Here is a 56589-nt window from a genome sequence, read left to right on the forward strand (position 1 = left end):
CCGGGGGGGTGTTAGTGTCTCTTCCCCGTTCGGGGGGGCCGGCCCGCCCGGGGGGCTCCCCGCGCCACTGGGGGCGCGCGGCGGGGGGGGGGGGGCGCGGCTGATCGGTGATCAGCCCGCCCCCGCCGTCCGCGGAGCGCCGCAAAGGTGCCTGGAAGCGCCCTGAGGGCGCCTCAGACCTCGTACAGGGTCACGTCCTTGACCACGGCCAGTCCGAGGCCGTACGCGCTCATGCCGCGGCCGTACGCGCCGAGGTGGACACCGCGGGCCGAGCCCGCCATGACCCAGCCGTACTCGGACTCGCGGTAGTGGAACGGCGTCGGGTCGCCGTCGACCGGAAGGGTCAGCGTCGACCAGCCGCTGCCCGCCAGGTCGTCGGCGAGTTCCCACGCGGTGGCGGTCTGCTGGTCGAGCCAGTCCTGGCGCAGGGCCCGGTCCATGGTGGTGGGCCAGGTGCAGGACAGCAGCCCGGACCCGGCGAGCCAGGCCGCGGAGGAGACCGAGGTCGCCTCCAGTACGCCGGTGCCGTCGGAGCTGCGCCGTCCGGGTCGGTTGGCGAGGGTGACGACCGCGGTGAACCGCAGCCCTTCCGCGTCCGCCGGAGCCGCCTTCAGCGAAGGCTCGTCACCATGCCCTATTGAGCCGTGCTCGACCGTGCCGTCCCCGCTCACGCCGACCGTGCCCAGCCAGCGCCGTCCGGTGAACGCCTCGTCCAGCCCGTACCAAGGGAAGTCGGCCATCAAGTAGCCGTCGACCGTCCCACGAGCACTGCCGGTCTTCGTCTCCATGCGGTGTTACGCCTCCTCCGTGCCCATCTGGGCGACTCGCCATCTTGCCCGACCCTGGGTGGGTTCGGGAGCCGAACCGGCTCACGGTGACGGCGAACACACGGACAATAGCCACCTGGAGGGGTGAAAAGGCGTGATCTGGTTGACTCAGGTCGCGTCGGAATCGAACGGCGGAGCCTCGCCGGGCTCCAGGCCGTCCTTCTTGCGGAGCCTGTCGGGGGTGGCCGAGGAGCCGCCGCCGGAGGTCGGTCCCGGCACGCCGGAGGACGAACCGGCCGCGCCGGACGAGCCGTTGGCGGCGGAGGCGGGCTCCACCCCGTTGACCGCGTCGGTGACCTCGGCCATCTCCTTGCGGAAGTCGAAGCCGTTGCGGATGTCCTTGAGGCCCAGCTCGTCCATGTCGCTGTCGCTCATCAGATTCTTCTTGATGAACGTCTTCGGATTGAGGTCCTCGAACTCGAAGTCCTTGAACTCCGGACCCAGCTCCCGCCGGATGTCTTCCTTGGCGCTGTCCGAGAACTCCCTGACCTTCCGGATGAAGTTCATGGTGTCCTGGATGACCTTCGGCAGCTTGTCGGGGCCGAAGACGAGGACGGCAAGGACCACGATCGCGACCAGCTCCAGCGGGCCTATGTCGAAGAACACCTTGCAGCTCCTTGGGACGTCCACAGCCGGGAAGGCAGGGTCCGGCGGACTTTACGGTACCTGTCCACGCGGGCGGTGCGGGAGTGGCTCCGGCTAACAGTACGTCGCCAGGGGGTAAAGGGTCAGCCCCCGAGCCCGCTCCGGTGACCGGCCGGAGACCGGCCGGTGGCCGGTCAGCGCCGTATCGCGGGGGCCTGGGGACCGGGCGACACGGGGGAAGCGGCGGGCGTCACGAGCGGCAGGGCGCCGGGCGCCATCAGCGGCCGGGTCACCGAAACGGGTGTCACCGAGGTGACCGCGGCGGGCGCGCGGAGCATGCGCCGGTCCCCGGCGTCGAGCACGCCGCGCGGGGTGACCCCGCGGGTGTCCGGCACGGAGTTGGCGCTCAGCGGGCTGACCGCGGGGCCGTCGTCGGGGCGGGCGCCGCCGTCGACCGCGGCTTCCATGGGCAGGGCGCTGCCCAGGGCGATGGCCGCCATCGAGAAGGCGCCCGCGGCGGCGAAGGCGAACCGCCTGCCGCGGGAGGCCGCGGTGCCGGAGCCGCTGTGCGCGGGGGCCTCCGGCTGCTCCCGGTCCTCGGGGCGCCCGTCGGCCGCGGCGGCGCGGGTCAGCTCATGGATGCGGAAACCGCGACCGCCGGAACCGCCGGGCACGAGGTCGCGGCCCGGTGTGAGGTACGAGAACTCCTCGCGGCGCCGTGAACCGCCGCCGCCGAACACGCCGGAGCCGAGCAGGCCGCCGTCGAAGGGGCCGCGCCGCTCCTGGTCCCGCCCGCCGGCGGCGCCGGGGCCGTGGCCCTCGTCGTCCCGGTCGCGCCAGTCACGCGTACGGTCGGCGTCCTCGGTCCCGTCGCCGGTCGGTGGTAGGCCGGGAAGGCCCTGGAGCCGGGCCAGCAGCCCGGCGGAGAGCATCGGCTGCTCGGAGGCCGCCACGACGCTCTTGAGACGCCGCTGCTCGCTGGCAGCGGCTTTGCACTGCGGACAGGTCACCAGATGGGCGAGCACCCGGTCCCGGGTGTCGTCGCCGAGCTCGCCGTCGACAAATGCGGCGAGCCGGTCGCCAAGGTGCTGCTCGGCAGGCGCTGCACGTTGTTCGCCTGAACCGCTACTGCTCACGTTCTCCCGCCCTCCTGGCCAGGTTTCTGTGTGGCGGCAGCGAGCGCGGGAGCCGGCCGGGCGCCGGGCGCCCGGTGTTCCAGAGCCTTGCGCAGGTGGGAGCGGCCACGGTGAATCCTGCTCCGCACCGTGCCCAGCTTCACACCCAGCGTCGCGGCGATCTCCTCGTACGACAGTCCCTCGATGTCGCAGAGCACCACGGCGGCGCGGAACTCCGGGGCGAGGGTGTCCAGCGCCTGCTGGACGTCCGCGTCGAAGTGCGTGTCGTTGAAGTGCTGCGCGGGGGACGGCTCGCGGCTGGGCAGCCGCTCGGCCGCGTCGTCCCCGAGGGCGTCGAAGCGGATCCGCTGGCGGCGGCGCACCATGTCCAGGAAGAGATTGGTCGTGATGCGGTGCAGCCAGCCCTCGAACGTGCCGGGCGTGTAGGTGGACAGGGAACGGAAGACCCGCACGAAGACCTCTTGGGTGAGGTCCTCCGCATCGTGCTGGTTGCCGGTCAGGCGGTACGCCAGCCGGTACACCCGGGCACTGTGGGTACTGACGATCTCCTCCCAAGAGGGAGGCGTCCACGCCTGAGCGTCCCCGTCGGTGGCGAACGTCGCGGTCGCGGGAGTGTTTTCGCGTGAACGGTCATCAGCAGTGTTGGTCACGGATTTCGGCTGTCCGGCGGACCGGAGAATACGCCTGAGCGTTCCTCCCTTGTCACCGGCCGCAGCCGCACCTCCCCTGTCGGCTCTGGTGGTGTCCAGTAGAGCCCCTACCATATCCACCTCGCCCGTTAGCTCCGGATAAGTGCGCTGTTGCCATTGACTTCCCAGGACTTCCACTCGGCGGGGAGAGCCGGGGCCTTCTCCCGCCGGTAGCCGTCCTTACGGATAACGCACAGTCCCATCAGCGGGTTCCCGCCCCCAGCGGATACAGTCGCCGGGCGGGCTGCACCTACGACAGGGATCGACCCGGGGACAGGGAGAGGGACATTACCGGCAACCGGCAGGCGAGCTGGGCGTTCGCCGACGCGTTCGTCGCCGAGGACGACGCCCTCATACGCGCCCGCGCCCGGTCCCACGCGGCCGGTCTGCGGCCCGTCTCGCCCGGCACCGGTGCGGCCCTGCGGCTGCTGGCCGCCACGGGGGACGCGAAGTCCGTCGTCGAGATCGGCACCGGCACCGGGGTCTCCGGCATCCACCTGCTGCGCGGCATGCGCCCCGACGGCATCCTGACCACCGTCGACACCGAGCCGGACCGCCTTCAGCTCGCGCGCGAGGCGTACCGCGAGGCCGGTTTCGCCGCCAACCGCTCCCGCGTCATCCCCGGCCTGGCCCTGGACGTGCTCCCCCGGCTCACCGACGGCGGCTACGACCTGGTCTTCTGCGACGCCGACCGGCTGGAGTACCTGGACTACCTCGACGAGGCGCTGCGGCTGCTGCGGATCGGCGGCCTGGTCTGCTTCGAGGGCGCCTTCGCCCGCGGGCGCGCGCTGGACGCCGCCCACCAGGACGCCGAGTCGGTGCGGCTGCGCGAGCTGATGCGCGCGGTCCGGGACAGCCCCCGGCTCTCCCCCGTCCTGCTGCCGACCGACGACGGTCTGCTGTGCGCGGTGCGCCGGAAGTGACGCGGCGGCGCGCGCAGGAAAACGACGGCGGCCCCGTACACGACATTCCGTGTACGGGGCCGCGACGATTTATGGGACCGCTGGTCTCAGGCGATGGCCTTCTTCAACGCGTCGCCGAGGGCATCCGCCTCGTCCGGGGTCAGCTCGACAACAAGCCGCCCGCCGCCCTCAAGCGGAACGCGCATGATGATGCTCCGCCCCTCCTTGGTCACCTCGAGCGGGCCGTCACCCGTCCGCGGCTTCATGGCCGCCATGCTCGTTCCCCTTCCTGAAACCAGCTCGGACTCGAACACATTGGTTCTCGGCCATTATCCCGCATCTATCGACCCGATGACCAACATCGGTCGCACTACGTTCAGCATGGGCCCTCCCCAAAACCGGCCAATTCGGCGAGTGGACAGTGATCGACCGGGTTCCCGAAGGGTATCGGTTCGGTCGGACGTTTGACGTACGTCACATGTCGGGGTGCCGTGAAGTCCGGCATTCTGGCCAGGACCGATGCCGCGACGAAGGGGTTCAGCCATGGCCGACAGCGTTCTGTACGAGGTGAGCGACGGGCTCGCGACCGTCACCTTCAACCGTCCCGAGGCGATGAACGCGCTCGACACGGACACGAAGAACACCCTGCGGGACGCCTTGCGGGAAGCGGCCGACGACACCGCGGTGCGGGCGGTGCTGCTCACCGCGACCGGGCGGGCCTTCTGCGTCGGACAGGACCTCAAGGAGCATCTGGCGACGCTGGCGGCGGGCGGCGGGCTCACGACGGTGGCCGAGCACTACAACCCGATCGTCACCGCGATCGCGACGATGCCCAAGCCGGTGGTGGCGGGGGTGAACGGGGTCGCCGCGGGCGCCGGGGCCGGGTTCGCCTTCGCCGCGGACTACCGGATCGTGGCGGACACCGCCGCCTTCAACACGTCCTTCGCCGGGGTGGCGCTCAGCGCGGACTCGGGTGTGTCGTGGACGCTGCCGCGGCTGGTCGGGCACAGCCGGGCCTCGGATCTCCTGCTCTTCCCGCGCTCGGTGGGGGCCGCGGAGGCGTACGACCTCGGGATCGCCAACCGGGTCGTGCCCGCCGCGGATCTTCCCGCCGAGGCCGTCGCCGTGGCCCGGCGGCTGGCCGAGGGGCCGACCGTCGCCTACGCCGCCATCAAGGCGTCCCTCGCCCACGGGGCCGCCCACTCCCTGCTCTCCACCCTCGCCAAGGAGGACGAGCTCCAGACCCTGGCCGGAGCCGCCGAGGACCACCGCATCGCGGTCAACGCCTTCGTGGCCAAGCAGCCCCCGCGCTACGTGGGCCGCTGACGCGGGACGCCCGTCGCCGCTCCGGCCGGTCCTCGATCGCCGGACGGGCTGAAGGGGGCACGGGTCCGGCGCGACCCCGGGCCCGTCCGGACCGGCCCTAGCGGGCGGAGCAGTCGGCGAGGTGGTCGTTGACCAGGCCGCAGGCCTGCATCAGGGCGTAGGCGGTGGTGGGGCCGACGAAGCGGAAGCCGTGGGATTTGAGCGCCTTGGCGAGAGCCACCGACTCGGGGGTGGTGGCGGGCACGTCGGCGAGGCGGCGCGGCGCCGGGCGGGTCGCGGGGTCGGGCGCGAAGGACCAGATGAGGGCGTCGAGCCCGCCGTCGTAGCTGTCGCGCAGGACCTGCGCGGCCCGCGCGTTGGCGACGGAGGCGGCGATCTTCGCCCGGTTGCGGATGATCCCGGGATCGAGCAGCAGCCGCGCCTCGTCCTGCGCCGTGAAGCCCGCGACCGCGTCGATCTTGAAGCCGTCGAAGGCGGCCCTGAACCCCTCGCGGCGACGGAGGATCGTGATCCAGGACAGCCCGGACTGGAACGCCTCCAGGCAGGTCCGCTCGAACAGGGCGTCGTCCCCGTGCACGGGCCGCCCCCACTCGGTGTCGTGGTAGGCCACGTAATCCGGCGCGGACAGCCCCCAGGGGCACCGCGCGAGTCCGTCGGGCCCGACGATCGCGTCACTCACCGGTGTCGTCCCGCGGCGTCTCGTCCTTGTCCGGGGACGGCGTCACGGGGGCGCCGACCGCGTCGGCCCGCGCCCCGGCCAGCACGGCCTCCAGGTCGGCGATCCTGGCGTCCCGCTCGGCGAGTTCCGCCCCGAGCCGGTCCAGCACCTCGTCGACGTCGAGCATGCGGTAGCCGCGTACGGCGATCGGCAGCCGGACAGCGTCGATGTCGGACCTGATGAGCGGGCGGTCGGCGGGCAGCCGGTCGTCGATCCGGTCGGGTTCGGAGTCCCGCAGGGTGCCGCCGTCACCGAGTACGGCCATCGCGACGGCGGCGACCACCGCGACCAGCGCGATGAGCATGAACCAGAACAACTCGATCTCCCGGGGTCCGGCCTACGTGTCAGGCACGATCGTGCCACGATCGCATGAGTCTGAGATGAGGAGCGGCAGTGGCACTTCGGTTGGGGACCCGCGAATTCGGCGAGCGGGAGCCGGTGATCATGGCGATCGTGAACCGTACGCCGGACTCGTTCTACGACCAGGGCGCCACCTTCACCGACGAACCCGCGCTGGAGCGGGTCGCGGGCGCCGTCGCGGAGGGCGCGGCGATCATCGACATCGGCGGGGTGAAGGCGGGCCCCGGCGAGGAGGTCTCGGCGGCGGAGGAGATCCGCCGCACGGTCGCCTTCGTGGCGGAGGTGCGCCGCCGCCACCCGGATGTGGTGATCAGCGTGGACACCTGGCGGCACGAGGTCGGCGAGGCGGTGTGCGAGGCGGGCGCCGACCTGCTGAACGACGCGTGGGGCGGGGTGGACCCGCGGCTGGCGGAGGTCGCGGCGCGGTACGGCGTGGGGCTGGTGTGCACGCACGCGGGCGGCGCCCAGCCGCGGACCCGGCCGCACCGGGTGGGGTACGAGGACGTGATGGCCGACATCCTGCGGGTGACGGTGGGGCTGGCCGAGCGGGCGGCGGCGCTGGGCGTGCCGCGTGACGGGATTCTGATCGACCCGGGTCACGACTTCGGCAAGAACACCCGGCACTCGCTGGAGGCGACCCGGCGGCTGCCGGAGATGACGGCGACGGGGTGGCCGGTGCTGGTCTCCCTGTCGAACAAGGACTTCGTCGGGGAGACGCTCGACCGGCCGGTCAAGGAGCGGCTGATCGGCACGCTGGCCACCACGGCGGTGTCGGCGTGGCTCGGGGCGCGGGTGTACCGCGTCCACGAGGTCGCCGAGACCCGTCAGGTGCTGGAGATGGTGGCCTCGATCGCGGGCCACCGCCCGCCCGCCGTGGCCCGCAGGGGCCTGGCCTAGGGGCCCGCTGGGCGGGGGCCAGGGGCCCTGCGAGGCGGGGGCCAGAGGCCCCCGAGGCCCTAGGCGCTCTCCTTCGTCACCCGCGCCACGGCCTCGTCCACGTCGTCCGTGACGTGGAACAGCTCCAGGTCGGCCGCGGACGCCTTGCCGCCCGCGACGAGCGTGGAGCGGATCCAGGAGACCAGGCCGCCCCAGTACTCGGTGCCGAAGAGCACGATCGGAAAACGGGTGACCTTCTTGGTCTGGACGAGGGTGAGCGCCTCGAAGAGTTCGTCGAGGGTGCCGAAGCCGCCGGGGAGCACGACGAATCCCCGCGCGTACTTCACAAACATCGTCTTTCGGACAAAGAAGTAGCGGAAGTTCACGCCGATGTCGACATAGGAGTTGAGGCCCTGCTCGAAGGGCAGCTCGATGCCGAGGCCGACCGAGATGCCGCCCGCTTCGAGCGCGCCCTTGTTGGCGGCCTCCATCGCGCCGGGGCCGCCGCCGGTGATGACGGCGAAACCGGCCTCGGTCAGGGCGCGGCCGATCCGTACGCCCGCCGCGTACTCACGGGAGTCCACCGGGGTGCGGGCGGAGCCGAAGACGCTGACGGCGGGGCCGAGTTCGGCCAGGGCGCCGAAGCCCTCGACGAATTCCGACTGGATCCGCATCACACGCCACGGGTCGCCGTGCACCCAGTCCGACTCTCCTCGACTGTCCAGCAACCGCTGATCGGTGGTCCCCGCCTGCACCTGGCCGCGCCGCCGTACGACAGGGCCCGTGTGCCGTTCCGGCCAGCCCTTGCCGGTCAGCACGGTCTCCGCCGCCTCGTTGGCCGCGGCAGCCGCCTCCTGCGCGTCCGGACTCTGCCCGGCCGCTCCCGTGTGTGAGTCAGTCATACGGGAAGCGTACGCATCATGGTGCGGCGGACGGCGCCAATGGGACCGCCCGGGGCGCTTCGAGGCGGGCGCTGACCCAGGTGAAGGCCGCGGGGAACATTCCGCCCCAGGTCTTCCAGTTGTGCCCGCCGCGGTCGATCCGCAGCGTGCTGACCGAGGTGGGCGGCCGGACGGCGGCGGTGATCCAGTCGCCGAATTTCGGCGGGCTCTCCGGGTCCTGCTTGCTGGACTCGATGAGGATGTGCACGTCGGGGCGGGTGTTCTGGGCCAGCCACAGCGGCGAGCGGACACCGCGGGCGGACTCGGCCGGATTGTCCGGGGCCATCGCGGCGGCGGCCACGAACCGGTCGGGGTGCTCGAGCGCCATCCGCACCGCGCAGTAGCCGCCGGTCGATATGCCCATCACGGCCCAGCCGCGCGGCGCCGGGAGCGTACGGAAATTGTGCGCGATCGTCTGCGCCACGTCGTCGGTGAGCCAGGTGCCGACCTTGCTCTTGCCCGGCACGTCGGCGCAGCCGGTGTTGGCCCGGTCCGGGGTGATGGTGGGCAGCACGAGTATCGCGGGCTCGGCGCGGCCGGCGGTGATCTCGCCCTGCATGATCTGGCCGAGCCGCATGCCGCGCAGGAAGCTGTGCGGGGTGCCGGGTATGCCGTGCAGGACCTCTATGACGGGGAAGCGGGTGTGCGCGAACTCCTTCTTCTTGTACTGCGGCGGCGTCCAGACGATGACGTCGCCCTTCGTCCCGGACTTCCAGCCGCGCACGGTGGCCTTCTCGAAGCCTTGGGAGTACGAGGCGAATTTGACCCGGTAGTCGGGCTTGGTGGGGGTGGGCGTGGCGGTGGGGCCCGCGACGGACTTGCCGCCGCTGTTGGCGTTGCCGAGCAGGTCGTCCCAGGACGCGTAGAAGCCGTAGTCGTTGTTGACCGTGACCATCACCACGAAGATCGCGGTGACCTGACAGAGCACGATCATCCCGACGCGGGCGACGACCCGTACCGGCCGCGGGCCCCGTACCCGCGGCCAGAGCAGCACCGCGCCCGCCACCGCGGCCACCGCGACGACGAGGAGCAGTACGGCGAATCCTCTGCTGGTCAGTCCCACGACACGCCTCTTCCCCCAACCGATCCCTACGGCTCCGATCACACCATGCCGCGAGGGAAGACCGATGGGCACCCCTGTTCGGTTGCTCCGCCTTTCGCCGGATCAATCGGACGAGTGAGGCGGGGCGGTCGCCGGGGCCGCGGGATCGGGCCCGGTCAGTCGGTGAGCCAGCCGCGCAGCCGCTCCTCGGCCTCCAGCACGGCGGCGACCGCCACGTGCTCCTCGCGGGCGTGGGCGAGCTTGGGGTCGCCGGGGCCGTAGTTCACCGCGGGCACGCCGAGCGCGGAGAAGCGGGCCACGTCGGTCCAGGCGTCCTTGGGGGCGGGTTCGGTGCCGATGGCGCGCACGAAGGCGGCGGCGGCCGGGTGCGCGAGGCCGGGCAGCGCGCCCGGCGCGCTGTCGGTGAGCACCACGGTGAAGCCGTCGAAGACCTCCTCGGCGTGCGCGAGCGCCTCGGCCTCGCTCCGGTCGGGCGCGAAGCGGAAGTTGACGGTCACCGCGCAGGAGTCGGGGATCACATTGCCCGCGTGGCCGCCCTCGACCCGCACCGCGTTCAGCCCCTCGCGGTACTCCAGGCCGTCGATGACGACCCGGCGGGGCTCGTACGCGGCGAGCCGGTCCAGGATCGGCGCGGCCTTGTGGATGGCGTTGTCCCCGAGCCAGCTCCGCGCCGAGTGCGCCCGGCGGCCGGTGGTCTCGATCCGGATCCGCAGGGTGCCCTGGCAGCCGCCCTCGACCTTGCCGTCGGTCGGCTCCATCAGCACCGCGAAGTCCCCGGCCAGCCACTCGGGGTGCCGCTCGACCAGCCGCTTGAGTCCGTTGAACTCGGCCGCGATCTCCTCGGCGTCGTAGAAGACGTAGGTCAGGTCGCGGTTCGGCGCGGTCAGGGTCGCCGCCAGCCGCAGCTGCACCGCCACGCCCGCCTTCATGTCCGAGGTGCCGCAGCCCCACAGCAGGCCGTTCTCGTCCAGCCGCGACGGCAGGTTGTCCGCGATCGGCACGGTGTCGATGTGGCCCGCGAGCACCACCCGCTCGGCGCGCCCGAGCCGGGTCCGCGCCACCACCGCGTCGCCGTCCCGGTCCACCGTCAGGTGCGGCAGCCCCCGCAGTGCCTCCTCCACCAGATCCGCCAGCGCCTTCTCCTGCTGGCTCACGGACGGCACGTCCACGAGTTGGGCGGTGAGCCGAGCGGCATCCTGGCTGAGGTCGAGTTCGCTGCGCATACGCCGAGCGTAGGGCCTCGGGCCCGGATGCCCCGAAGGCCCCGGCCGCCTGCCCCGTTCACGCGCACGGAGGAGAAAGCCGAAGACGGCGCCGTCGTAGGTCATTCGGGGCCCGCCGCCTTCGGTACGCTCGGCGCGTGCCCAGCTCCCCCCCTCAGAAGCCCCCCAAGCGCAAGCGCCGGGGCCGCAGGATCGCCACAGCGGCCGTGGTGTTGCTGGGGCTCGCCACCTATGGCCTCTACCGCGCCGCGGAGGAGAACAAAGCGCCGGAAAGCGCGGACTGCACAGTGACGGCGGACGGCGACACGCTGGACATGAGCCCGTCGCAGGCGGCGAACGCGACGACGATCGCCGCCGTGGCCACCTCGCGCGGGCTGCCGGAAAGGGCGCTCACCATAGCCCTGGCCACGGCGTTGCAGGAGTCACGGCTGGACAATCTCGATCACGGCGACCGGGATTCGCTCGGACTGTTCCAGCAGCGCCCCTCGCAGGGCTGGGGCACCGCGCAGCAGGTCCAGGACCCGGTGTACTCGACGAACGCCTTCTTCGACGGCCTGGTGAAGATCGAGGGCTATTCGCGGCTGCCGCTGACCGTGGCGGCGCAGCGCGTGCAGAAGAGCGGCTTCCCCCAGGCGTACGCGAAGCACGAGGCGGACGCGACGCTGCTGTCGGCGGCGCTGTACGGCCGCAAGGCGGGCGCGCTGAGCTGTACGACGGGCTCGGACACGCCCTTCAGCGCGGGCGGCAAGCTGGGCAGTACGTCGCAGGTCACGGCCAGGCTGACGCGGGAGTTCGGCAGCCAGGTGAAGCCGGTGGCGGCCGACGAGCCGCGTACGGTCGCGGTGCCCGCCAGGCCCGCGGGCGGCGCGGCGGAGGGCGACGGCACCCGGCGCGGCTGGGAGCTGGCGCAGTGGGCGGTGGCGCACGCGCAGGACCTGAAGGTCGAGCAGGTGACCTTCGGCGGCCGGAAGTGGGCCGCGGCGCAGTCCGGCAAGGGCTGGCAGAAGCAGAAAGCGGGCGGCGCGCAGAGTTCCGCGGCCGTCAAGCCGGACGGATACGTACGGATCACCGTCGCGCAATAGTGCGCGCATTCACTCGGAAGTGCCCGCTCCCGCGGTCAAACGCGGGCTGCGGGAAAACCGCTCGACCGGATGGCAATTCCCTTGCCGCAGCAGGGATGTGACGTTTCATCAAAGTCATATGAGCTGTCCGCTATATCCGATCTGTCGGATTCCTATAATGCGACACATTGCCAACTCTTTACCTCGAACGACCGCAACCTTCGGGCTCCTTGAGCGGTAGTCACGACGTCCGCCCGGCGGACGCAATACGTCCCCTCACGGAGCCAACTCCGTAAAAGGAGCACCATGTCCCTCCCCCTGACCCGCCGCTTCGCCCAGGCCGCCCTGCTGATCGGCGCCGCCGCCGCGCCGCTGATCGGAGCGGGCGCCGCGCAGGCCGCCGCGCTGCCGCCGACGGACCTGGGCGGGCTGAGCAATCTGGACGGCGCCAATGTCGGCAACACGCTGGACAGCGCTTCCCAGCAGGCCACCGGGGTGGCCGGGCAGGCCGGTACCCAGGCGATGAAGACCACGCTCCCGGCCACCGGCCGCATCGTGGGCACCGCGAGCAGGACCGCCGCCCCGGCCGCGCAGAAGGCCGCGGGCGACGCCGCCGACTCCGCGGGCCGGATCGTCGGCCAGACCGCCGAGTCCGCCGGTGGCGTCGCCCCGCACACCGAGACGCTGCCGGTCTCCGCGCTTCCCAACACCGGCCAACTGCCGGCCGGCGCGCTGCCCACCACCGACATGCTGCCGCTCAAGGGCCTCCCCCTGGGCTGATCGCCGAACCGCACGCGCGCGGGGGCCGGGAGCGACCGCTCCCGGCCCCCGCGCGCGTCTGCCGGGCAGGGCTCTCAGCCCAGCGAGGCGCCCTCAGGCCGGCCTGGTCGGGTCAGCCCAGCGGCTCGGCCCAGCGGCTCGGCCCAGCGGGTCAGCCCGGCGGAAGCGGTTCGGCGGAAGCGGTTCAGCGGGAGGGATTCAGCGGGAGCGGTTCAGCGCAGCCGCTCGACGGCCGCCGCCACCCGCTCGTCGACCGCCGTGAAGGCGATCCGGACGAACCGCTCGCCCGTCGGCCCGTAGAACTCGCCGGGCGCCACCAGGATGCCGCGCTTGGCCAGGTCGCCGACGGTGTCCCAGCAGTTCTCCGCGCGGGTCGCCCACAGGTACAAGCTGGCCTCGCTGTGCTCGATCCGGAAACCCGCGCCCTCGAAGGCGGTCCGCAGCGCGGCGCGGCGGCGCGCGTACCGCTCCTTCTGCTCCACCGCGTGCTCGCGGTCGTCGAGCGCGGCGACCATCGCGGCCTGTACGGGCGCGGGCACGATCATGCCGACGTGCTTGCGGACCTCCAGCAGACCGGCGACCACGGACGCGTCACCGGCGAGGAAGGCGCCGCGGTAGCCCGCGAAGTTGGACCGCTTGGACAGCGAGTGGACGGCGATCAGCCCCTCGTGGCTGTCCCCGCACACGTCCGGGTGCAGTACGGAGACCGGCTCCGTACCCTCCCAGCCCAGCTCGATGTAGCACTCGTCGGACACCACGAGCACCCCGTGCTCGCGCGCCCACGCCACGATCCGGCGCAGCTCGGCGGCGGACAGCACCCGGCCCGTGGGGTTGGACGGGCTGTTGAGCCAGAGCAGCTTCAGGCCGTCCGGGTCGAGTTCGGTCACCGGGTCGTCGTACGTGACCGGTTCCGCGCGGGCCACCAGCGCGCCGATCTCGTACGTCGGGTAGGCGAGCCGCGGGTACGCGACCCGGTCGCCCGCCCCGATGCCCAGCAGCGTCGGCAGCCAGCCGACCAGTTCCTTGGAGCCGAGCAGCGGCAGGATGTTCGCCGGGTCGGCGCCGCTCACGCCGTGCCAGCGGCTGAGATATCCGGCGGCGGCCTCGCGCAGCGCGCGCGTGCCGTACGTCAGCGGATAGCCGGGGCTGTCGGCGGCGGCGGCGAGCGCGCGCCGGATCACCTCGGGCACCGGGTCCACCGGGGTCCCCACCGACAGGTCGACCACACCGTCCGGGTGCGCGACGGCCGTCGCCTTGTAGGGCTCCAGGCGGTCCCACGGGAAGACCGGGAGGCGGGCGGAGATGCTCACGTGCTCACTCTCGCTTGTCGATCGATGGTCCGTGATCGAAATGTCCATGACGGACGTACGCCGCGGCCCCGCACAGCGCCGAGCGTGGCTCGGTGCGCCGTACGGGGCCGGGCGGAGACTGCCCGACCGGGATCAGTGGTCCTGGCTCTGCGGGGGCAGCGCTGCGATGAAGGGGTGGTCGCGCTCGATGAGACCGAGCTTGGACGCGCCGCCGGGCGACCCCAGTTCGTCGAAGAACTCCACGTTCGCCTTGTAGTAGTCCTTCCACTCCTCCGGGGTGTCGTCCTCGTAGAAGATCGCCTCGACGGGGCAGACCGGCTCACAGGCGCCGCAGTCGACGCATTCGTCCGGGTGGATGTACAAGGACCTGGAGCCCTCGTAGATACAGTCGACCGGGCACTCTTCGATGCACGCCTTGTCCTTCAGGTCGACACAAGGCTGCGCGATGACGTAGGTCACGCTGTCGTTCCTCCTCGATAGGGCTCATCTCGCGCGGGAGCGCGGCGTCGTCGATGCCCGCACCTAGTATCTCCGTTCCTGAGCACGATCCGAACAGGAGGGGCACGCATGGCAGGGGATTTCTCTTCCGGAGCGCGGCTCGTGATCCGGATTACCCCGTCTGACGTGGGAAAACGCGTATCGGTACGGCAGGTTCTGGAGATCACCGACGGGCATCCTACGTTCACCGATACGGTCGGTGTTCTCGTATCGTGGGATGCGGGAGTGGTGTGCGTCACGCGGAGGTCCGGGGAAACGGTACGCATCGCCGAATCGCTCCTCGTCGCGGGGAAGGTGGTGCCGCCCACCCCGCCGTCACGGAGAATGTCGCGTGTGACGTCCGCGTCCCCCGAGGAGCTTGAGGCGTTCGCCTCGCGCGCCTGGCCCGCCACCGAGACCGCGCCGCTGGGCCGGTGGACACTGCGCTCGGCCGTCGCGGGCGAGCGAGAAGCGGAGCAGGACAAGGGCGGCGGGCGGCGGGAGGGCTTCACCCGCCGCGCCAACTCCGTCCTGGTGGACGGCGATCCCGACCGCCCGCTGGACGCCGCGCTCGACCACGTCGTCGGCTGGTACGGGGCGCGGGGCACGACACCGTATCTCCAGGTGCCCGACACCTCGCCCTACGCGGCCGAGTTGGAGCGCCGCGGGTGGGTACGGGAGGCGGACACGCTGGTCAGGGTCGCGCCGCTGGCGCCGCTCACCCGGCTGCCGGGCGCGGACGCCGTCACGCTGTCCCGGACGCCCGACGCGGCGTGGCTGGCCGCCTACCACCGCACCGGCTCGCTCGCCGACGCGGCGCTGAAGGTGGTCTCCGGCGGGCCCTCGGTGTGGTTCGCGACCGCCCCCGGCGCCATCGGGCGGGCCGTGGTCGACGGGCCGTGGGTGCTGTTCGGCGCGGTCGAGGTGGCGCCTTCGCACCGCCGCAGGGGCCTGGCGACCGCCGTCATGGGCGCGCTCGCCCGGCGCGCCGCCGACGAGGGCGCGAGGAGCGCGTACCTCCAGGTGGAGGCCGACAACGAGGCGGCCCGCGCGCTCTACGACGGGCTCGGCTTCACCGACCACCACGGCTACCACTACCGGCGCCCCTCGGTATGAGCGCGGACGTACGGGAACGGTTCGCGGCGGCGGCGCGCGAGGAGCGCCCCGACCTGGCCGAGCTGTGCCTGCTGATCGGCGCGGAGGCCGACCCGGCGCTGGACGGCGTCGCGATCGACGCGGCCCAGATCGAGCTGGACCGGCTCGCCGGGATGCTCCCGTACGGCCTGACGACGCCGCTGGAGTGGGCGACCGCCCTGCACCGGCTGCTCGGGGCCCGGCTGGGCTTCCACGGCGAGCCCGGCGACTACCAGAAGCTCTCGTCGTCGCTGCTCCAGCAGGTGCTGCGGCGGCGGCGCGGGCTGCCGATCCTGCTGTCGGTGGTCTGGACGGAGGTCGCCCGCCGGGCCGGCGCGCCGGTGTACGGGGTCGCGCTGCCCGGCCACTACGTCGTCGGCTTCGGCGATCCGGCGGGCGCGTACGTCCTGGTCGACCCCTTCGAGGGCGGCCGGGTGCTGTCGGGGCCCGACGCGGAACTCCTGGTCGCGGGCGCGACCGGCGCCCCGCTGGCCCCCGGCATGCTCACGCCCGCCGATCCGCTGGACACCGTGCACCGCGTCCTGAACAACATCCGCGCCTGGGCGTCCGCCCGCCTCGAACAGGCCGCCGTCGAGCTGTGGACGATCGACCTCGCCCTGCTCCTCCCCCGCCACCCGGCCCGCCTGCGCTACGAGCGCGCCCAACTCCTCGTCCGCCTCGGCGACTTCACCGGCGGCGCCGCGGCCCTCGACGAGTACGCCGAACTGATCGGCGGTTTCGACCCGGAGACCGCGGAGAAGATCCGCCGCAAGGCCCGCGCGGCGCGGGCACTGCTGAACTGAGCCCCGGCGGACAGGCCCTAGAGCCAGCCCTTTTCGCGGGCGATACGGACGGCCTCCGCGCGGTTGCGCGCGCCCGTCTTCTGGATCGCGGTCGACAGGTAGTTGCGGACCGTGCCCTCCGACAGCAGCAGGCCGCGCGCGATGTCGGCGTTGACCGAACCATCGGCGGCGGCCCGCAGCACCTCCCGCTCGCGGGCCGTCAGCGGGTCGGCTCCGTCGGCGAGCGCCGCCGCGGCCAGCGTGGGGTCGATGACGCGCTCGCCGCGCAGCACCCGCCGTACGGCGTCGGCCAGTTGGGCCGCCGGAGCATCCTTGACCAGGAACGCCTCCGCGCCCGATTCCATCGCTCTGCGCAGATAGCCGGGGCGGCCGAAGGTCGTGACGATCACGATTTTGACCTCCGGCAGCTCTTCGCGGAGGCGCGCCGCCGCCTCGATGCCGGTCAGGCCCGGCATCTCGATGTCCAGCAGCGCCACGTCCGGGCGGTGCGTCCTGGCCGCCGCCAGCACCTCGTCGCCGCGGGCCACCTGGGCGACGACCTCGAGGTCCTCTTCGAGGCCGAGGAGCGTCGCCAGTGCTTCTCGCACCATCGACTGATCCTCCGCGAGCAGCACCCGGACGCTTCTCCTCATCCCCCCACCCTAGGGCTCCGCCCTACGGTTCCCCGCCCGGTCGCCCGCCCCCCTTCCAGGGCTCGCCCCCCAGACCGCTCCCTCACCAGGCCGGTGGGCCGATTCTTTCTGGGGGCGCGCCCCCGAGACGGTCCTTCCGCCAAGGCGGCTGGCCGATCTTTTGAGGGGCGCGGCCCCGTGCGGTCCTTCTGCCAAGGCGGCTGGCCGATCTTTTCAGGGGCGCGCCCCCGGGCGGTTCTTCCGCCAGGACGGCTGGCCGAATCTTTTCAGGGGCGCGGGGAACTGCGCGGCCCGCCCCCACCGGGCTGTCAGCCCGAAAACAAGAGCATCTGCCCCGCTGGGGCCGGTTCTTCAGCCGCGCCACCGCGCGGGCTGAGCGCGCAGTTCCCCGCGCCCCTTCGGGGCCCGACCCGCCGTGCGAACACCGCGCCACCGTCGTGGCGGGCCGCGCAGTTCCCCGCGCCCCTAAAGACACGTGGCTGGCCCCTCGGCAGAAGAACCGCCCCAGGGCGCGCCCCCTGAAAAGATCGGTCTACCGCCCAGGGCCGCGCCCCGAAAGATCGGCCCGCCGCCCCGCAGAAGAACCGCCCGGGGCGTGGGGGAACCCCGCGGCGGGGTTAGCCGAGGGCTTCGGTGAAGCTGGTGGCGCCCATGGCAGAGGTGACGGTGGCACGGTATTTGGGGCAGGAGCCCAAAGCGGCAGCGTCAAGATCGGCGGCGGTCCGCGGCTTCTGATCGGGGTGCTGCTCGATCCAGTTGGCGAGGTCGATGGCGAAGAACGCCTTGGCGCCCGCAGGGGCGCCGGAGTCCTTGATGCGGGGCCCCTCCTTGGCGAGGAAGGCGCAGAAGGTCGGCCCGTCGACCGGATTGGCACCGCCGGAGCCACCAGTGGCGGAGGCGGAGGCTGAGGCGGACGGAGAGGCGGCAGAAGCAGTGCCGGTGGCCTTGCCCGACCCCGTGGCGGACGGCCTGGAACCCCCCGAGCCCCCGCCGCAGGCGGCCAGCAGGAGCGCTCCGGCCACCGCGACCCCGGCCGCCGGCACCGTACGTCTGATCACACGTCTCGTAGCGGAACGCGTCACGTCGACTCCCCCCAGGAAGGCGCCACGGCGGCGCCCGGTGGCCGGACCGTACCGAGCGCGGAGGCCCGGCGTCCCATTCCCGGCACGGATGGTTACAGCGTGAGGACCCGGCGGTGACAGCCGGACCCGGACGCGGACCGCCGTATGACATCTGTCATGGGGAAGACACGACTCGCGGCACTGCACGGGCGAGGGGCGGGCGGGCGAAGCTTGGTGGCATGAGCGCGATGGGGATGACGACCGCGAACGGGCCGGGGGCCGCCGTCAAGGGCGAGCCCGTGGTCGCCTTCAGCGATGTGAACAAGAGCTTCGGGCCGGTGCGGGCCGTCGCGGAGCTGAGCCTGACGCTGCACCCGGGCGAGACGGTGGCCCTGCTGGGCCCGAACGGCGCGGGGAAGTCGACCGCGCTCGACCTGATGCTGGGGCTGCGGAACGCGGACAGCGGGAGCGTGCGGCTGTTCGGCACGACCCCGGCGCAGGCCATCGCGGCGGGCCGGGTGGGCGCGATGCTCCAGAGCGGCGGCCTGATGGAGGACGTGACCGTACGGGAGCTGGTGAGCCTGGCGTGCGACCTGCACCCGAAGGCGTACCCGGTGGACGAGGTGCTGGCCGGCGCCGACATCGCCGACATCGCCGACCGCAAGGTCAACAAGCTCTCCGGCGGTCAGGAGCAGCGCGTACGGTTCGCGCTCGCGACGGCCGGGGCGAACGACCTGATCGTGCTGGACGAGCCGACGGTCGGCATGGACGTCAGCGCGCGGCAGGCGTTCTGGGCCACGATGCGCGGCCAGGTGGAGCAGGGCAGGACCGTGCTGTTCGCCACCCACTACCTGGAGGAGGCGGACGCCATCGCGGACCGCGTCCTGGTGCTGCACCGGGGGCGGCTGATCGCCGACGGGACGGCCGCGGAGATCAAGGCGCGGGCGGGCGCCCGCCGGATCACCTTCGACCTGGACGGCACGCCGGACGAGCGGGCGCTCGGCGCGCTGCCGCACATCGTCGGCCTCGACATCACCGGCCCGACCGTCCGCATCCGCTCCGACGACGCGGACGCCACGACGCACGCCGTGTACGCGCTCGGCCTGTACCCGCGCAATCTGGAGGTCTCGGGCCTCGGCCTGGAGCAGGCCTTCCTCGCCATCACCGACGCAGCGTCCGCCGAGGAGGCGGAGAACCGATGAAGACCCTGGTCAGACTGGAGATCGTCCGCACCCTGCGGAACCGCAAGTTCATGTTCTTCTCGGTGCTCTACCCGGGCCTGCTCTTCCTGATCATCACGGCGGGCGCCGACAGGACGAAGAAGATCGACGGCCTGAATCTCACGCTGGTCGCGTACTACATGGTCGCGATGGCGGCGTTCGGCGCGATGACGGCGGTGCTGATGGGCAACGCCGAGCGGATCGCGCGGGAGCGCGAGAAGGGCTGGGTGCGGCAGTTGCGGCTGACCGCGCTGCCCGGCCGCGGCTACGTCACCGCGAAGATCGCCTCCGCCGCGACCGTCAGCCTGCCGTCGATCCTGATCGTGCTGATCCTCGGCGCGACCGTGAAGAACGTCCGGCTCGACGCCTGGCAGTGGATCGCGATCCTGGGCGCGACCTGGGCGGGCAGCATGGTCTTCGCGGCGCTCGGCGTCGCCATCGGATACGTGGCCACGGCCGACGTCGCCCGGCCGGTCTCGATGCTCGCCTACTTCGTCCTGGCGATGCTCGGCGGTCTGTGGGTGCCGATCACCACCTTCCCGCACTGGCTCCGGACGACGGCCGACTACCTGCCGGGACGGCCGTACGCGGCGCTCGGCCAGTCCATCGAGTTCGGCAACGCGCCGCACGCCCGTGACATCGCCGTCCTCGCCTTCTACCTGCTGCTCTTCGCGGGTACGGCCGCCTGGCTGTACCGCAAGGACACGCAGAAGGCGTGACGCGGATGGCGAAGGAGGAGCAGGCGCGGCGGACACGGGCACAGGCACGGGCGGAGGAGCAGGCGCGGGCGCGGGACCGGCCCTGGCCGCCGTGGCGGCAGGCGGTGGAGGACGCGGACACCACCGCCGTGGGCCGCGCCCCCGAGACGCGCGGCCAGGCGTTGGTCAAGCTGATGTGGATCGGCATCTGGCTGCTCTACCTCGGCTCCCCCGTCAGCGACCTGGCCGACGGCCACCACGGCGCCCTGGTCACCGTCGTCGCCGGCTGCGGCCTGCTCGTCTTCGTCGTCTCCTACCTCGCCGTCGTCTTCCTGCGCACCAACACCGCGTACATGCAGGAGCGTTGGGTGTACGGGGTGCTCGCCGCCCAGCTCGCGCTCGCCTTCACGCTGTCCGCGACGCTCGGCAAGGACTGGCTGGTGATGTTCGTCTACGTGGCCGTCGCCTGCGGGGCGTCGCTGCCGGGCACGCAGTCCCGGTGGGCGATTCCCGCGGTCACGGCGGCACTCGCCGGGGTCGGCGCCTGGGTCGACAGCAGCGGCGACCTCTACCCGGCACTGGTCATCCCGGCCCTGCTCGGCGGCTTCGCGATGGTGGGCGTGCGGCAACTCGTCCGGACCATGCGGGAGTTGCGCGAGGCGCGGGAGACGGTGGCGCATCTGGCCGCCACCGAGGAGCGGTTGCGGCTCGCCCGTGACCTGCACGACCTGCTCGGGCACTCGCTGTCCCTGATCACGCTCAAGAGCGAACTGGCCGGGCGGATGCTGCCGGACCGGCCGCAGGACGCGGCGCGGCAGGTCGCCGACATCGAGAAGGTCAGCAGGCAGGCGCTGGTCGACGTACGGGAGGCGGTCAGCGGCTACCGCCGCCCGACGCTGGCCACCGAACTGGCCTCCGCGCGCTCCGCGTTGGCCTCCGCCGGGATCGCCGCGCGCGTCCACCAGCCGGACCGGCTGCCCGGTCTCGCCCCGGACGGCGAGGGCGCCCTGGCCTGGGCGCTGCGCGAGGCGGTGACCAATGTCGTCCGCCACAGCGGCGCCCTCACCTGCGTGATCGCCCTGGGCACCAGTGCGGACGGCGCCGCCGCCACCCTCACCGTCTCCGACGACGGCCGCGGCCCCGCTCCCCACCACACCCCGGGCAACGGCCTCAACGGCCTGACCGAGCGCCTCATCCTGGCCGGCGGCACCCTGCGCACAGCGCCCTCGGGCGACGGCGGCTTCCGCCTGACGGCGACGGTGCCGGTCGGCGCCGACGAGACGAGTCCGACCGGCGTCTGAGAACCCTGGGGCCGTCTCAGCCCGCCACGTTCGGCAGGGTCACATCGCGCTTGGCGCCCGTCGCGTCCAGCGCGGGCAGCAGGGCGTCCGCGACGTCCTGCGGGGTGACGGCCCTGGTGGAGCCGTCCTTCGCCTTGAGCTTGACGGGGTCGAACGTGCCGCCGTAGAGCCCCTTGAGGACCGCGAGGTCGATGTGCGGCTGAAGCTTGCCGTCCGCGTCCGGCACCATCGTCAGGAACTTCGGAATCGACTTCATCGGCCCGAACTTGATGGACTTCAGGCCCGCCCGGACGACGACGAAGTCGGACATGGCCCGCTTGCCGAACCCGTTGACGGCGGCGTCCAGTTCGGCCTGGGTGACCTTCGGCGGGGTGGTCGTGACCGGCAGCGCGATGGCCGGGTTGGAGCCGGTCTCGGCGCGCGTACGGTACGCGGCGGCGACCTTGGCCGCGGCGGCGTTCACGTCGAAGGACTGGCCGGACGTGCCCGCCACCGGGACGGCCTTGCCGTCGGCGAAGCGGACCATGCCGTCGGAGCCCGAACCGCTCTGGCCCGCCAGTGACTTGAGCGCGACCCGCAGTTTGTCCTCGTCGACGACTATGACCGGGTCGGCGACGCGGCTGCCGCCGAAGAGCGAGCCGACGACGGAGACCGGGTTGTAGTCGGAGTGCGCGACCCCTCGGACCGTCGCGTCGGTGTCGACCGACAGGCCCGCCACCGACGGCTTGAGGCTCAACTTGCGGTCACCGATGGTCAGTTCGAGCGGCGCGGTCTTGCGGTCACCGAGCGCGGTGTCCAGCATCTTGACCGCGTCGCCCTTGTTCTGGTTGCCGATGTCGACGCCCACCACGGTGGTGCCCTTCGGCACGTCGCCGTGGGTCATCAGCAGTCCGGCGCCGTACGCGAGCACCGCGATGGTGCACACCCCGACGCCCAGCAGGGCCACCTTGGAGCGGCCCTTCTTCTTCGCGGGCGGACGCGGCGCGGCGGGCGCGGGCTGCGCCGCGCGCGGCTCGGCGACGACGGGGGCGGGCACGGGACCGGCGCCGGGGCCGCCCGGCACGGGCGCGGCGGGACCCGGCGCACGCGGCGTGCGCGCTCCCGGACCTCCCGGCTGCACGGCCGGAATACCGCTGACCAACGTGTCGTCCGACAGCCGTCCGCCCGGGGCGTCCGGCACGACGGGCGGCCGGAAGCCGCCGCTGGTGTCCTCGGGACCGAGCCCGTCGCCGGGAGGCGTCGGGGCGCGGAAGCCGCCGCTGGTGTCCTCGGGGCCGGGTCCGTCGCCGGGCGTCGGCGGGCGGAAGGCGGAGGGGGCGGACCGGCCGCGCTGGTCGGCGGCGGGCGGCACCTGCATGTGGCCGGTCACCGGGCCGGAGGTCGGCCCCGCGGGCGGCTGGTACTCAGGGAAGGGGCTGTTGGGCCCATCGGCGGGCGGCGCGTAGGGGGCCGCGGCGGCCTGGGCGCCGTACGGGGTGCTCAGCGGATCGGGACCCCGACCCTGGCTCTGCCCCTGACCCTGGCCCTGGTCCTGGCCCTGGCCCTGGTCCTCGGGACGGCCGTACGGGTCGGGTCCGGGGAAGGTGCCCGCGGGCCGCGGCACTCCGGGCGGGAACGCGTCGATGCCGTACGGCGGCTCCGGCTGCGGCTCCGTACCGAATTCCGGGCCGAACTCCCCGGCGAAGAGCGACGGGACACCGGCGGCCGGGGTGTCGTGCGGGCCGCGCGCGGAAGGGTCGCCGCCCTGTGGGGTGCCGACCGGCGGCGGGAGGTACGGCGTGGACGCCGTACCGGGCGCGGCGGCCGACGACGGGTACGGGCTCGAACCGGTACGGGAGTCGGCGCCCGCGCCGGAGCCCGTACCGGCACCGGCAGCAGGACCGGCGCCCGTGCCGGAACCCGCGCCGGGGGCGGGAGCGGAGCCAGGACCCGGCTGCCCGGCCTGGGACTTGCGCGGCGCGAACCAGTCGCTGGTCTTCTCCGGCTGCGGCTCCGGCTCGCCCGACGCCTCGGCGGCGGCCGGTTCCGCGGCGGGCGCGGGCTCGGGAGCGGGCGGCTCGGGCGCCGGGTTGTTCTCGTCGACCGGCTTGCGGACCACGACCGGCGGGATCGGGCGCGAACCGGGGATGTTGATCCGGATGCGCGTCGTCAGCGTCGTCTCGGTCTTCGGCTCGTCGGCCGGCGGCGGTTCGGGCGCGGCGGCCGGCTCGGGCGTACCGCCCGGTCGCGGACGCTCCTGCGGGTGCAGCGAAGGAAACGGGCGCGAGCCGTACGGCGGAGTGCCCGAGGGGTACGCGGCACCGCCGCGGCCCTGCGGCCCGGACGACGAACTGTCAGTTTCACGACTCAAAGCAGGCTCTCCCGGTTAGCTTCGCCACCCGTCACGGTTCTCCGCGGGCGGCTCGCCGGCGCGCACCACCATACCGACCGGCGTGTAACGACGACTCTGGTCCGGCGGAACGCTCGGTCTCAGCCAACCACGAGCCCGCCCCCGCCCGCCAAGTCAGGCGGTATTCGGCCCGGATGGGGGCAGTTGGGGCAGGGTGGCGCAGATCACGCCCGCCATGGCCCCGCCGAGCAGGTACACATACGGTCCGAGTCCGGCCGCGAACAGGAAGTCACCTTCGGGGCGGGTGGTGCTCAGCAGCATCACGCACACCAGCCAGACCCCGGCGGGCACGACCGCGCCGAGCCGGGTGCGGGTGAGCGTCACGCCTCCGTAGAAGACCGCCACGCAGCCCGCGAGGCCCAGCAGCAGCCCGCCGGGGAACCAGCCCGCCTGGACGAGCGCCCCGGCCGCCGCGACCAGCGCTCCGAGCACACCGAGGACGACGTACGCGACCACGCGCAGCGGCTGGCTCACCGCGCACCGCCGTCGGAGTCGGGACCGCCCTCGGCGGGGAAGAGGTCGTCGCCGCGGCCCTCGGTCAGGGCCTCGCCGCGCACCTGCCGGTAGTGCTCGGTGGCGAAGAACGGCTGGCCGAGGTCGTTGGAGAGCGCGAAGAAGGGGCCGTCCACGGCGATCTGGCTGGCGTGCGCGCGCATCGCGGCCGTCTTGTGCCCGGTGTAGTCGGCGCCGTCGACGGTGACGGTGACGAGGTCGTCGTCGACGACACCCGGCACGTCGTCCACGGAGGCGATCCCGCCGAAGGGGAAGTCCTTACCCGCCGCCGCCAGCCGCGCGAAGCCCGCCTCGACGATCGAGCGCGGGGTGCAGATCTCGTAGACCCGCGCGATCCGGTGGCCCCGCTCGGCGGCCAGTTCGTAGCCGCGCAGCGCGACCCGGTGCGCCTGGATGTGGTCGGGGTGGCCGTAGCCGCCGTTGCTGTCGTACGTGACCAGCACCTGCGGGCGGGTGTCGAGGATCACCTCGGCCAGGTGTCCCGCCGCCTCGTCCAGGTCGGCCTGCCAGAAGCAGTCCTCGCGGTCGTTCTGGGAGACGCCCATCATCCCGGAGTCGCGGTAGCGGCCCGCGCCGCCGAGGAAGCGGTGGTCGGTGACGCCCAGCTCGGCCATCGCGGCCGCGAGTTCACCGATGCGGTACTCGCCGAGGGTGTCGTCGCGGTCGGCGGCCAGGTGCGCCAGCTCGGGCGGGATCACCTCGCCCTCTTCACCGAGGGTGCAGGTGACCAGGGTGACAAGGGCGCCTTCTGCCGCGTACTTGGCCATGGTCGCGCCGTTGTTGATCGTCTCGTCGTCCGGGTGGGCGTGGACGAGCAGCAGACGCCGCGCGGGAAGATCGGTCATGAGGGAAGCCTACGGCTCCCCGGCGTACCGCTCTTCCCCGCAGCTCACCGAGCCCGGCACGGGCCGCTCAGAACTTGATGTCCGAGATCATCCCCGCAACGTTGTTGGTGAGGTCTGTGATCTGTGGCGCCCAGGTTGAACTCGCCAGGTAGAAACCGAGCAACGTACAGGCGATCGCGTGCCCGGCTTTGAGCCCGGAACGGCGGATCAACAGGACGACGACGATCAGCAGCAGCAGCACCGCCGAAATCGAGAGTGCCACAGCGGCTCACCTCCCAGTACGCAGGGTCATGTCAGTTGCCACATGCTTATTACCCACCCACGGCTACTGATCATAACTTTCCGTGCCACCGCATATGTCGGGGCACGGAAGCACATGGGGGCGCATGACCAGATCCAGCCACCGGGCGCGGTCCTCGCGGTGGTGCTCCGGCGCAGGTGGGGAGGTACGGCGGCGGCCGGTCCCCGGGAAGAACGGCGAGTGTCGGACGTACGGCCTAGTGTCACGGATATGACGCAGCTCTCATTCCCCCGACAGCACGCCCGTACGCAGCGGTTCACCCTCGGCGCCCCGCGCTCCTTCACCGTGTCGCCCGACGGCGGCCGGGTGGTGTTCCTCAGATCCCGCGCCGGGGACGACCCGTCACATCTGCTGTGGGTCCGTGACCTGCGGGAAGAAGGGGCGGGCGAGGGCGCGGGCACGGAGTACGCGGCGGCCGACCCCGCGGCGCTGCTCGGCGGCGGCCAGGAGGAGCTGTCGGCGGCCGAGCGGGCGCGCAGGGAGCGCAGCCGGGAGGGCTCCGCGGGCGTCGTGGGCTACGCGGTGGACGACACGGTGTCGCTGGCCGCCTTCGCGCTCTCCGGGCGGCTGTTCACCGCCGGGCTGCTGCCGGGGGCCGCGGGGGCACGGGAGTTGACGGTGCCGGGTCCCGTGGTCGATCCGCGGCCCTCGCCGGACGGCCGGTGGGTGGCGTACGCCTCGGGCGGCGCGCTGCGGGTCGTGGCGGCCTCGGGCGCGGACGACAGGGCGCTGGCGGAGCCGGACGGCGAGTCGGTGTTCTGGGGGCTGGCGGAGTTCATCGCCGCCGAGGAGATGTCGCGCAGCCGCGGCTTCTGGTGGGCGCCGGACAGCTCCGCGGTGCTCGCCGCGCGGGTGGACGAGTCACCGGTCGGCCGCTGGTGGATCTCCGACCCGGCGCACCCCGAGCGCCCGCCGGCCGAGGTGGCCTACCCGGCCGCCGGTACGGACAACGCGGTGGTGACGCTCGCGCTGCTCGGCCTGGACGGCTCCCGGGTGGACGTGGAGTGGGACCGGGAGCGCTACCCGTACCTGGCGGCCGTCCACTGGTCGGCGGCCGGTCCGCCGGTCCTGCTGGTGCAGGCCCGCGACCAGCGCGAACAGCTCTACCTGAACGTGGACATCGCGACCGGTACGACGCGGACGCTGCGCACGGAGGAAGATCGAATTTGGCTGGATCTCTTCCCCGGCGTCCCCGCCACCACGTCCGACGGCACCTTGGTGCGGATCGCCGACGAGGGCGACGTACGGGTGCTGATGGTCGGCGACCGGGCGCTGACCGGTCCCGAGTCGCATGTGCGGGCGGTGCTGGACGTCGGCGACGAGGACGTGCTGATCGCCGCGTCGGCGGGCGCCGCCGCCGCCGAGCCGGAGATCGGCGAGCTGCATGTGCTGCGGGTGAGCGAGCGGGGCGTGGAGCGCGTCTCGACCGAGCCCGGCGTGCACACCGCGACACGTTCGGGGCGGGTGACGGTGCTGCACTCGGCGACGCCGGACCGTCCGGGGCGCACGGCGCGGGTGCTGCGCGACGGCGAGCAGATCGCGGAGATCGCCTCGTACGCGCAGACGCCGTCGCTGACCGCCAGGGCGCGGCTGACCGAGGCGGGCGAGGACCGCATCCCTGCCGCCGTCCTGCTGCCGAGCGGATACACCGAGGGCGACGGGCCGTTGCCGGTGCTGCTCGACCCGTACGGCGGCCCGCACGGCCAGCGGGTGCAGGCGGCGCACAACGCGCATGTGGTCTCGCAGTGGTTCGCCGACCAGGGCTTCGCGGTGATCGTCGCGGACGGCCGCGGCACCCCGGGGCGCTCCCCCGGCTGGGAGAAGGCCATGGCGGACAAGCTGATCGAGGTGTCGCTGACCGACCAGATCGCCGCGCTGCACGCGCTGGCGGGGACGTATCCGCTGGATCTGGGCCGGGTGGCCATTCGCGGCTGGTCGTTCGGCGGCACGCTGGCCGCCGCGGCGGTGCTGCGCCGTCCGGACGTCTTCCACGCGGGCGTCTCGGGCGCGCCGTTGACCGACCAGTGGCTCTACGACACGCACTACACCGAGCGTTACCTGGGGCAGCCCGGCGAGCGGCCGGGCGTGTACGAGGCGAATTCGGTGGTCACGCGGGACGGCATCACCGAACTCGCCGAGCCCGCCAGGCCGTTGATGATCATCCACGGCCTGGCCGACGACAACGTGATGGTGGCCAACAGCCTGCGGCTGTCCACCGCCCTGCTCGCCGCGGGCCGCCCGCACGAGGTGCTGCCGCTGTCCGGCATCACGCACATGACGCCGCAGGAGCAGGTCGCGGAGAATCTGCTGCTGCTCCAAGTGGACTTCCTGAAGCGGTCCCTGGGCCTGGACAAGAGCTGAGGTCCAGCCGCGCGGGTGATCAGCGTCCGTCGCCGCCCGGCTCCCGCGGGAAGCCGGGCGGGGGCGGCGGGTAGCCCGGCGGGGACTGCGGCGGAAACTGCGGCGGCGGGCCGAACCCCCCGCCCGCGGGCGGCTGTTGAGGCGGCTGGGAATAAGGGGACGCGTGGGGCGGCTGACTCCAGCCGCCGGGAGCGGGCGCCGAGCCCGGTGCCGAACCCGGCGCCGCGCCCGGCGTTGACCCCGGCGCGGATGCGGGCACGGACCCCGGCGCCGCGCCGTACCCCTGCGGCGGCGGACCCCAAGCGGGCACCGGCCGCGGGCCGTCCGTACTCCTGCCGGGCACCGCCAGCAGCAGGAGCACCACCAGCCCCACCGCCAACTCGACCACCAGGAAGACCTGCTGACTCTTCTGATACAGCGGCAGGTGGTCGAACTCGAACAGCTCGTGGTAGCTGTGCCAGTTGTCCAGCGCGACGACGCAGAAGACGACCGCCGCGAAGCCGAAGGCGACGCCGAGCGCCCTGGAAGCCGCCGACTTCGCGAAGGCGACCCAGGCGACGAGCAGCGCGAACACGACCCGCAGCCAGCCCGCGTAGGCGACCGGCATGCCGAGCAGCGTGGTCAGCGTGCCCTCGCCGGTCAGCAGGTGCCGGTAGAAGTGCGGCGGAAAGTCGTTGGCCGTCGTGTACTTGTGCGTCTCGAAGATCTGCCAGCCGGCCCCCTCGATCGCGAGCAGCACCAGCAGCACCCCCGCGGCCACCGCCGCTCCGCGCCGCGGCCCCACCGGCGCGGCGCCGGGCCCGCTCGACGGCGCGGTGTCCGACGGCGCACCGCTCAGCGGCACATCCCCGACCGGCGCGCCGCCCCGCACCGGGCGCCTGCCCGCGAGGCCGATGACCACGAGCGCGATCCCGCCGAGCGTGAAGGCGACCGCGGTGGCCAGCGCCCGGGTGTGCATCTGCGCCCCGGCGGTCCAGTCGGACTGGAAGATCCACAGACCGGGCAACCGATATCCGAACGCGAAGACCCCGGCGGTCACGAAGGCCCACCCGGCGGCGGGCCGCGCGGACCACACCAGGGCGCCGAGCAGGACCACGAGCAGTACGCCGTCCAGCGCCGCGGTGGCCAGCAAAGCGTGCTGGTAGACGGCGTGGTCGAGGCCGAGCCAGGCCCAGAGCGTGTCGTGGAATCCGACGTGCTTGATGTCGCGGACCGTCCAGGCGATCTCCACCGCGACGAGAACCGCGCAGATCAGCGCCCCCGCGATCCGCGCTCCCGGCGCGAGTGTCCGCGGTCCGACCGGACCTGGCGGCGTGAAGCCGGACCCCTGCCCGTACGGCGACTGCTGCTGCATACCCTGCTGCATGGCCTTCTCCCCCATGGCCCAGTGTTCCCTCAGATATACCCGTGCCACTTGGGGTAGGAACAGTCGGTTCGCGAACCAGGAGGAGACTGCGGGGAGTTGACGAGCGGCCGGCCGGGGTCGCTCGCGACGCCCGGCCGGCCTACGGCACCCGCACGGCCGTACGTTGTTCAGACTGCTACGTCCGTATATCGGAGTTGCGACGGCTAAGTTGCACGCATGTTAACGCGCTTCGCCTGGATATATCCGAAATGCCCGATGTTTTGGATCACTGTCAAGCACGTACGGAGGACGATCTGCAAAATCTTCGCTCAAGATGCCAAACAACAAGCTTTCTTCCCTCCTTCCCCCCTTGACTGAAGGTTGATTCCATTGCGAAAGTCCGCTCAACCCGCGACGCACAACCCCGTCGCGTCGACCAGACTCCTGCTGCGGGGGCAATCGCGATGACGAGTTCCACATCGACCACGGTCACCGAGCCGATCGGTGACCCCGGCGACCCCGGGAAGGAGGGGGCAGCGGCCACGAAGGTGGACCCCGAGTTGGTCGGGCGGTCACCGGGCCAGCTCATGTGGCGGCGGTTCAGGCGCGACCGAACCGGTGTCATATCGGCCTATGTGGTCCTGTTCTTCTTCGCGATAGCGATCTTCGCTCCCTTGATCGCCAAGCTGTACGGCAAGAACCCGTACACTCTCTACGGGCAGAACAGTCCGGACCTGCTCAACGAGTTCGGCTACCCGGTCGCGCCCAACGGCGGTATCAGCAGCCACTTCTGGTTCGGCATCGAACCCACGCTGGGCCGCGACGTCTTCACCCAGCTCCTCTACGGCATCCGCACCTCGCTGGCGATCAGCATCGCGGTGACGATCATCGTCACCATCACCGCGATCATCCTCGGTGTGGTCGCCGGATACATGGGCGGCAAGACGGACTACTTCATCGGCCGGATCAGCGACCTGCTGATGGCGTTCCCCGCCCAGCTCTTCTTCGTCGCTTTCATGCCCGTGGTCACCGCGCTTCTGGTGTCGCCGTCCGACGCGACCCCCACCTACATCCGCGTGATCGCGCTGATCGTGGTGCAGTGGTTCCTCGGCTGGATGGGTCTGGCCCGCTTGCTGCGCGGCCAGGTGCTCACGCTTCGGGAGCGTGAGTTCATCGAGGCCGCCCGGGTCACCGGCGCCTCGCCCTGGCGCATCGTCCGCCGGGAACTGCTGCCCAACCTGGTCACCCCGATCCTGGTGCAGAGCACGCTCATGCTGCCCGGGTTCGTGACCGCCGAGGCGGGCCTGTCCTTCCTCGGTGTCGGCCTCGTGGAGCCGACCCCCGACTGGGGACGGATGTTCGCCAGAGCCGGTGAGATCTACCAGAACGACCTCACCTACATGTTCTTCCCGGGTATCGCCATGGTGATCTTCATCGTCGCGTTCAACCTGCTCGGGGACTCGGTCCGGGACGCGTTCGATCCGAAGACCGCACGCTGAGGAAGCACAGCAACAGGGGGTGGCTGCCGCCCCTCTCACCAGGAGAGCCAGGCAGCTAACAGGTAACAACGAACAGGGGTGCATTCACCGCTATGAACCTTTCCATGCGTAGAACCCGGGCTGCGTTGGTGGCGGTCGCCGCCGGTGCGCTGGTTCTCACCGCTTGCAGCAGCGGCGGCGGGGGCGGCAAGGGCGAGAACAACGACGCCAAGCAGAAGCAGGACAAGAGCAAGACCCAGCTTCAGTCGCAGATCACCTTCGGTGACGCCGCGGCCTCCACCGGACCGGCGGAGCCCATCGCGGGCGCCGAGCAGGGCGGCACACTGCACGCCCTGGAGCGCGACAGCTACACGCACCTCGACCCGGGCCAGATCTACGTCAGCAACGAGGGCCAGCTCGCCACCCTGATCCACCGTGGTCTGACCACGTACAAGCTGGACAGCAAGGGCAACTACACCGTCGTCGGCGACCTCGCCACGGACAGCGGTGTGGAGTCCGACGGCGGCAAGACCTGGACCTTCAAGCTGAAGGACGGGATCAAGTTCCAGGACGGCACGCCGATCACGGCCACGGACATCCGCTGGACCGTTGAGCGGCTGTTCGCCCCGTTCGTCACCAACGGCCCGCAGTACCTGCAGCAGTGGCTGGCCAACACCAGCGGCTCGGACTTCCGCAAGCTGCTCCCGGAGGGCCCGTACAAGGGCAAGCACCTGCCGGACAGCCTGCTGTCGACGCCGGACGACAAGACCATCGTCTTCCACTTCCCGAACCCGGAGCCCGACGCTCCGTACCTGTTCGCGATGCCGGGCTACTCGGTGGTGGACCACGCGAAGGACACCAAGGAGAAGTACGACAAGGCGCCCGTCGCGTCCGGTCCGTACATGATCAAGACCTTCGACACCGGCAAGTCCATGACCCTGGTGAAGAACCCCGCCTGGGACCCGAAGACGGACGCGGCGCGTCACCAGTACGTCGACACGTACGACATCACGTTCAACCACCAGGCCGAGGACTCCACCAAGCGCCTGATGTCGGACTCCGGTGACAACCAGACCTCGCTGAGCTTCGCGAACGCGGTCGACCCGGACGACACCCCGACCGTGGTGGGCACCCCGTCGATCTACAAGCGCACGGTGGCCGGTTACCAGCCGTTCGTGGGTGAGATCAACTTCAACATGAACAAGATCAAGGACGTCAACATCCGCAAGGCGTTGGCGCTCGCGATCCCGACCAAGCCCGTGTGGCAGGCGCTCGGTGCCTCCTACGGCGCCGAGTACGCGGGCGGCTTCATCAGCCCGACCCTCGCCGGTTACCAGAAGGCCGACCCGCTGGGCAAGGTCGCCAAGCCCGACGGTGACCCGGTGGCGGCCAAGAAGCTGCTCACCGACGCCGGCAAGGTCGGCATGAAGATCACCTACGCGTACATCAACACCACCGCCGGCCAGCAGTACTCCCTGGCGATCGCCAACACGCTGACCCAGGCGGGCTTCAACGTCCAGCGCAAGGAACTGCCGTCGGACACGTACTACGACCTGATCGGCAAGGTCGACAACCCGTACGACATCTACGCCTCCGCGTGGGGTGCCGACTGGCCGTCGACCCTGACGGTGATCCCCCCGGTCTTCGACGGCCGGACGATCGCCGACCAGGCGCCGAACTACTCGCACGTGAACGACCCGCACATCAACTCCGAGATCGACCGCATCAAGAAGATCACGGACCCGAAGGAAGCGGCTGACGCCTGGTTCCAGCTCAACACCTACATCACCACCAAGGTGATCCCCGGTGTTCCGACTGTGTACTACAAGCAGCTCCAGATCTTCGGTTCGAAGGTGGGCGGCGTTGTCTACAACAACGTCACCTCGGGCATCGACCTGACGAAGCTGTACGTCAAGAAGTAAGCACCCTCGCGGCCTTCGGTGGGGCCGGGCAGCCGCCCGGCCCCACCTGGGGTGCGATCACCCGCCCACCGCCGCCGTCCTCTGAGAGCTGCGACCGCCATGCTTCGATTCCTCGTCCGCCGGACGCTCGGCGCTCTGGTCATTCTTTTGTTCATCAGCGCCTTCACGTTCTTCCTCTTCTTCGCCATTCCGCACGACCCCGCGCTCCTTTCCTGCGGCAAGAACTGCACGCCGCAGAACATCGCGCTGATCCACCACAACCTGGGTCTCGACCACCCGGTGCCGGTCCAGTACTGGAACTACATGGTGCGGATATTCACCGGCCACAGGTTCAGTGCCGGCAACTGCCCCGCGCCCTGCCTCGGTTACTCGTTCGCCACGAGTGAGCCGGTCTGGCCGACCCTGATGAACCGCCTGCCCACGACCATCTCGCTCGCCGCGGGCGGCACCGTGGTCTTCCTGCTCGTCGGTCTGGGCTCCGGCATGCTGGCCGCCTGGAAGCGCGGCACGTTCATCGACAAGATCTTCAGCTCCGCGTCGCTGGTTCTCAGCTCGATGCAGATCTACTTCCTCGGCCCGATCGTGCTGGCCCTGCTGGTCTACAACAACCAGATCCTGGATCAGCCCAAGTACGTGCCGTTCACGCAGAATCCGCTCTCCTGGTTCAACGGACTGCTCATCCCATGGTGTGTGCTGTCGGTGATCTTCACCGCCAACTACACGCGTATGTCGCGCTCGACGATGATCGAGCAGCTACAGGAAGAACATGTACGGACCGCGCGTGCCAAGGGCATGTCGTCGGCGTACGTCTTCTTCCGGTACGCCTGGCGTGGCTCGCTGATCCCCATCGTCACGATCCTCGGTATCGACCTCGGCTCGCTGTTCGGCGGCGCGATGATCACCGAGTACACCTTCCAGCTCGCCGGGCTCGGCCGACTGGCGATCGACTCCGTGATGAAGACGGACCTGCCCATGCTCATGGGCGTGATGCTCTTCAGCGCCACCTTGATCGTCCTGTTCAACATCATCGTGGACGCCGCCTACGCGTTCATCGACCCGCGCGTGCGACTGTCCTAGGAGAACGTCAGTGACCACCATGACCAAGCCCGAGGAGGGCACGCACAAGGGCGGGTCGGACTCGTTCTTGTCCGTACGCGACCTGTACGTCCACTTCTCCACCGAGGACGGCACCGTCAAGGCCGTCGACGGTCTCTCCTTCGACCTGGAGCGCGGCCAGACGCTCGGTATCGTCGGTGAGTCCGGCTCCGGCAAGTCGGTGACGAACCTGTCGATCCTCGGGCTGCACAATCCGGCGACCACCGAGATCGCCGGGGAGATCATCCTGGACGGCCAGGAGCTGACCGGTGCGAGCAACCGCACGCTGGAGCGGCTGCGCGGCAACAAGATGGCGATGATCTTCCAGGACCCGCTGACCGCCCTGTCGCCGTACTACACGGTCGGCCGGCAGATCGCGGAGCCGTACCGGAAGCACCTGGGCGCCAGCAAGCGCGAGGGCCGGGACCGGGCGATCGAGATGCTGGAGAAGGTCGGCATCCCGCAGCCCAAGCAGCGCGTGGACGACTACCCGCACCAGTTCTCCGGCGGTATGCGGCAGCGCGCGATGATCGCGATGTCGCTGGTGTGCAACCCCGATCTGCTGATCGCCGACGAGCCGACCACCGCGCTCGACGTGACCGTGCAGGCCCAGATCCTGGACCTGCTCAAGGACCTCCAGCAGGAGTTCGGGTCCGCGATCATCCTGATCACCCACGACCTCGGTGTGGTCTCCAAGGTCGCCGACGACCTGCTCGTGATGTACGCCGGGCGCGCCGTGGAGCGCGGTTCGGTGCGGGAGATCGTCAAGGAGCCGCAGCACCCGTACACATGGGGTCTGCTCAGCTCGATGCCGCGCCTCAGCGGCAATGTCGACGCCCCGCTGACGCCGATTCCGGGCGCTCCGCCGAGCCTGCTCAGGCCGCCGACCGGCTGCCCGTTCCACCCGCGCTGCGAGTTCCCCGCGCTGGTCGGCGGCGACACCTGCGTCACGTCGCGGCCCGACCTGCCGGCTGGTCGCGGTTCCGCGTGCCATCTGACCGCGGAACAGCGGCAGTCCGTATTCATCGAGAAGATTCAGCCCCGGCTGGGCTGACCGGTCACCAGGGGCAGGCATACCACCATGAGCAACGACACCAGCGCTACCGTGACCGAAACGGTCCCGGAACAGCGCGACAAAAGGCCCGTCGGCGAGAAGCTGCTGGAGGTCAAGGACCTCACCAAGCACTTCCCGATCTACGGCGGCTTTCCGTTCAGGCGCCAAGTGGGCGCCGTCAGGGCCGTGGACGGGGTGGACCTGGAGGTCCACGCCGGCGAGAGCTTCGGCCTGGTGGGCGAGTCGGGCTGCGGCAAGTCGACGACCGGCCGGCTGATCACCCGGCTGCTGGAGCCGACCGGGGGCAGCGTGCTGTACCGGGGCCAGGAGATCGCGCACTCCTCGCGCAAGGAACTGGCGCCGATCAGGTCCGAGATCCAGATGATCTTCCAGGACCCCTACTCGTCGCTGAACCCGCGCCAGACGGTCGGCACCATCATCGGCGGCCCGATGGAGATCAACGGGATCAACCCGCCCGGCGGGCGCGAGAAGCACGTGCGCGAGCTGCTGGAGACCGTCGGTCTCAACCCGGAGCACTACAACCGCTTCCCGCACGAGTTCTCCGGCGGTCAGCGGCAGCGCATCGGCGTGGCACGGGCGCTGGCCCTCAAGCCGAAGCTGATCGTGGCGGACGAGCCGGTGTCGGCGCTCGACGTGTCGATCCAGGCCCAGGTCGTCAACCTCCTGCAGAAGGTGCAGGAGGAGATGGGCATCGCGTTCCTGTTCATCGCGCACGACCTGGCGATCGTGCGGCACTTCTCGCAGCGCGTCGCGGTGATGTACCTGGGCAAGGTCGTGGAGGTCGGCGACCGCGACTCGATCTACCTGCGCCCGCGCCACCCGTACACCCACGCGCTGCTGTCCGCGGTGCCCGAGGTGGACGTGGACCACGCGGACGACCGCGAGCGGATCCGGCTGGCCGGTGACGTGCCGTCGCCGATCAACCCGCCGTCCGGCTGCCGCTTCCGCACCCGGTGCTGGAAGGCGCAGGACAAGTGCGCGACGGACGAACCGCCGCTGATCCAGATCGACGGGAACACGGACGGGCACCTGACGGCCTGTCACTTCCCCGAAGAGCCGACGATCGCGGCGCGGGACGAGGACATCGTCCTCGACCCCGCGCTGGCCGCGATCGAGGAGGCGGCTGACAAGACCCTTTGACCCGGGCTCAGTTCAGCCTCCGCTCGGAAACGGTCCGTACCCGGACACCCCAGCACCACCCGGGTACGGACCGTCTCGCGTTGCCGGCGCCCGTCACACGCTCCCGGCCGCGGCGCGCGGTCAGTCGTTCGGGACGACCTGCTTCTCCTCCGCGAAGTGGCACGCAGAGTCGTGTTCGGCCGGGCCCGCCGTGCCGCGGAAGGCCGGGGGGACCGCCAGCAGCGGCTCCTCCAGGGTGCAGCGCTCCTGGGCCTTCCAGCAGCGGGTGCGGAAGCGGCAGCCGGAGGGCGGGTTGGCCGGGGAGGGCACGTCGCCGGAGAGGATGATCCGCTCGCGGTGCTCGCGGGCGGCCGGGTCCGGGACCGGGACGGCGGAGAGCAGGGCCTGGGTGTACGGGTGCGTGGGGTGCTCGTAGATCGCCTCGTCGCCGCCGATCTCGACGATCTTGCCGAGGTACATCACGCCGACGCGGTCGGAGATGTGCCGGACGATCGACAGGTCGTGCGCGATGAACATGTAGGAGAGGTTGAACTCCTTCTGGAGATTGCCCATCAGGTTGATGACCTGGGCCTGCACCGAGACGTCGAGCGCGGAGACCGGCTCGTCGGCCACGATGATCTCGGGGCGCAGCGCCAACCCCCGTGCGATGCCGATGCGTTGCCGCTGGCCGCCGGAGAACTGGTGCGGATAGCGGTTGATGTACTCGGGGTTGAGGCCGACGACGTCGAGCAGGTCCTGCACGCGCTTGCGCCGGTCGCCCTTGGGCGCGACCTCGGGGTGGATCTCGTACGGCTCACCGATGATGTCGCCGACCGTCATACGGGGGTTCAGCGAGGTGTACGGGTCCTGGAACACCATCTGGATGTTGCGCCGGACGGCCTTCAGGGCCCGCCCCGACAGCTTGGTGATGTCGTCGCCCTTGTACAGGATGCGTCCGGCGGTGGGCACTTCGAGGTTCATCAGCAGCCGGGCGACGGTCGACTTGCCGCAGCCGGACTCGCCGACGATGCCCAGCGTCTCGCCGGGGAAGAGGTCGAAGGAGACACCGTCGACGGCCTTGACCGCGCCGATCTGCTTCTTGAACAGGATGCCCTGGGTCAGCGGGAAGTGCTTGACCAGGTCGCGTACTTCGAGGATCGGCTCGTGCGCCGCCTTGACCGGGTCCTTGTGCATGACGGGCTGTTCACTCACCGAGCGTCTCCTTCCAGAAGTGGCAGGCGCTCGCCCGGTCGGGGCTCACCTTCGCCAGCGGGGGCACATCGGTGCGGCAGATGTCCTGGGCCATCGGGCAGCGCGGGTTGAAGGCGCAACCGGGCGGAATGTGCAGCAGGTTGGGCGGCAGCCCCTTGATCGCGTACAGCTCCTGGCCCTTCTGGTCCAGCCGCGGAATCGACTGCAACAAGCCCTTGGTGTACGGGTGCGCGGGCCGCTTGTAGATCTCGTGGACCGGCGAGGTCTCCACGATCCGGCCCGCGTACATCACGGCGATCTTGTCGGCCACGTCCGCGACCACACCCAGGTCGTGGGTGATGAGGATCAGGCCCATGTTGAACTCCCGCTGGAGTTCGGCCAGCAGATCCATCACCTGCGCCTGCACCGTCACGTCGAGCGCGGTCGTCGGCTCGTCGGCGATGATCAGCGCGGGTTCCAGGGCCATCGCCATGGCGATCATCACGCGCTGCCGCATACCGCCGGAGAACTGGTGCGGGTACTGCTTGACGCGTTCGGCGGCGGCGGGGATGCGGACCCGTTCCATCAGCTCGACGGCCTTGATCCGCGAGTCCTTCTTCGACATGCCCTGGTGGGTGGTGAACATCTCGCCGAGCTGTTCCCCCACGGTGAGCACGGGGTTGAGGGACGACAGCGCGTCCTGGAAGACCATCGCCATCTTCGCGCCGCGGACCTTGCGCCGCTCCTCGCCGACCATCGTCAGCAGGTTCTTGCCCTGGAAGACGATCTCGCCCTTGGTGATGAAGCCGGGCGGCGAGTCGAGGATGCCCATGATGGCCTGCGCGGTCACGGACTTGCCGGAGCCGGACTCGCCGAGCACGGCCAGCGTCTCGCCCTCGGCCACCGAGTACGTGACGCCGTTGACCGCCTTGGCGACCCCGTCCCTGGTACGGAATTCGACGTGCAGATCGTGGACGTCCAGCAGATTGCCGCTGGGCGGGGCGCTGGTGTGTTCTGCGGCCAGGTACTCGGTGCTCATGTACGGGCTCCTCAGCGCAGCTTGGGGTCGAGGGCGTCGCGCACCGCGTCGCCGAGCATGATGAAGGCCAGCACGGTGATGCTCAGCGCGCCCGCGGGCCACAGCAGCATGTGCGGCGCGTTGCGGATCTGCGAGGACGCGTCGGAGATGTCGATGCCCCAGGAGACGGTGGGCGGTTTGAGGCCCACGCCGAGGTAGGACAAGGTCGCCTCCAGCGCGATGTACGTACCCAGCGCGATGGTGCCGACGACGATGACCGGCGCGACGGCGTTGGGCGTGATGTGCCGCAGCAGGATGCGGGAGTTGCCCGCGCCCAGCGCCCGCGCGGCCTGCACGTAGTCGTTCTCCCGCGAGGTGATCACCGAGCCGCGGGCGATACGGGCGATCTGCGGCCAGCCGAGCAGCACCATGAAGCCGATGACCGGCCAGACGGTGCTGTTGGTGACCACGGACAGGAAGACCAGGCCGCCGAGGATGACCGGGATGCCGAAGAAGATGTCGCTGATCCGGGAGAGGACCGCGTCCCACCAGCCGCCGAAGAACCCGGCGAGGCCGCCGAGGACGCTGCCGAGGAGGACCACGCCCAGGGTCGCGCAGACGCCGACGGTGACCGAGGCGCGGGCGCCGTAGACCACGCGCGTGTAGACGTCGCGGCCCTGCTGGTCGTAGCCGAAGGGGTGGCCGGGGCTCGCGCCCTGCTGGGCCTTGGACAGGTCGGCCTTCAGCGGGTCCTGGGTGGCGATCAGTCCGGGCCAGATCGAGATGATCACCAGGAAGAGGATGATCAACGCGGCGATGATGAAGATGGGATTGCGCCGCAGGTCGCGCCAGGCGTCCGACCACAGGCTGCGCGGCTTCTCCGCGGGGTCGCCGCCGTCGGGCCCCGGCCCCTTCTCCAGTGACCCGGCCTCCTCCGCCGCCAGGTCGAAGCCGCCGCCACCGCCCGCGGCCGAGACGGACTGGCCGGGGTCGAGCGGGTTGCTCTGTTCAGGCATAACGAATCCTCGGGTCCAGGACCGCGTACAGCAGGTCGACTAGCAGATTCGCCAGCAGGAAGACCAGCACCAGGATCGTGACGAAGCCGACCACCGTCGGCGAGTTGTTGCGCAGGATGCCCTGGTAGAGCTGGAAGCCGACGCCGTGGATGTTGAAGATGCGCTCGGTGACGATCGCGCCGCCCATCAGGCCGCCGATGTCGGTGCCGATGAAGGTGACCACCGGGATCAGCGAGTTGCGCAGCAGGTGCCGGAAGATCACCTTGCGGCGTGGCAGGCCCTTGGCGACGGCGGTGCGCAGATAGTCGGCGCGGGTGTTCTCGGCGATCGAGGTACGGGTCAGCCGGGTGACGTACGCGAGCGAGACCAGGGCGAGGACCAGGCCCGGCAGGATCAGTTCGTTGAACGGGGCGCTGGGGGAGACCGAGGGGCTGACCCAGCCGAGCTTCACGCCGAACAGGTACTGGAGCACGTAGCCGGTCACGAACGTGGGCACCGAGATGACGACCAGGGTCATCAGCAGCACCCCGGTGTCGATCGGCTTGCCGCGCCGCATGCCGGTGATCACGCCGAGCAGGATGCCGATGATGATCTCGAAGATGATGGCGACGATGGTGAGCCGGATGGTGACCGGGAAGGCGCTGCCCATCAGGGAGGTGACGGACTGCCCGTTGAAGGCGGTGCCGAAGTCGCCGCGGAAGATGTTCCCCATGTAGAGCAGGTACTGCTTCCACAGCGGGTCGTTCAGGTGCAGGTCCGAGCGGATCTGGGCAGCGGTGGCGGGGTCCGGTGCGCGGTCGCCGAAGAGCGCGGCGACGGGGTCGCCGAGCGCGTAGACCATGAGGAAGATCAGGAATGTGCTGCCGATGAACACCGGGATCATCTGGAGCAGCCGCCGGATCACATAGCGTCCCATGCGGTGCCTTCCGAAGGGCCTTCCGAGCAGTGACGGGGAGGGGCGGGAAGCGGAGCGGCCGGAGGCCGCACCGGGTTACCGGTGCGGCCTCCGGCGGACGTCACTTGACCTTGATCTCGTTGTAGACCGGGACGCTGAACGGGTTCAGCTCGACGTTGGTGATCTTGTCGGAGTACCCGGCGCTGCCGTTCTGGTACCACAGCGGGATCGCGGGCATGTCCTTGACGAGCTGGCGCTCGGCGTCCTGGAAGAGGCCGACGGCCTTGGCGGTGTCGGTCTCGGCGTTGGCCTGGTTGACCAGCTTGTCGAAGTTGGCGTTGCTGTAGTGCGAGTCGTTGGACGACGCGTTGGTGTAGTACAGCGGCTGGAGGAAGTTCTGGATCAGCGGGTAGTCCATCTGCCAGCCGGACCGGAACGGGTTGTCCATCTGCTTGTTGACGATCTTGTTGCGGAAGTCGGCGAAGGTGCCGGTGGGGCTGCCGACGCACGCCTTGTTGTTGCCCAGCACGTTGTTGATGCTGTTGCAGACCGCGTCGACCCACTCCTTGTGGGAGCCGGTGTCCGCGTTGTAGCCGATGGTGATGCTGCCGCCCGGCAGGCCGCCGCCCTCCTGGATGAGCTGCTTGGCCTTGGCCGCGTCGTACGTGCACTCGGCGCCGCACAGGCCCGCCTTGTAGCCGCCGGACGCGCCCAGCACCGGGGAGGTCCAGTCGGTGGCCGGGGTGCGGGTGTTCTGGAAGATCTGCTGGGTGATCTGCTGGCGGTTGATCGCCATCGACAGGCCCTGCCGGACCTTCGCGGAGTTCGCGGACGACCAGCGCGAGTTGTACAGCGGGAAGGCGAGGGTCTGGATGATGCCGGCGGGCTGGTTGATGTACCGGTCGCCGAGGTCGCTCTTGACGTTCTTGAGCTGCGAGGCGGGGATGTCGTCGACCAGGTCCAGGTTGCCCGCCTGGAGGTCGGTGTAGGCGGTGTTGTTGTCGGTGTAGACCCGCAGGTCGACGCCGCCGTTCTGGGCCGGGTCCGGGCCCTTGTAGCCGTCCCACTTGCGCAGGCTCATCTGCGAGCCCTTGCTGTACGACTGGATGGTGTACGGGCCGTCGCCGATCGGCTTCTTCAGCCAGGCGGCGTGGTCGTCGAAGAACGCCTTCGGCAGCGGGTAGTACGCCGAGTACCCGAGGGTGTCGGGGAAGGTGGAGAACTTCTGGTTGAGCTTCACCTTGAACTCGGTGTCGCTGACCTTGGTCAGACCGGAGAGCGTGGTCGCGGAGGACTTGGCGCCCGCGGTGTCCGGGTGGACCTTGTCGTACCCGTCGATGTACTGGAAGAAGTACGCGTTGATCTGGGCGTTCTTCAGCAGCGCGCCGTAGTTCCAGGCGTTGATGAAGGAGTCGGAGGTGACCTTCTCGCCGTTGCTGAAGGTCCAGTCCGACTTGATCTTGATGTCGAAGGTCTGCGAGTCGGTGGTGGTGATCGAGTCGGCGATCATGTCGGTCGCCTTGCCGGTCTTCGGGTCGTACTTCTTCAGGCCGCGGAAGACCATGTCGAGCACCTTGCCGCCCTGCACCTCATTGGTGTTGGCGGGCTCCAGCGGGTTCTGCGGGTCGCCCCAGGAAGCGCGCACGACGCCGGAGCCGCTGCCGCCGCCGCCCCCACCGCTGTTGTTGCTGCTGCTGCCGCAGGCGGCGGCTGCCAGGGCGACGGCCGTCGCACAGACGGCCCACTTCAAGCGCGTGGCTCCGCGCATCGCGTGCCTCCTCATGGATCACAAATGACACTTAGTCACCCATGACACCGCAATAGAGCCAAAGTCGCACTTCTACTACTCCGTGTCGGCATGTCCAATGCGTTGGCCAGTGCGCAACGCACTGTCAGAAAGCCGTGTCACGGCCCCCACGAAGTGACCTGTCCGCGTCAAAAATGGAGGCGGCCGCGCCCGCTCGCCCGTCCAGTCCCCGTGCGGTGGGAGAGCGGCACCGTCCGAGGACGTGTCCGGCGGATACCCGGTGGCGCCGGGCGCCTGGATCGGGAAGGCTCGGGCCATGGTCTCGGTAGTGCAGAACGTGGCGATCGACTGTGCGGACGCCTACAGCCTGGCTCTCTTCTGGAGCGGCGTCACCGGCCGTCCGCTGGATCCGGAGGACCGGCCGGGCGACCCGGAGGTCCAAGTGCTCCTCGCGGACGGCTCCCTGCTCCACTTCAACCAGGTGCCCGAGCCCAAGACGGTCAAGAACCGCGTCCACCTGTGCCTGCGCCCCGACACCACCCGCGACGAGGAGGTCGACCGCCTCCTCGCCCTCGGCGCCACCCTCCTCACCGACCGCCGCAACCCCGACGGCACCGGCTGGGCCGTCCTCACCGACCCCGAGGGCAACGAATTCTGCGTCCTGCGCAGCCAAGCCGACCGCGAGGCCGCCCACGCCTGACGGCCACGCCTGATGCGCGCGAGAGGGGCGCCCCCCGGGGTGGGGGGCGCCCCTGTGGGGTGGGGGATCGTCAGGCGGCGCCGACGACGTCCTTTTCTTCGGCGAAGTGGCAGGCCGACTCGTGGGTGGCCGGGGTGGAGCCGCCCTGGAAGCGGGCGGGGATCGCCAGCAGCGGGGTCTCCTCGGCGCAGCGGGACTCGGCCTTCCAGCAGCGGGTGCGGAAGCGGCAGCCGGAGGGCGGGTTGGCCGGGGAAGGCACGTCGCCGGAGAGGATGATCCGCTCGCGGTGCTCGCGGGCGGCCGGGTCGGGGACCGGGACGGCGGAGAGCAGGGCCTGGGTGTAGGGGTGGGTCGGGTGCTCGTAGATCTCGGTGTCGGTGCCGATCTCCGCCATCCGCCCGAGGTACATCACGCCGACGCGGTCGGAGATGTGCCGGACGATCGACAGGTCGTGCGCGATGAAGAGGTAGGAGAGGGTGAACTCGTCCTGGAGCTTCTCCATCAGGTTGATGACCTGGGCCTGCACCGAGACATCGAGCGCGGAGACCGGCTCGTCGCAGATGATGATCTCCGGGTTGAGCGCCAACCCCCGTGCGATGCCGATGCGTTGCCGCTGGCCGCCGGAGAACTGGTGCGGATAGCGGTTGATGTACTCGGGGTTGAGGCCGACCACGTCCAGCAGGTCCTCGACACGCTTGCGGCGCGACCCCTTGGGAGCCACCTCGGGGTGGATGTCGAAGGGCTCACCGATGATGTCGCCGACCGTCATACGGGGGTTGAGCGAGGTGTACGGGTCCTGGAACACCATCTGGATGTTGCGCCGGACGGCCTTCAGGGCCCGCCCGGTCAGCTTGGTGATGTCCTCGCCCTTGTAGAACACCTCGCCCGCGGTGGCCTGTTCGAGGTTCATCAGCAGCTTGGCGACCGTGGACTTGCCGCAGCCGGACTCGCCGACGATGCCGAGCGTCTCGCCCCGGTAGAGGTCGAAGGAGATCCCGTCGACCGCCTTGACCGCGCCGACCTGCTTCTTGAACAGGATGCCCTGCGTCAGCGGGAAGTGCTTCACCAGGTTCCGCACCTGGAGGATGGGTTCACCCCGGTTCGAGAGGTCACTCACCGAGCGTCTCCTTCCAGAAGTGGCAGGCACTGCCGCGCCCGTCGCCGATCGTGTGCAGCACGGGCACCTCGGTCCGGCAGATGTCCTGGGCCATCGGGCAGCGCGGGTTGAAGGCGCAGCCCGACGGGATACGCAGCAGGTTGGGCGGCAGCCCCTTGATCGCGTACAGCTCCTGGCCCTTCTGGTCCAGCCGGGGAATCGACTGGAGCAGGCCCTTGGTGTACGGGTGCGCCGGGTTCTTGTAGATCTCGTGGACCGGCGAGCTCTCGACGATCCGGCCCGCGTACATCACCGCGATCTTGTCGGCCACGTCCGCGACCACACCCAGGTCGTGGGTGATGAGGATCAGGCCCATGTTGAACTCCCGCTGGAGTTCGGCCAGCAGATCCATCACCTGCGCCTGCACGGTGACGTCGAGCGCGGTCGTCGGCTCGTCCGCGATGATCAGGTCGGGTTCGAGGGCGAGCGCCATCGCGATCATGATGCGCTGCCGCATACCGCCGGAGAACTGGTGCGGGTAGTCGTTCACCCGCTCCTTCGCCGCCGGGATGCGCACCCGGTCCATCAGCTCGACCGCCTTGGCCTTGGCGGCCTTGCGGGACAGGCCCTGGTGCACCCGGAACATCTCGCCGAGCTGATAGCCCACCGACAGCACCGGGTTGAGGGACGACAGCGCGTCCTGGAAGATCATCGCGATCTTCCGGCCGCGCAGCTTGCGCCGCTCCTCGCCGGACATCGTGAGCATGTCGCGGCCCTGGAACAGGATCTCGCCCTGCGGGATACGGCCGGGCGGCATGTCGAGGATGCCCATGATCGCCTGCGCGGTCACGGACTTGCCCGAGCCGGACTCGCCGAGCACGGCCAGCGTCTCCCCGGCGTTCACCGAGTAGTTGACGCCGTTCACGGCCTTGGCGACACCGTCGCGGGTGTGGAACTCGACGTGCAGGTCACGTACTTCGAGCAGCGGAGCCGTCGGCACGCCGGGCGCCGGGGCGCTCGCGGTCTCATCGATGACAGTCAACGCCGTACCTCCTAGCGCAGCTTGGGGTCGAGGGCGTCGCGCACCGCGTCGCCGAGCATGATGAACGCCAGCACCGTCACGCTGAGCGCGCCCGCGGGCCACAGCAGCATGTGGGGCGCGTTGCGGATCTGGGTGGACGCCTGGGAGATGTCGATGCCCCAGGAGACGGCCGGCGGCTTGAGGCCCACGCCGAGGAACGACAGCGTCGCCTCCAGCGAGATGTACGTGCCCAGCGCGATCGTCGCGACCACGATGATCGGGGCGAGCGCGTTGGGCGCGATGTGCCGCAGCAGCATCCGCGCGTTGCCCGCGCCGAGTGCCCGCGCCGCCTGCACGTAGTCCTGCTGCTTGGCCGTGATGACCGAGCCGCGCGCGATACGCGCGATCTGCGGCCAGCCCAGCAGGATCATGAAGAGCGAAACGGTGGTGACGCTGCCGCCCTTGACCACGGACAGGAAGACGATGCCGCCGAGCAGGATCGGGATGCCGAAGAAGATGTCGCTGATCCGCGAGAGGATCGAGTCCCACCAGCCGCCGAAGTAACCGGCCAGGCCGCCGAGGAGCGAGCCCAGCACGGTGACGCCGAGGGTCGCGAAGATGCCGACCGACACCGAGGCGCGCGCGCCGTAGACGGTGCGGGTGTAGACGTCGCAGCCCTGCTGGTCGAAGCCGAAGGGGTGCCCGGAGGTCGCCCCGTTCTGCGACTTGGCGAGGTCGCAGGAGAGCGGGCTGCCCCCGGCGATCAGGCTGGGCCAGATCGAGATGACGACCAGGAAGAGGATCAGCAGCCCGGACACGTAGAACATCGGCTTGCGGCTGAGGTCGTGCCAGGCGTCGTTCCACAGGCTGCGCGGCTTCTCGCGCTCCGCGTCACGCGACGGCTTCGACGGCTCCCCCGGGCCGCGCGGTCCGTCCACGGGCAGCCCGGCGGGCGCTGTGGATATCGCGTTCGCGGCGCTCCGGGCGTCGGACATCTCAGACATAGCGAATCCTCGGGTCCAGGACCGCGTAAAGCAGGTCGACGAGCAGGTTGGCGGCCAGGAAGACGATTACCAGGATCGTCACGAAGCCGACGACGGTCGGCGGATTCTGCCGCAGGATGCCCTGGTAGAGCTGGTAGCCGACGCCGTGGATGTTGTAGATCCGCTCGGTGACGATGGCGCCGCCCATGAGCGCGCCGAGGTCGGTGCCGAGGAAGGTCACCACGGGTATCAGCGAGTTGCGCAGCAGGTGGACGGTGACCACCCGGCGCTTGGGCAGGCCCTTGGCCACGGCCGTGCGCAGGTAGTCCGCGCGGGAGTTCTCCGCGACCGAGGTACGGGTCAGCCGGGCCACATAGGCCAGCGAGACACCGGCCAGGACGAGTCCCGGCAGGATCAGGTCACCGATCGGGGCGCCCTCGGCGACCGCCGGATTGGCCAGGCCCCACTTCACGCCCACGAAGTACTGGAGCAGGAAGGCGGTCACGAAGGTCGGGATGGACACGACGAGCAGCGTGAACGCGAGCACGCCCGAGTCCGCGAACCGTCCGCGCCGCAGCCCGGCCAGCAGGCCGAGCCCGATGCCGACGACCGCCTCGATCGCGAAGGCGACCATGGTCAGCCGGATGGTGACCGGGAAGGCCGTGCCCATCAGCTCGGTGACCGGCTGCCCGGTGGCGGCGGTACCGAAGTTGCCGCTGAGGATCTGCCACATGTAGTGCCCGTACTGCGCGGGCAGCGAGTGGTCCAGATACAGGTCGTGCCTGATCTGGTTCGCCGTGGCGGGGTCGGGCGCCCGGTCGCCGAACATGGCGGCCACCGGGTCGCCGAGCGCGTAGACCATGACGAAGATCAAAAAGGTGGTTCCGATGAAGACCGGAACCATCTGGAGCAGTCGTCGAATGACGTAGCGCCCCATCTGTCCTCCAGGGATCGGGGCAGACGTGAGCCGGGGCTTGTGACCCCGGCCGACCTCCGCACCGCGAGCGGTTGCTGTCAGTTCCCCCCGAACGCGCGCCCGCCACGGGGTGCCATGGCGGGCGCGCTTACCGCATCAGGTCAGTTGTTGACCGTGATGTCGGTGAAGACGGGGACACTGAAGGCGTTCTCCGTCACGTTGGACACCCGGGACGACCAGCCGGCGCCACCGTTCTGGTACCAGAGCGGGATGACGGGCATGTCCTTCATCAGGATCTTCTCGGCGTCCTGGTAGAACCCGATCGCCTTGGCGGTGTCCGGCTCCGAGTTCGCCTGCTTGATCAGCGAGTCGAACTGCGGGTTGCTGTAGTGCGAGTCGTTCGAGCTGGCGCCCGTCACGTACAGCGGCGTCAGGAAGTTGTCGATCAGCGGGTAGTCCATCTGCCAGCCGGAGCGGAACGGCTGGGTCATCTCACCCTTGGTGATCTGGTTGCGGAAGTCCGCGAACGTGCCGGTGGGGGCGCCGACGCACGCCTTGTTGTTGCCCACCACGTTGTTGATGCTGTTGCAGACCGCGTCGACCCACTGCTTGTGCGAGCCGGTGTCGGCGTTGTACCCGATGGTCATGTGACCGCCGGGAATGCCGCCGCCCTCCTGGATGAGCTGCTTCGCCTTGGCCGGGTCGTACGTGACCGACTCGCCGCCGACGGAGTCGCTGTAACCGCCGGCCGCGCCCAGCACCGGGGAGGTGAGGTCGGTGGCCGGGGTGCGGGTGCCCTGGAAGATCTTCTCGGTGATGGTCTTCCGGTCGATCGCCATGGACAGGCCCTGGCGGACCTTCTCCATGCCGGGGGCGCTCCACGCCTTCTGGTTCAGCGGGAAGGAGACCGTCTGGATGATGCCGGCCGGCTGGTTGAGGTAGCGGCCGCCGAGGTCCGACTTGACGTGGCTGAGCTGCTCGGCCGGAACGTCGTCCAGGACGTCCAGGTTGCCCGCCTGGAGGTCGGCGTAGGCGGTGTTGCTGTCGGTGTAGACCTTCAGCAGCACGCCCTTGTTCTTCGGCTTGCTCGGGCCCGTGTAGTTCGGGTTCGGGACCAGCTTCATGCTGGAGCCCTTGCTGTACGAGTCGATCATGTACGGGCCGTCGCCGACCGGCTTGTTCAGGTAGCCGGCGTGGTCGGTGAAGAACGACTTCGGCAGCGGCGCGAACGCCTTGTAGCCGAGGCGGTCGGGCCACGTGGAGAACTTCTGGGTGAGCTTGACGGTGAAGGTGGTGTCGTCCACGACCTTCAGACCCGACATGGTCTTCGCGGTCGGGGCGGCGCCCTCCTTGTCGGGGTGCACCGCGGCGTAGCCGTCGATGTCCGCGAAGAAGTACGCGTTGAGCTGCTTGTTCGTCAGCAGCGCGCCGTAGTTCCAGGCGTCGACGAACGAGTTGGCGGTCACCGGGGTGCCGTCGGAGAACTTCAGGCCCTGCTTGATCTTGATGGTGAAGTTCTGCTGGTCGGTCGTGGTGATCGAGTCAGCGGCCTCAAGGTTGGCCTTCCCCGTCTTGGGGTCGTACTCCTTGAGGTTCATGAAGATCATGTCCAGGACCTTGCCGCCCTGGACCTCGTTGGTGTTCGCCGGCTCCAGGGGGTTCTGGGGGTCTCCCCACCACGCCCTGACGATGCCGTCGTTGGAACCGCCGGCCTTGTTGTCCGAATCACCGGAACCGCAGGCGGTTGCCGCGAGGGCGACGACTGCCGCGCCTATGACCCACTTGGCGCTCTTGGCACCGCGCATGGGTTTGCCTCCTCAGGAGTCACTGTCGATACGTGAAAGGAAGGCCGGTCGCCGCTGACACTCCTGACACCCCTGACAGGAGAAGGGCCTGGCCTTCCGTGCTCGTGAGTCGGCGCTCCCCATCAGCGCGTGACCCATTGACCCGAGCTCAACTTCGTCCACTATCGGGCACGTTTGAGGTCGCTCGGAACAGGGTCTGGTTTCGCTTCGGTCACGATGGGCAGAGGATCCTGCTCAAAATTCGGACAATCTGGAACGTACACAGACAGGTTCGAAACGGACAGTGTGATCTTTCTTACGCCGCTGAGCGGAGATGAACGTCCGGATAACGGACAGTGCGAAAAACCCAAAAGGGGCGCGGAGAGCGCGTGACCGGTCCCCGCCGTCCGGCGGCGGAGTCTGGTCGCGCGGCTCCCCGCGCCCCTACGGGCGCTGCGCGGTCAGCGCTTGGCCCGAGCGGCCGAGCGTCCCCGCTCCTTCTGGTCCAGGACGACCTTGCGGATGCGGACCGTCTCCGGGGTCACCTCGATGCACTCGTCCTCGCGGCAGAACTCCAGCGACTGCTCCAGCGAGAGCTTGCGCGGCGGCACCACGTTCTCGGTGTTGTCCGCGGACGCGGCGCGCATGTTGGTGAGCTTCTTCTCCTTGGTGATGTTCACGTCCATGTCGTCGGACCGCGAGTTCTCACCGATGATCATGCCCTCGTAGACCTCCGTGGTCGCCTCGACGAAGATCACGCCGCGCTCCTGGAGGTTGATCATGGCGAACGGCGTCACGACACCGGCGCGGTCGGCCACCAGGGAGCCGTTGTTACGGGTCCGCAGGTCGCCGAACCACGGCTCGTGGCCCTCGAAGATGCTGTGCGCGATGCCGGTGCCGCGGGTGTCGGTGAGGAATTCCGTACGGAAGCCGATCAGGCCGCGGGCCGGGACGACGAACTCCATGCGGACCCAGCCGGAGCCGTGGTTCGTCATGGTCTCCATGCGGCCCTTGCGGGTCGCCATGAGCTGGGTGATCGCGCCCAGGTACTCCTCGGGGCAGTCCACCGTCATCCGCTCGACCGGCTCGTGGATCTTGCCGTCGATCACCTTGGTGACCACCTGCGGCTTGCCGACGGTCAGCTCGAAGCCCTCGCGGCGCATCTGCTCGACCAGGATGGCCAGCGCCAGCTCGCCGCGGCCCTGGACCTCCCAGGCGTCGGGGCGCTCGGTGGGCAGCACGCGGAGCGAGACGTTGCCGATCAGCTCCCGGTCGAGGCGGTCCTTGACCTGGCGGGCGGTGACCTTGTGGCCCTTGCCGCCCTTGCCGACCAGCGGCGAGGTGTTCGTACCGATGGTCATCGAGATCGCGGGCTCGTCGACCGTGATGAGCGGCAGCGCGACCGGGTTCTCCAGGTCGGCCAGCGTCTCGCCGATGGTGATCTCCGGAATACCGGCCACCGCGCAGATGTCGCCGGGGCCCGCCATCTCGGCGGGCTTGCGGGTCAGCGCCTCGGTCATCAGCAGTTCGGTGATCTTGACCTGGCTGACCGAGCCGTCGCGCTTCATCCACGCGACCTGCTGGCCCTTGCGCAGCTCGCCCTCCTCCACCCGGAGCAGGGCGATACGGCCGAGGAAGTTGTCCGCGTCGAGGTTGGTGACGTGCGCCTGGAGCGGCGCGCCCTCGGTGTACGTGGGGGCCGGGACGGTGGACAGGATCGTGGAGAAGAACGGCTCCAGGCTGTCGCTGTCGGCCGGAACCGTGCCGTTCTCCGGCTTGGTCAGCGAGGCGATGCCGTCCCGCGCGCACGCGTAGACGATCGGGAACTCGATCTGGTCCTCGGTGGCGTCCAGGTCCAGGAACAGGTCGTACGTCTCGTTGACGACCTCGTCGATCCGGGAGTCGGGGCGGTCCGTCTTGTTCACGCAGAGGATGACCGGCAGGTTCGCCGACAGCGCCTTGCGGAGCACGAAACGGGTCTGCGGCAGCGGGCCCTCGGAGGCGTCCACCAGCAGCACGACCGCGTCGACCATGGACAGGCCGCGCTCCACCTCGCCGCCGAAGTCGGCGTGGCCCGGGGTGTCGATGATGTTGATCGTGATGACATCGCCACCGCCCTTGGGGTGGTACTTCACGGCGGTGTTCTTCGCGAGAATGGTGATGCCCTTCTCGCGCTCCAGGTCGTTGGAGTCCATCATCCGATCGTCGAGATGCTGGTGGGCGGCGAATGCGCCGGCCTGCTTGAGCATCGCGTCGACGAGGGTCGTCTTGCCGTGGTCGACGTGGGCGACGATGGCGACGTTACGAATATCGTGGCGCGTGGACATGCTGCGGCGCTTCTCCCGGAATCGTGGATGGACGTCGCGTTCCTCGTTGACGCGCTCGCCTGCCGGGCAAGGTCACGCCGCGGCCTTACCCCATGGTACGGGCCCCAACCCCCCTCGGCCGCCGATGGCTGGCTTCAGAGGGGATTTGGGGCCCGTAATCGCACGGTTTTCCGCGACCGCGCGCGCCTACTTGCGGAAGCCGAGGTTCTGGTAGTCCGGGGTCTGGAAGCCGAAGGCGCCCGCGTTGGCGACGGTGGTGCGCAGCGCGACCAGGCCGGGGCGCTGGTAGAGCGGGATGGAACCGGCCGCGGCCCAGATCCGGGCGTCGGCCTTGGAGGTCAGGTCGCGGGCCGCGGAGGTGTCCAGCTCGCCGCCCGCCCGGTCCAGGAGCTGGTCGATCTGGTCGGTGCCGACCCGCGTGTAGTTCTGCGCCACGGTCAGCGAGCCGTCGGGCGCGGGCACCGGCTTGGCGAAGATCGGGGTGTCGTCGGTGGCCGGGTAGGCCGTGCCGGGCCAGGAGTAGAGCGCCAGGTCGAAGTCGCCCGAGGCGATGTGGTCCTGGAAGTAGCTGTCGCCCGCGACCTTGGTGATCTCGGTGCGGATGCCGATGCCGGAGAGCATCGAGGCGATCCGGGTGCCGACGTCGTCCAGCGTCGGGGAGTCCGCCGGGAGCACGAAGCGCATGGTGAGCTGCTTGCCCGCCTTGCTGACGGCGGCTGCGGGCTCCACGACGGTGACGGCGCCGGAGGCCGCGGTACGGCCGGGGCCGCCGGCCGCCTGGTCGCCGGTCTTGGCGTTGCTGCGCGTCCAGCCCGCGTCGGCCAGCAGCGCCTGGGCCTGCTGCACGTCGTTGGTGCCGAGCGCCGAGCTGTTGTCGCGGTAGCCGTCCTGCGAGGGCAGCACCAGGTGGTTGCCGAGCGCCTCGTCGGGCAGCCCGAGCGGCTTGAGCACGGCGGTGGCGATGGCCTTGCGGTCGATGGCGCGGGCCACGGCGTGCCGGATGCGCTCGTCGGCCAGCGGTCCCGTACTGCCGTTGATGGCGAGCTGCGCGTACGCGGCGTCGGGCGCCTTCCGTACGGCCAGGCCCTTGGTCCCGGTCACGGCGGTGACCGCGCCGGGGTCGATCTCGGCCAGGTCGAGGGTGCCCGCGGCGAGTGCGGCGGGGCGCTTGTCCACCGGCACGGCGGTGAGCACGATCCGGTCGAGCTTGGCGGGCTCGCCCCACCACGCCTTGTTGCGGTCCAGCGTGACGGTGCCCTTCTTGGTGTCCACGGCCTCGACCGCGAAGGGGCCCGCGACGACCGGCAGCTTGGTGCGCACGCCGTCGTTGAAGGTGTCCGCGTCACTGGTCACCGACTTCGGGTACAGCGGGCTGAACAGCGACTTCCAGTCCGCGTACGGGCTGGCGAAGGTGACGTCGACCTGCTGGGCGTCCTTGCCCTGCCGGACGTCGGAGATCCGGTCGTAACCGGCGTTGCGGGCCGTCCAGAAGGCGCTGTTCTTGCCGTTCAGCGCCTTCCACTGGGCGACGAAGTCGGCCGCGCCGACCGCCTGGCCGTCGCTCCACTTCGCCTTGGGGTTCAGGTGGTACGTGACCACCTGGCGCGGTGACTGCGCGACGTCCGCGCTCGCCAGGAAGTCGCTGTCGGCCCGCGGGGAGCCGTGGCCGTCGAGCCGGTACATCGCCGGGAGGGTGGCCCCCGCGATCGTCAGCGTGTCGGCGTCCGCGTCCGCCTGGTACGCGTTCAGCGTGCGGGGCAGCTCATCGGTCGCCCAGCGCAGCGTGCCGCCGTCGCGGACGCCCGCGCGCGAGACGGTCGCGATGTCGGTGCCCGCCGTCCCGGCGGCGCCGCCGCCCGAGGAGCAGGCGGTCAGGGTCATGGCCGCCCCGGCGGTCAGCGCCACGGCGGCGCGCAATACGGGTGGGTTCGCGCTGCGGTTCATGGATCGGACACCTCCGGCGGCCCGGCATAGACCGGGGACATACTCATTTGGCCTGATTTCCGGGTAATCACTTCCCAGTGGAGGGGACGAGGAGCGGCTCTCCGCCCCGACACGACCGCAATGCCCCGCTCTTCCACCCGGACGGCCCCTTGGCGCGGGGGGCGGCCCATGAGGGGCGCGGGGGACTGCGCGGGGTGGCCGGGCGGGCGGCGCGCCCGGAGACCGGCGAACCGCCCGGAGGGGAATTGGTGCACGCGTCTTCCCAACCGAAGGTGTGACGCGCGACACTTCCAGGCGCGGCAGCGTCATCAACCGCATCACCCCCGCACGGCGGAGAAGGTGAGGCATCCGTATGTCCCTGCAAGACGATCTGACGTCGGTCACCCGGCGGCTCGACGACTTGATGCGCTGCGTCGGGCGGCTGGACGAGCACGTGGGCGACAGCCTGGACATGCGCAGGGTGCGGGCCGACGCGGCCCATCTGCGGGAGAGCCTGGCTCTGCTGCACGAGGCCGTCCCGACGACCGCGGGCATCCGCAAGGTCGAGATGGTGACGATCCCGGACGCGCCGTACGACCGCGGCCTGTGGGCCGACGCGGAGGACGAGGGGCTGGGCTCGCCGCACCGGCACGCGCCGTAGCGCGCGGCACCGGCCCGCGGCGGCCGTACCACCCCCGCACCCCTCGGCGCCCGCACCCGGCGGCGTCCCCTCCCCCGTTCCTTCGGAGTCCTCCTTGGCCACCGGAACCACCCCCTCCCCCACCGCGCGCCGCGGCGTCCTGACGCCGGGGCGCGCGGCCATTTCCGAACGGCATCTGCGGACCGACCGGTGGTGGGTGCCACCGCTGGTCACCGCGCTCGGCCTGGCGGCCTTCGTCGTCTACTCGACCTGGCGGGCCTTCGCCAACAGCCACTACTACGCGGCGCCCTACGTCTCGCCGTTCTACTCGCCGTGCCTGGCGTCGAACTGCGCGGACATGAAGGGCGGCGCCAACTGGCCGCTGTTCGGCGACTGGTGGGGCCTGTCACCGGCCCTGCTGGTGCTGGTCTTCCCGCTCGGCTTCCGGCTGACCTGCTACTACTACCGCAAGGCGTACTACCGGGGCTTCTGGGCCTCGCCGCCCGCCTGCGCGGTCGCCGAACCGCACGCGAAGTACACCGGCGAGACGCGGCTGCCGCTGATCCTGCAGAACGTGCACCGCTACTTCTTCTACTTCGCGCTGCCGGTGGCGGGCATCCTCACCTACGACACGGTGCTCGGCTTCCGCGACGAGCACGACCGCTGGGGCCACATGGGTCTGGGCACGGTCGTCCTGCTCGTGAACATCATCCTGATCTGGGCGTACACGCTGTCGTGCCACTCGTGTCGGCACATCATGGGCGGCAAGCTCAGGCACTTCTCCGCGCACCCGGTGCGCTACCGCCTCTGGGGCTGGGTCGGCGTCCTCAACGGCCGTCACATGCTGCTCGCCTGGTCGTCCCTGATCAGCGTCGGCCTCACCGACCTCTACATCTATCTGGTCTCCAGCGGCGTATTCGACGATCCGAGGTTCTTCTGAGATGACACAAGTCGAACGGCACGCGTACGACGTGGTCGTGGTCGGCGCGGGCGGCGCCGGGCTGCGGGCCGCGATCGAGGCCCGGGAGCGGGGCATGCGTACCGCCGTGATCTGCAAGTCGCTGTTCGGCAAGGCCCATACGGTGATGGCCGAGGGCGGCATCGCGGCCAGCATGGGCAACGTCAACTCCGGTGACAACTGGCAGGTGCACTTCCGCGACACCATGCGCGGCGGGAAGTTCCTCAACCACTGGCGGATGGCGGAGCTGCACGCCAAGGAGGCTCCCGACCGGGTCTGGGAGCTGGAGACCTGGGGCGCGCTGTTCGACCGCACCCCCGACGGCAAGATCTCGCAGCGCAACTTCGGCGGCCACGAGTACCCGCGGCTGGCACACGTCGGCGACCGTACGGGCCTTGAGCTGATCCGCACCCTCCAGCAGAAGATCGTCTCGCTCCAGCAGGAGGACTTCGCGGAGACCGGCGACTACGAGTCGCGGCTGAAGGTCTTCCAGGAGTGCACGGTCACCCGCGTGCTCAAGCAGGACGACAAGGTCGCGGGCGTCTTCGGTTACGTGCGCGAGTCCGGGCGGCTGTTCGTGATCGACACGCCCGCGGTGGTGCTGGCGACCGGCGGCATCGGCAAGTCCTTCAAGGTGACGTCCAACTCCTGGGAGTACACCGGCGACGGGCACGCGCTGGCGCTGCTGGCCGGGGCGCCGCTGATCAACATGGAGTTCATCCAGTTCCACCCGACGGGCATGGTCTGGCCGCCGTCGGTGAAGGGCATCCTGGTCACCGAGTCGGTGCGCGGCGACGGCGGGGTGCTGCGCAACAGCGACGGCAAGCGGTTCATGTTCGACTACGTGCCGGACGTCTTCAAGGAGAAGTACGCGCAGTCCGAGGAGGAGGCCGACGGCTGGTACTCCGCCCCTGACACCCACCGCCGACCGCCGGAGCTGCTGCCCCGCGACGAGGTGGCGCGCGCGATCAACTCCGAGGTGAAGGCCGGGCGCGGCACCCCGCACGGCGGCGTCTTCCTCGATGTGTCGACGCGGCTGCCCGCCGAGGAGATCAAGCGGCGGCTGCCGTCGATGCACCACCAGTTCAAGGAGCTGGCGGACGTCGACATCACCGCGGAGCCGATGGAGGTCGGCCCGACCTGTCATTACATGATGGGCGGCGTCGACGTGGACCCGGACACCGCCGCGGCGCGCGGGGTGCCGGGGCTCTACGCGGCGGGCGAGGTCGCGGGCGGCATGCACGGCTCCAACCGGCTGGGCGGCAACTCGCTCTCCGACCTGCTGGTCTTCGGCCGCAGGGCCGGGCTGCACGCGGCGCGGTACGCGGCCTCGTTCGTCGAGGGCGCGCGTCCCGTCGTACCCGAGGAGCAGATCGACACCGCGGCGGCCGAGGCGCTGCGGCCGTTCAGCGCGGAGGACGCGGACGCGGCGGAGGCCGCCGGGGGCGCGCAGGCGGGCGGGGCGCGGCCCGCGGAGAACCCGTACACCCTGCACCAGGAGCTCCAGCAGGTGATGAACGACCTGGTGGGCATCATCCGGCGCGGTCCCGAGATGGAGGACGCGCTGAACCGGCTGACCGGGCTGCGGGCCAGGTCGCGGCGGGCGGGCGTCGAGGGGCACCGGCAGTTCAATCCCGGCTGGCACCTGGCGATCGACCTGCGGAACATGCTGCTGGTCAGCGAGTGCGTGGCGCGTGCCGCGCTGGAGCGGACCGAGAGCCGCGGCGGCCACACCCGCGACGACCATCCGGAGATGGACCGCGCCTGGCGCAAGGTCAATCTGGTCTGCGAGCTGACCGACCCCACCGGGGGCCTGGCGGCCACCGACCCCGACCACGGCCAGATCGGTCTGCGCCGGCGCGCGACGGACCCGATCCGGGGCGACCTGCTCGACCTCTTCGACAGGGACGAGCTGCTCAAATACCTGACGGACGAGGAGCTCGACGGGTGAGTTACGAAGCGCACTTCAAGGTGTGGCGCGGTGACGCCGAGGGCGGCGAGCTGCGCGACTACCAGGTCGAGGTCAACGACGGCGAGGTCGTGCTCGACATCATCCACCGCCTCCAGGCCACCCAGGCGGGCGACCTGGCGGTCCGCTGGAACTGCAAGGCGGGCAAGTGCGGGTCGTGCAGCGCGGAGGTCAACGGACGGCCCCGGCTGATGTGCATGACCCGCATGTCGGTCTTCGCACCGGAGGAGACGATCACGGTCACCCCGATGCGGACCTTCCCCGTCGTGCGCGACCTGGTCACCGATGTCTCCTTCAACTACGACAAGGCCCGGCAGGTCCCGGCGTTCGTGCCGCCGAAGGGGGTCGCGGCCGGGGAGTACCGGATGCAGCAGGTCGACGTGGAGCGCTCGCAGGAGTTCCGCAAGTGCATCGAGTGCTTCCTGTGCCAGGACACCTGTCACGTGGTGCGCGACCACGAGGAGAACAAGACGTCGTTCGCCGGGCCGCGCTTCCTGATGCGGATCGCGGAGCTGGACATGCATCCGCTGGACGCGGCCTCCGAGGCCGGTCTGACCCGCGCCTCGTCCGCGCAGGAGGACCACGGGCTCGGCTACTGCAACATCACCAAGTGCTGCACCGAGGTGTGCCCGGAGCACATCAAGATCACCGACAACGCGCTGATCCCGCTCAAGGAGCGGGCGGTGGACCGTAAGTACGATCCGCTGATCTGGCTGGGCAACAAGATCCGCCGCCGCGGCGAGTAGTTCCCCCTCTCCCCTGCCTGCCTGCCCGCCCCGCACGGGGCGGGCAGGGGGAGCAGGCGGGCTGGCGGGCTGGCGGGCTGGCGGGCTGGCGGG

At 70.5% G+C, this 56589-nt stretch carries 52 protein-coding genes; 21 read left to right on the plus strand and 31 right to left on the minus strand.

All coding sequences use genetic code 11. The features are described from left to right. Nucleotides 1–173 precede the first annotated feature (173 nt). The 4 genes from ABZX65_RS32310 to sigE form a co-directional block, all read right to left on the minus strand. Nucleotides 174–788: a hypothetical protein gene (locus ABZX65_RS32310; RefSeq protein ID WP_355348177.1), complete on the minus strand. Its 615-nt coding sequence runs from the start codon at nucleotides 786–788 to the stop codon at nucleotides 174–176. A 147-nt stretch (nucleotides 789–935) separates the two neighbouring features. After that, nucleotides 936–1433: a sec-independent translocase gene (locus ABZX65_RS32315; RefSeq protein ID WP_355348180.1), complete on the minus strand. Its 498-nt coding sequence runs from the start codon at nucleotides 1431–1433 to the stop codon at nucleotides 936–938. Nucleotides 1434–1606: 173 nt separating this feature from the next. Further along, on the minus strand, nucleotides 1607–2548 hold the full coding sequence (locus tag ABZX65_RS32320; RefSeq protein WP_355348183.1) for a zf-HC2 domain-containing protein: 942 nt from the start codon (nucleotides 2546–2548) through the stop codon (nucleotides 1607–1609). Next, the gene (gene sigE / locus ABZX65_RS32325; protein ID WP_355348341.1) at nucleotides 2545–3312 is read right to left on the minus strand and encodes an RNA polymerase sigma factor SigE; all 768 of its coding nucleotides are present in this window, start codon (nucleotides 3310–3312) and stop codon (nucleotides 2545–2547) included. Before sigE ends, ABZX65_RS32320 begins: the two co-directional genes overlap by 4 nt. A 212-nt stretch (nucleotides 3313–3524) precedes the next feature. On the opposite strand from sigE, the gene ABZX65_RS32330 reads away from it, so the two are divergent. Then, a complete protein-coding gene (locus ABZX65_RS32330) occupies nucleotides 3525–4160 on the plus strand; it encodes an O-methyltransferase (protein ID WP_355348344.1) in 636 nt (211 codons plus the stop codon). An 86-nt stretch (nucleotides 4161–4246) separates the two neighbouring features. Here the strand turns inward: ABZX65_RS32330 and ABZX65_RS32335 are convergent, their stop codons facing one another. After that, nucleotides 4247–4414 (minus strand): DUF3117 domain-containing protein, encoded by a 168-nt coding sequence (locus tag ABZX65_RS32335; protein ID WP_069464762.1) that lies wholly within the window; start codon nucleotides 4412–4414, stop codon nucleotides 4247–4249. A gap of 268 nt (nucleotides 4415–4682) precedes the next feature. Between ABZX65_RS32335 and ABZX65_RS32340 the strand changes: the two genes are divergently transcribed. Further along, complete coding sequence (locus ABZX65_RS32340) at nucleotides 4683–5465, plus strand: enoyl-CoA hydratase-related protein (RefSeq protein ID WP_355348187.1); 783 nt, start codon at nucleotides 4683–4685, stop codon at nucleotides 5463–5465. Between the two features lie 97 nt (nucleotides 5466–5562). On the opposite strand, the gene ABZX65_RS32345 is transcribed toward ABZX65_RS32340, so the two are convergent. Both ABZX65_RS32345 and ABZX65_RS32350 read right to left on the minus strand, forming a co-directional pair. Continuing rightward, complete coding sequence (locus ABZX65_RS32345) at nucleotides 5563–6144, minus strand: DNA-3-methyladenine glycosylase I (protein ID WP_355348190.1); 582 nt, start codon at nucleotides 6142–6144, stop codon at nucleotides 5563–5565. Then, on the minus strand, nucleotides 6137–6499 hold the full coding sequence (locus ABZX65_RS32350; protein WP_355348193.1) for a DivIVA domain-containing protein: 363 nt from the start codon (nucleotides 6497–6499) through the stop codon (nucleotides 6137–6139). The genes ABZX65_RS32345 and ABZX65_RS32350 overlap by 8 nt, the downstream gene beginning before the upstream one ends. Nucleotides 6500–6627: 128 nt before the next feature. On the opposite strand from ABZX65_RS32350, the gene folP reads away from it, so the two are divergent. Beyond that, nucleotides 6628–7440 carry a dihydropteroate synthase gene (gene folP, locus ABZX65_RS32355; RefSeq protein ID WP_355348347.1) on the plus strand — a complete coding sequence of 271 codons (813 nt, stop codon included), beginning with the start codon at nucleotides 6628–6630 and terminating at the stop codon, nucleotides 7438–7440. A gap of 59 nt (nucleotides 7441–7499) precedes the next feature. Here the strand turns inward: folP and ABZX65_RS32360 are convergent, their stop codons facing one another. The 3 genes from ABZX65_RS32360 to dapE all read right to left on the minus strand — a co-directional run bounded on the left by ABZX65_RS32360 (nucleotide 7500) and on the right by dapE (nucleotide 10646). Then, nucleotides 7500–8321: a TIGR00730 family Rossman fold protein gene (locus ABZX65_RS32360; protein ID WP_355348196.1), complete on the minus strand. Its 822-nt coding sequence runs from the start codon at nucleotides 8319–8321 to the stop codon at nucleotides 7500–7502. A gap of 16 nt (nucleotides 8322–8337) precedes the next feature. After that, nucleotides 8338–9423 carry an alpha/beta fold hydrolase gene (locus ABZX65_RS32365; RefSeq protein ID WP_355348199.1) on the minus strand — a complete coding sequence of 362 codons (1086 nt, stop codon included), beginning with the start codon at nucleotides 9421–9423 and terminating at the stop codon, nucleotides 8338–8340. Between the two features lie 155 nt (nucleotides 9424–9578). Next, nucleotides 9579–10646, minus strand: coding sequence for a succinyl-diaminopimelate desuccinylase (gene dapE, locus ABZX65_RS32370; RefSeq protein ID WP_355348202.1), 1068 nt, complete (start codon nucleotides 10644–10646; stop codon nucleotides 9579–9581). Nucleotides 10647–10783: 137 nt separating this feature from the next. On the opposite strand from dapE, the gene ABZX65_RS32375 reads away from it, so the two are divergent. Continuing rightward, a complete protein-coding gene (locus ABZX65_RS32375) occupies nucleotides 10784–11728 on the plus strand; it encodes a heavy metal transporter (protein WP_355348205.1) in 945 nt (314 codons plus the stop codon). A gap of 285 nt (nucleotides 11729–12013) precedes the next feature. Continuing rightward, on the plus strand, nucleotides 12014–12487 hold the full coding sequence (locus ABZX65_RS32380) for an ATP-binding protein (protein ID WP_355348208.1): 474 nt from the start codon (nucleotides 12014–12016) through the stop codon (nucleotides 12485–12487). Nucleotides 12488–12699: 212 nt separating this feature from the next. Here ABZX65_RS32380 and dapC read toward each other — a convergent pair whose 3' ends face one another. After that, nucleotides 12700–13845, minus strand: coding sequence for a succinyldiaminopimelate transaminase (gene dapC / locus ABZX65_RS32385; protein WP_355348211.1), 1146 nt, complete (start codon nucleotides 13843–13845; stop codon nucleotides 12700–12702). Between the two features lie 84 nt (nucleotides 13846–13929). After that, complete coding sequence (gene fdxA / locus ABZX65_RS32390; protein WP_355348214.1) at nucleotides 13930–14256, minus strand: ferredoxin; 327 nt, start codon at nucleotides 14254–14256, stop codon at nucleotides 13930–13932. Between the two features lie 372 nt (nucleotides 14257–14628). Between fdxA and ABZX65_RS32395 the strand changes: the two genes are divergently transcribed. Continuing rightward, a complete protein-coding gene (locus ABZX65_RS32395; RefSeq protein WP_355348217.1) occupies nucleotides 14629–15390 on the plus strand; it encodes a GNAT family N-acetyltransferase in 762 nt (253 codons plus the stop codon). Further along, on the plus strand, nucleotides 15387–16211 hold the full coding sequence (locus ABZX65_RS32400; RefSeq protein WP_355348220.1) for a transglutaminase-like domain-containing protein: 825 nt from the start codon (nucleotides 15387–15389) through the stop codon (nucleotides 16209–16211). Before ABZX65_RS32395 ends, ABZX65_RS32400 begins: the two co-directional genes overlap by 4 nt. Before the next feature lie 17 nt (nucleotides 16212–16228). On the opposite strand, the gene ABZX65_RS32405 is transcribed toward ABZX65_RS32400, so the two are convergent. Next, nucleotides 16229–16843, minus strand: a complete 615-nt coding sequence (locus ABZX65_RS32405; protein WP_355348223.1) for a response regulator transcription factor — start codon at nucleotides 16841–16843, stop codon at nucleotides 16229–16231. A gap of 617 nt (nucleotides 16844–17460) precedes the next feature. After that, the gene (locus ABZX65_RS32410; RefSeq protein ID WP_355348226.1) at nucleotides 17461–17901 is read right to left on the minus strand and encodes a hypothetical protein; all 441 of its coding nucleotides are present in this window, start codon (nucleotides 17899–17901) and stop codon (nucleotides 17461–17463) included. Between the two features lie 251 nt (nucleotides 17902–18152). Here ABZX65_RS32410 and ABZX65_RS32415 point away from each other — a divergent pair, with 251 nt between their 5' ends. The 3 genes from ABZX65_RS32415 to ABZX65_RS32425 are packed head-to-tail and all read left to right on the plus strand — an operon-like array spanning nucleotide 18153 to nucleotide 21123. Then, nucleotides 18153–19106, plus strand: coding sequence for an ABC transporter ATP-binding protein (locus ABZX65_RS32415; protein ID WP_355348350.1), 954 nt, complete (start codon nucleotides 18153–18155; stop codon nucleotides 19104–19106). Further along, complete coding sequence (locus tag ABZX65_RS32420) at nucleotides 19103–19843, plus strand: ABC transporter permease (RefSeq protein WP_355348229.1); 741 nt, start codon at nucleotides 19103–19105, stop codon at nucleotides 19841–19843. Before ABZX65_RS32415 ends, ABZX65_RS32420 begins: the two co-directional genes overlap by 4 nt. Next, nucleotides 19840–21123, plus strand: a complete 1284-nt coding sequence (locus ABZX65_RS32425) for a sensor histidine kinase (protein ID WP_355348232.1) — start codon at nucleotides 19840–19842, stop codon at nucleotides 21121–21123. Before ABZX65_RS32420 ends, ABZX65_RS32425 begins: the two co-directional genes overlap by 4 nt. Nucleotides 21124–21139: 16 nt before the next feature. On the opposite strand, the gene ABZX65_RS32430 is transcribed toward ABZX65_RS32425, so the two are convergent. The 4 genes from ABZX65_RS32430 to ABZX65_RS32445 form a co-directional block, all read right to left on the minus strand. Further along, nucleotides 21140–23473, minus strand: a complete 2334-nt coding sequence (locus tag ABZX65_RS32430) for a hypothetical protein (protein ID WP_355348235.1) — start codon at nucleotides 23471–23473, stop codon at nucleotides 21140–21142. A 153-nt stretch (nucleotides 23474–23626) separates the two neighbouring features. After that, the gene (locus tag ABZX65_RS32435; protein ID WP_317453004.1) at nucleotides 23627–23986 is read right to left on the minus strand and encodes a DUF6113 family protein; all 360 of its coding nucleotides are present in this window, start codon (nucleotides 23984–23986) and stop codon (nucleotides 23627–23629) included. After that, nucleotides 23983–24870: an N-acetyl-1-D-myo-inositol-2-amino-2-deoxy-alpha-D-glucopyranoside deacetylase gene (gene mshB, locus ABZX65_RS32440; protein WP_355348239.1), complete on the minus strand. Its 888-nt coding sequence runs from the start codon at nucleotides 24868–24870 to the stop codon at nucleotides 23983–23985. The genes ABZX65_RS32435 and mshB overlap by 4 nt, the downstream gene beginning before the upstream one ends. Nucleotides 24871–24937: 67 nt before the next feature. After that, nucleotides 24938–25132: a hypothetical protein gene (locus ABZX65_RS32445; RefSeq protein ID WP_355348242.1), complete on the minus strand. Its 195-nt coding sequence runs from the start codon at nucleotides 25130–25132 to the stop codon at nucleotides 24938–24940. Nucleotides 25133–25381: 249 nt separating this feature from the next. On the opposite strand from ABZX65_RS32445, the gene ABZX65_RS32450 reads away from it, so the two are divergent. After that, nucleotides 25382–27532, plus strand: a complete 2151-nt coding sequence (locus ABZX65_RS32450; RefSeq protein WP_355348245.1) for a prolyl oligopeptidase family serine peptidase — start codon at nucleotides 25382–25384, stop codon at nucleotides 27530–27532. A 19-nt stretch (nucleotides 27533–27551) separates the two neighbouring features. Here the strand turns inward: ABZX65_RS32450 and ABZX65_RS32455 are convergent, their stop codons facing one another. Then, nucleotides 27552–28898, minus strand: coding sequence for a hypothetical protein (locus ABZX65_RS32455; protein ID WP_355348248.1), 1347 nt, complete (start codon nucleotides 28896–28898; stop codon nucleotides 27552–27554). Between the two features lie 443 nt (nucleotides 28899–29341). Between ABZX65_RS32455 and ABZX65_RS32460 the strand changes: the two genes are divergently transcribed. The 5 genes from ABZX65_RS32460 (at nucleotide 29342) to ABZX65_RS32480 (ending at nucleotide 35587) form a co-directional block, all read left to right on the plus strand. Further along, complete coding sequence (locus ABZX65_RS32460; RefSeq protein ID WP_355348251.1) at nucleotides 29342–30376, plus strand: ABC transporter permease; 1035 nt, start codon at nucleotides 29342–29344, stop codon at nucleotides 30374–30376. A 104-nt stretch (nucleotides 30377–30480) separates the two neighbouring features. After that, complete coding sequence (locus ABZX65_RS32465) at nucleotides 30481–32277, plus strand: ABC transporter substrate-binding protein (RefSeq protein WP_355348254.1); 1797 nt, start codon at nucleotides 30481–30483, stop codon at nucleotides 32275–32277. A 99-nt stretch (nucleotides 32278–32376) separates the two neighbouring features. Next, nucleotides 32377–33354, plus strand: a complete 978-nt coding sequence (locus ABZX65_RS32470; protein WP_355348256.1) for an ABC transporter permease — start codon at nucleotides 32377–32379, stop codon at nucleotides 33352–33354. A 19-nt stretch (nucleotides 33355–33373) separates the two neighbouring features. Continuing rightward, nucleotides 33374–34426, plus strand: coding sequence for an ABC transporter ATP-binding protein (locus tag ABZX65_RS32475; RefSeq protein WP_355348353.1), 1053 nt, complete (start codon nucleotides 33374–33376; stop codon nucleotides 34424–34426). Between the two features lie 27 nt (nucleotides 34427–34453). Beyond that, nucleotides 34454–35587 carry a dipeptide ABC transporter ATP-binding protein gene (locus tag ABZX65_RS32480; protein WP_355348258.1) on the plus strand — a complete coding sequence of 378 codons (1134 nt, stop codon included), beginning with the start codon at nucleotides 34454–34456 and terminating at the stop codon, nucleotides 35585–35587. 120 nt (nucleotides 35588–35707) lie between these two features. Here the strand turns inward: ABZX65_RS32480 and ABZX65_RS32485 are convergent, their stop codons facing one another. From ABZX65_RS32485 to ABZX65_RS32505, 5 genes are all read right to left on the minus strand, one after another. Then, nucleotides 35708–36760 (minus strand): dipeptide ABC transporter ATP-binding protein, encoded by a 1053-nt coding sequence (locus ABZX65_RS32485; RefSeq protein WP_355348357.1) that lies wholly within the window; start codon nucleotides 36758–36760, stop codon nucleotides 35708–35710. Nucleotides 36761–36770: 10 nt separating this feature from the next. Beyond that, complete coding sequence (locus tag ABZX65_RS32490; protein WP_355348260.1) at nucleotides 36771–37796, minus strand: ABC transporter ATP-binding protein; 1026 nt, start codon at nucleotides 37794–37796, stop codon at nucleotides 36771–36773. Nucleotides 37797–37807: 11 nt separating this feature from the next. Continuing rightward, nucleotides 37808–38791, minus strand: a complete 984-nt coding sequence (locus ABZX65_RS32495; protein WP_355348263.1) for an ABC transporter permease — start codon at nucleotides 38789–38791, stop codon at nucleotides 37808–37810. Continuing rightward, nucleotides 38784–39707, minus strand: a complete 924-nt coding sequence (locus ABZX65_RS32500) for an ABC transporter permease (RefSeq protein WP_355348266.1) — start codon at nucleotides 39705–39707, stop codon at nucleotides 38784–38786. The genes ABZX65_RS32495 and ABZX65_RS32500 overlap by 8 nt, the downstream gene beginning before the upstream one ends. Nucleotides 39708–39807: 100 nt before the next feature. Next, nucleotides 39808–41454 (minus strand): ABC transporter substrate-binding protein, encoded by a 1647-nt coding sequence (locus ABZX65_RS32505; RefSeq protein WP_355348269.1) that lies wholly within the window; start codon nucleotides 41452–41454, stop codon nucleotides 39808–39810. 295 nt (nucleotides 41455–41749) lie between these two features. Between ABZX65_RS32505 and ABZX65_RS32510 the strand changes: the two genes are divergently transcribed. Next, the gene (locus ABZX65_RS32510) at nucleotides 41750–42133 is read left to right on the plus strand and encodes a VOC family protein (protein WP_355348272.1); all 384 of its coding nucleotides are present in this window, start codon (nucleotides 41750–41752) and stop codon (nucleotides 42131–42133) included. Between the two features lie 70 nt (nucleotides 42134–42203). Here the strand turns inward: ABZX65_RS32510 and ABZX65_RS32515 are convergent, their stop codons facing one another. From ABZX65_RS32515 to ABZX65_RS32545, 7 genes are all read right to left on the minus strand, one after another. Then, complete coding sequence (locus tag ABZX65_RS32515; RefSeq protein ID WP_355348275.1) at nucleotides 42204–43280, minus strand: dipeptide ABC transporter ATP-binding protein; 1077 nt, start codon at nucleotides 43278–43280, stop codon at nucleotides 42204–42206. Then, nucleotides 43243–44271 (minus strand): ABC transporter ATP-binding protein, encoded by a 1029-nt coding sequence (locus tag ABZX65_RS32520; RefSeq protein WP_355348278.1) that lies wholly within the window; start codon nucleotides 44269–44271, stop codon nucleotides 43243–43245. Before ABZX65_RS32520 ends, ABZX65_RS32515 begins: the two co-directional genes overlap by 38 nt. 11 nt (nucleotides 44272–44282) lie before the next feature. Further along, nucleotides 44283–45245 (minus strand): ABC transporter permease, encoded by a 963-nt coding sequence (locus tag ABZX65_RS32525; RefSeq protein ID WP_355348360.1) that lies wholly within the window; start codon nucleotides 45243–45245, stop codon nucleotides 44283–44285. Between the two features lies 1 nt (nucleotide 45246). Next, complete coding sequence (locus tag ABZX65_RS32530; protein WP_188285682.1) at nucleotides 45247–46170, minus strand: ABC transporter permease; 924 nt, start codon at nucleotides 46168–46170, stop codon at nucleotides 45247–45249. 140 nt (nucleotides 46171–46310) lie between these two features. Next, complete coding sequence (locus ABZX65_RS32535) at nucleotides 46311–47954, minus strand: ABC transporter substrate-binding protein (protein ID WP_355348282.1); 1644 nt, start codon at nucleotides 47952–47954, stop codon at nucleotides 46311–46313. Nucleotides 47955–48394: 440 nt separating this feature from the next. Then, nucleotides 48395–50260 carry a translational GTPase TypA gene (gene typA, locus ABZX65_RS32540; RefSeq protein WP_355348285.1) on the minus strand — a complete coding sequence of 622 codons (1866 nt, stop codon included), beginning with the start codon at nucleotides 50258–50260 and terminating at the stop codon, nucleotides 48395–48397. Nucleotides 50261–50446: 186 nt separating this feature from the next. Next, a complete protein-coding gene (locus ABZX65_RS32545) occupies nucleotides 50447–52204 on the minus strand; it encodes an ABC transporter family substrate-binding protein (RefSeq protein WP_355348288.1) in 1758 nt (585 codons plus the stop codon). Between the two features lie 352 nt (nucleotides 52205–52556). On the opposite strand from ABZX65_RS32545, the gene ABZX65_RS32550 reads away from it, so the two are divergent. The 4 genes from ABZX65_RS32550 to ABZX65_RS32565 all read left to right on the plus strand — a co-directional run bounded on the left by ABZX65_RS32550 (nucleotide 52557) and on the right by ABZX65_RS32565 (nucleotide 56496). Further along, entirely contained in the window at nucleotides 52557–52844 is a 288-nt protein-coding gene (locus ABZX65_RS32550) for a hypothetical protein (protein WP_355348291.1), read from the plus strand. A 94-nt stretch (nucleotides 52845–52938) separates the two neighbouring features. Beyond that, nucleotides 52939–53763: a hypothetical protein gene (locus ABZX65_RS32555; RefSeq protein WP_355348294.1), complete on the plus strand. Its 825-nt coding sequence runs from the start codon at nucleotides 52939–52941 to the stop codon at nucleotides 53761–53763. Between the two features lies 1 nt (nucleotide 53764). After that, a complete protein-coding gene (locus ABZX65_RS32560; protein WP_355348296.1) occupies nucleotides 53765–55732 on the plus strand; it encodes a fumarate reductase/succinate dehydrogenase flavoprotein subunit in 1968 nt (655 codons plus the stop codon). Then, complete coding sequence (locus ABZX65_RS32565; RefSeq protein WP_355348299.1) at nucleotides 55729–56496, plus strand: succinate dehydrogenase/fumarate reductase iron-sulfur subunit; 768 nt, start codon at nucleotides 55729–55731, stop codon at nucleotides 56494–56496. The genes ABZX65_RS32560 and ABZX65_RS32565 overlap by 4 nt, the downstream gene beginning before the upstream one ends. Nucleotides 56497–56589: the final 93 nt, after the last annotated feature.

This window comes from Streptomyces sp. NPDC003300 (assembly GCF_040610915.1).
In the GTDB taxonomy this organism is placed as follows: Bacteria; Actinomycetota; Actinomycetes; order Streptomycetales; family Streptomycetaceae; genus Actinacidiphila.

Coding starts and splice junctions, on each gene's coding strand:
- ABZX65_RS32310 (WP_355348177.1), bottom strand. CDS start 788: ATGGAGACGAAGACCGGCAGTGCTCGTGGGACGGTCGACGGCTACTTG.
- sigE (WP_355348341.1), bottom strand. CDS start 3,312: ATGGTAGGGGCTCTACTGGACACCACCAGAGCCGACAGGGGAGGTGCG.
- ABZX65_RS32335 (WP_069464762.1), bottom strand. CDS start 4,414: ATGGCGGCCATGAAGCCGCGGACGGGTGACGGCCCGCTCGAGGTGACC.
- ABZX65_RS32340 (WP_355348187.1), top strand. CDS start 4,683: ATGGCCGACAGCGTTCTGTACGAGGTGAGCGACGGGCTCGCGACCGTC.
- folP (WP_355348347.1), top strand. CDS start 6,628: ATGGCGATCGTGAACCGTACGCCGGACTCGTTCTACGACCAGGGCGCC.
- ABZX65_RS32360 (WP_355348196.1), bottom strand. CDS start 8,321: ATGACTGACTCACACACGGGAGCGGCCGGGCAGAGTCCGGACGCGCAG.
- dapE (WP_355348202.1), bottom strand. CDS start 10,646: ATGCGCAGCGAACTCGACCTCAGCCAGGATGCCGCTCGGCTCACCGCC.
- ABZX65_RS32380 (WP_355348208.1), top strand. CDS start 12,014: ATGTCCCTCCCCCTGACCCGCCGCTTCGCCCAGGCCGCCCTGCTGATC.
- dapC (WP_355348211.1), bottom strand. CDS start 13,845: ATGGACATTTCGATCACGGACCATCGATCGACAAGCGAGAGTGAGCAC.
- ABZX65_RS32400 (WP_355348220.1), top strand. CDS start 15,387: ATGAGCGCGGACGTACGGGAACGGTTCGCGGCGGCGGCGCGCGAGGAG.
- ABZX65_RS32405 (WP_355348223.1), bottom strand. CDS start 16,843: ATGAGGAGAAGCGTCCGGGTGCTGCTCGCGGAGGATCAGTCGATGGTG.
- ABZX65_RS32415 (WP_355348350.1), top strand. CDS start 18,153: ATGGGGATGACGACCGCGAACGGGCCGGGGGCCGCCGTCAAGGGCGAG.
- ABZX65_RS32420 (WP_355348229.1), top strand. CDS start 19,103: ATGAAGACCCTGGTCAGACTGGAGATCGTCCGCACCCTGCGGAACCGC.
- mshB (WP_355348239.1), bottom strand. CDS start 24,870: ATGACCGATCTTCCCGCGCGGCGTCTGCTGCTCGTCCACGCCCACCCG.
- ABZX65_RS32450 (WP_355348245.1), top strand. CDS start 25,382: ATGACGCAGCTCTCATTCCCCCGACAGCACGCCCGTACGCAGCGGTTC.
- ABZX65_RS32455 (WP_355348248.1), bottom strand. CDS start 28,898: ATGCAGCAGGGTATGCAGCAGCAGTCGCCGTACGGGCAGGGGTCCGGC.
- ABZX65_RS32460 (WP_355348251.1), top strand. CDS start 29,342: ATGACGAGTTCCACATCGACCACGGTCACCGAGCCGATCGGTGACCCC.
- ABZX65_RS32465 (WP_355348254.1), top strand. CDS start 30,481: ATGCGTAGAACCCGGGCTGCGTTGGTGGCGGTCGCCGCCGGTGCGCTG.
- ABZX65_RS32470 (WP_355348256.1), top strand. CDS start 32,377: ATGCTTCGATTCCTCGTCCGCCGGACGCTCGGCGCTCTGGTCATTCTT.
- ABZX65_RS32475 (WP_355348353.1), top strand. CDS start 33,374: ATGACCAAGCCCGAGGAGGGCACGCACAAGGGCGGGTCGGACTCGTTC.
- ABZX65_RS32480 (WP_355348258.1), top strand. CDS start 34,454: ATGAGCAACGACACCAGCGCTACCGTGACCGAAACGGTCCCGGAACAG.
- ABZX65_RS32485 (WP_355348357.1), bottom strand. CDS start 36,760: ATGCACAAGGACCCGGTCAAGGCGGCGCACGAGCCGATCCTCGAAGTA.
- ABZX65_RS32490 (WP_355348260.1), bottom strand. CDS start 37,796: ATGAGCACCGAGTACCTGGCCGCAGAACACACCAGCGCCCCGCCCAGC.
- ABZX65_RS32495 (WP_355348263.1), bottom strand. CDS start 38,791: ATGCCTGAACAGAGCAACCCGCTCGACCCCGGCCAGTCCGTCTCGGCC.
- ABZX65_RS32500 (WP_355348266.1), bottom strand. CDS start 39,707: ATGGGACGCTATGTGATCCGGCGGCTGCTCCAGATGATCCCGGTGTTC.
- ABZX65_RS32505 (WP_355348269.1), bottom strand. CDS start 41,454: ATGCGCGGAGCCACGCGCTTGAAGTGGGCCGTCTGTGCGACGGCCGTC.
- ABZX65_RS32510 (WP_355348272.1), top strand. CDS start 41,750: ATGGTCTCGGTAGTGCAGAACGTGGCGATCGACTGTGCGGACGCCTAC.
- ABZX65_RS32525 (WP_355348360.1), bottom strand. CDS start 45,245: ATGTCCGACGCCCGGAGCGCCGCGAACGCGATATCCACAGCGCCCGCC.
- ABZX65_RS32530 (WP_188285682.1), bottom strand. CDS start 46,170: ATGGGGCGCTACGTCATTCGACGACTGCTCCAGATGGTTCCGGTCTTC.
- ABZX65_RS32535 (WP_355348282.1), bottom strand. CDS start 47,954: ATGCGCGGTGCCAAGAGCGCCAAGTGGGTCATAGGCGCGGCAGTCGTC.
- typA (WP_355348285.1), bottom strand. CDS start 50,260: ATGTCCACGCGCCACGATATTCGTAACGTCGCCATCGTCGCCCACGTC.
- ABZX65_RS32545 (WP_355348288.1), bottom strand. CDS start 52,204: ATGAACCGCAGCGCGAACCCACCCGTATTGCGCGCCGCCGTGGCGCTG.
- ABZX65_RS32550 (WP_355348291.1), top strand. CDS start 52,557: ATGTCCCTGCAAGACGATCTGACGTCGGTCACCCGGCGGCTCGACGAC.
- ABZX65_RS32560 (WP_355348296.1), top strand. CDS start 53,765: ATGACACAAGTCGAACGGCACGCGTACGACGTGGTCGTGGTCGGCGCG.